General features: G+C 65.3%; 58 protein-coding genes and 2 pseudogenes (2 of these 60 running past the window's edge). 42 read left to right on the top strand and 18 right to left on the bottom strand.

All coding sequences use genetic code 11. From position 1 onward, the window contains the following. From L5G28_RS10285 to L5G28_RS10260, 6 genes are all read left to right on the top strand, one after another. A protein-coding gene (locus L5G28_RS10285) for an acyl-CoA dehydrogenase family protein (protein WP_237001458.1) crosses the window boundary here: on the top strand, nt 1-1114 show its 3' portion. Its footprint begins 32 nt before the window's first position; only the last 1114 of its 1146 coding nucleotides appear in the window; its start codon lies beyond the left edge, outside the window; its stop codon occupies nt 1112-1114. A gap of 26 nt (nt 1115-1140) precedes the next feature. After that, nucleotides 1141-1881: an SDR family NAD(P)-dependent oxidoreductase gene (locus L5G28_RS10280; protein ID WP_237001457.1), complete on the top strand. Its 741-nt coding sequence runs from the start codon at nt 1141-1143 to the stop codon at nt 1879-1881. Between the two features lie 12 nt (nt 1882-1893). Next, nucleotides 1894-3507 (top strand): AMP-binding protein, encoded by a 1614-nt coding sequence (locus L5G28_RS10275; protein WP_237001456.1) that lies wholly within the window; start codon nt 1894-1896, stop codon nt 3505-3507. Next, the gene (locus tag L5G28_RS10270) at nt 3504-3806 is read left to right on the top strand and encodes an enoyl-CoA hydratase/isomerase family protein (RefSeq protein ID WP_237001455.1); all 303 of its coding nucleotides are present in this window, start codon (nt 3504-3506) and stop codon (nt 3804-3806) included. The genes L5G28_RS10275 and L5G28_RS10270 overlap by 4 nt, the downstream gene beginning before the upstream one ends. Nucleotides 3807-3856: 50 nt before the next feature. Next, entirely contained in the window at nt 3857-5038 is a 1182-nt protein-coding gene (locus L5G28_RS10265) for an acyl-CoA dehydrogenase family protein (RefSeq protein WP_237001454.1), read from the top strand. 113 nt (nt 5039-5151) lie between these two features. Beyond that, entirely contained in the window at nt 5152-7674 is a 2523-nt protein-coding gene (locus L5G28_RS10260) for an excinuclease ABC subunit UvrA (protein ID WP_237001453.1), read from the top strand. Between the two features lie 16 nt (nt 7675-7690). On the opposite strand, the gene L5G28_RS10255 is transcribed toward L5G28_RS10260, so the two are convergent. Beyond that, a complete protein-coding gene (locus L5G28_RS10255; RefSeq protein WP_236997056.1) occupies nt 7691-8503 on the bottom strand; it encodes an enoyl-CoA hydratase/isomerase family protein in 813 nt (270 codons plus the stop codon). 152 nt (nt 8504-8655) lie between these two features. Then, nucleotides 8656-9039 carry a DoxX family protein gene (locus L5G28_RS10250; RefSeq protein WP_237001452.1) on the bottom strand — a complete coding sequence of 128 codons (384 nt, stop codon included), beginning with the start codon at nt 9037-9039 and terminating at the stop codon, nt 8656-8658. A gap of 78 nt (nt 9040-9117) precedes the next feature. Here L5G28_RS10250 and L5G28_RS10245 point away from each other — a divergent pair, with 78 nt between their 5' ends. Beyond that, nucleotides 9118-9996, top strand: coding sequence for a sigma-70 family RNA polymerase sigma factor (locus tag L5G28_RS10245; protein WP_237001451.1), 879 nt, complete (start codon nt 9118-9120; stop codon nt 9994-9996). Between the two features lie 2 nt (nt 9997-9998). Here L5G28_RS10245 and L5G28_RS10240 read toward each other — a convergent pair whose 3' ends face one another. Further along, a complete protein-coding gene (locus L5G28_RS10240; protein WP_237001450.1) occupies nt 9999-10559 on the bottom strand; it encodes a DUF6328 family protein in 561 nt (186 codons plus the stop codon). 221 nt (nt 10560-10780) lie between these two features. Here L5G28_RS10240 and L5G28_RS10235 point away from each other — a divergent pair, with 221 nt between their 5' ends. From L5G28_RS10235 to L5G28_RS10220, 4 genes are all read left to right on the top strand, one after another. After that, the gene (locus L5G28_RS10235) at nt 10781-11536 is read left to right on the top strand and encodes a (Fe-S)-binding protein (RefSeq protein WP_237001449.1); all 756 of its coding nucleotides are present in this window, start codon (nt 10781-10783) and stop codon (nt 11534-11536) included. Beyond that, nucleotides 11533-13047 (top strand): LutB/LldF family L-lactate oxidation iron-sulfur protein, encoded by a 1515-nt coding sequence (locus L5G28_RS10230; RefSeq protein ID WP_237001448.1) that lies wholly within the window; start codon nt 11533-11535, stop codon nt 13045-13047. Before L5G28_RS10235 ends, L5G28_RS10230 begins: the two co-directional genes overlap by 4 nt. Then, on the top strand, nt 13044-13667 hold the full coding sequence (locus L5G28_RS10225; protein WP_236997050.1) for a LutC/YkgG family protein: 624 nt from the start codon (nt 13044-13046) through the stop codon (nt 13665-13667). The genes L5G28_RS10230 and L5G28_RS10225 overlap by 4 nt, the downstream gene beginning before the upstream one ends. A 107-nt stretch (nt 13668-13774) precedes the next feature. Further along, nucleotides 13775-14221, top strand: a complete 447-nt coding sequence (locus tag L5G28_RS10220) for a hemerythrin domain-containing protein (protein ID WP_237001447.1) — start codon at nt 13775-13777, stop codon at nt 14219-14221. Here the strand turns inward: L5G28_RS10220 and L5G28_RS10215 are convergent. Further along, nucleotides 14199-14585 (bottom strand): VOC family protein, encoded by a 387-nt coding sequence (locus L5G28_RS10215; protein WP_237001446.1) that lies wholly within the window; start codon nt 14583-14585, stop codon nt 14199-14201. The genes L5G28_RS10220 and L5G28_RS10215 overlap by 23 nt on opposite strands. 249 nt (nt 14586-14834) lie before the next feature. Here L5G28_RS10215 and L5G28_RS10210 point away from each other — a divergent pair, with 249 nt between their 5' ends. After that, the gene (locus tag L5G28_RS10210) at nt 14835-16631 is read left to right on the top strand and encodes a thiamine pyrophosphate-requiring protein (RefSeq protein ID WP_237001445.1); all 1797 of its coding nucleotides are present in this window, start codon (nt 14835-14837) and stop codon (nt 16629-16631) included. A gap of 39 nt (nt 16632-16670) precedes the next feature. On the opposite strand, the gene L5G28_RS10205 is transcribed toward L5G28_RS10210, so the two are convergent. From L5G28_RS10205 to L5G28_RS10170, 8 genes are all read right to left on the bottom strand, one after another. Then, nucleotides 16671-17186, bottom strand: a complete 516-nt coding sequence (locus tag L5G28_RS10205) for a CinA family protein (protein WP_237001444.1) — start codon at nt 17184-17186, stop codon at nt 16671-16673. Nucleotides 17187-17260: 74 nt separating this feature from the next. Beyond that, nucleotides 17261-19678 (bottom strand): phosphoketolase family protein, encoded by a 2418-nt coding sequence (locus L5G28_RS10200; protein ID WP_237001443.1) that lies wholly within the window; start codon nt 19676-19678, stop codon nt 17261-17263. Continuing rightward, complete coding sequence (gene egtD, locus L5G28_RS10195; RefSeq protein WP_237001442.1) at nt 19675-20658, bottom strand: L-histidine N(alpha)-methyltransferase; 984 nt, start codon at nt 20656-20658, stop codon at nt 19675-19677. Before egtD ends, L5G28_RS10200 begins: the two co-directional genes overlap by 4 nt. Beyond that, complete coding sequence (egtB, locus tag L5G28_RS10190; RefSeq protein ID WP_237001441.1) at nt 20655-21911, bottom strand: ergothioneine biosynthesis protein EgtB; 1257 nt, start codon at nt 21909-21911, stop codon at nt 20655-20657. The genes egtD and egtB overlap by 4 nt, the downstream gene beginning before the upstream one ends. 78 nt (nt 21912-21989) lie before the next feature. Beyond that, complete coding sequence (locus L5G28_RS10185; RefSeq protein WP_237001440.1) at nt 21990-22259, bottom strand: DUF6480 family protein; 270 nt, start codon at nt 22257-22259, stop codon at nt 21990-21992. Nucleotides 22260-22285: 26 nt separating this feature from the next. After that, nucleotides 22286-22495, bottom strand: a complete 210-nt coding sequence (locus L5G28_RS10180) for a hypothetical protein (RefSeq protein WP_237001439.1) — start codon at nt 22493-22495, stop codon at nt 22286-22288. Between the two features lie 97 nt (nt 22496-22592). After that, entirely contained in the window at nt 22593-23204 is a 612-nt protein-coding gene (locus L5G28_RS10175) for a flavodoxin family protein (protein ID WP_237001438.1), read from the bottom strand. Between the two features lie 113 nt (nt 23205-23317). After that, the gene (locus L5G28_RS10170; protein WP_237001437.1) at nt 23318-23884 is read right to left on the bottom strand and encodes a TetR/AcrR family transcriptional regulator; all 567 of its coding nucleotides are present in this window, start codon (nt 23882-23884) and stop codon (nt 23318-23320) included. Between the two features lie 115 nt (nt 23885-23999). Between L5G28_RS10170 and L5G28_RS10165 the strand changes: the two genes are divergently transcribed. Further along, the gene (locus L5G28_RS10165; protein ID WP_237001436.1) at nt 24000-25766 is read left to right on the top strand and encodes a nitroreductase family deazaflavin-dependent oxidoreductase; all 1767 of its coding nucleotides are present in this window, start codon (nt 24000-24002) and stop codon (nt 25764-25766) included. Then, nucleotides 25763-27463, top strand: coding sequence for a phytoene desaturase family protein (locus L5G28_RS10160; RefSeq protein WP_237001435.1), 1701 nt, complete (start codon nt 25763-25765; stop codon nt 27461-27463). Before L5G28_RS10165 ends, L5G28_RS10160 begins: the two co-directional genes overlap by 4 nt. Before the next feature lie 30 nt (nt 27464-27493). Here L5G28_RS10160 and L5G28_RS10155 read toward each other — a convergent pair whose 3' ends face one another. Both L5G28_RS10155 and L5G28_RS10150 read right to left on the bottom strand, forming a co-directional pair. After that, nucleotides 27494-27997 (bottom strand): DUF309 domain-containing protein, encoded by a 504-nt coding sequence (locus L5G28_RS10155; protein ID WP_237001434.1) that lies wholly within the window; start codon nt 27995-27997, stop codon nt 27494-27496. A 62-nt stretch (nt 27998-28059) separates the two neighbouring features. After that, nucleotides 28060-30888, bottom strand: a complete 2829-nt coding sequence (locus tag L5G28_RS10150) for an aconitate hydratase (protein ID WP_237001433.1) — start codon at nt 30886-30888, stop codon at nt 28060-28062. 152 nt (nt 30889-31040) lie between these two features. On the opposite strand from L5G28_RS10150, the gene L5G28_RS10145 reads away from it, so the two are divergent. Then, nucleotides 31041-32390 (top strand): hypothetical protein, encoded by a 1350-nt coding sequence (locus L5G28_RS10145; protein ID WP_237001432.1) that lies wholly within the window; start codon nt 31041-31043, stop codon nt 32388-32390. Nucleotides 32391-32408: 18 nt separating this feature from the next. On the opposite strand, the gene L5G28_RS10140 is transcribed toward L5G28_RS10145, so the two are convergent. Continuing rightward, nucleotides 32409-32858, bottom strand: a complete 450-nt coding sequence (locus L5G28_RS10140) for a hypothetical protein (RefSeq protein ID WP_237001431.1) — start codon at nt 32856-32858, stop codon at nt 32409-32411. Between the two features lie 249 nt (nt 32859-33107). On the opposite strand from L5G28_RS10140, the gene L5G28_RS10135 reads away from it, so the two are divergent. The 5 genes from L5G28_RS10135 to L5G28_RS10115 all read left to right on the top strand — a co-directional run bounded on the left by L5G28_RS10135 (nt 33108) and on the right by L5G28_RS10115 (nt 38488). Further along, nucleotides 33108-34235: a cupin domain-containing protein gene (locus L5G28_RS10135; protein WP_308191971.1), complete on the top strand. Its 1128-nt coding sequence runs from the start codon at nt 33108-33110 to the stop codon at nt 34233-34235. 7 nt (nt 34236-34242) lie between these two features. Beyond that, nucleotides 34243-34893, top strand: a complete 651-nt coding sequence (locus L5G28_RS10130) for a flavodoxin family protein (RefSeq protein WP_237001430.1) — start codon at nt 34243-34245, stop codon at nt 34891-34893. Nucleotides 34894-34911: 18 nt separating this feature from the next. Beyond that, the gene (locus L5G28_RS10125) at nt 34912-35724 is read left to right on the top strand and encodes a DUF1275 family protein (protein ID WP_237001429.1); all 813 of its coding nucleotides are present in this window, start codon (nt 34912-34914) and stop codon (nt 35722-35724) included. A 54-nt stretch (nt 35725-35778) separates the two neighbouring features. Continuing rightward, nucleotides 35779-37203, top strand: coding sequence for an MFS transporter (locus tag L5G28_RS10120; protein ID WP_237001428.1), 1425 nt, complete (start codon nt 35779-35781; stop codon nt 37201-37203). A 61-nt stretch (nt 37204-37264) separates the two neighbouring features. Then, nucleotides 37265-38488, top strand: a complete 1224-nt coding sequence (locus L5G28_RS10115; RefSeq protein ID WP_237001427.1) for an ATP-grasp domain-containing protein — start codon at nt 37265-37267, stop codon at nt 38486-38488. A gap of 60 nt (nt 38489-38548) precedes the next feature. Here L5G28_RS10115 and L5G28_RS10110 read toward each other — a convergent pair whose 3' ends face one another. Further along, nucleotides 38549-39904: a ClC family H(+)/Cl(-) exchange transporter gene (locus L5G28_RS10110; RefSeq protein WP_237001426.1), complete on the bottom strand. Its 1356-nt coding sequence runs from the start codon at nt 39902-39904 to the stop codon at nt 38549-38551. Nucleotides 39905-40164: 260 nt separating this feature from the next. Here L5G28_RS10110 and L5G28_RS10105 point away from each other — a divergent pair, with 260 nt between their 5' ends. From L5G28_RS10105 to L5G28_RS10050, 12 genes and pseudogenes are all read left to right on the top strand, one after another. Next, nucleotides 40165-41211, top strand: coding sequence for a hypothetical protein (locus tag L5G28_RS10105; RefSeq protein WP_237001425.1), 1047 nt, complete (start codon nt 40165-40167; stop codon nt 41209-41211). Next, nucleotides 41196-41963: a hypothetical protein gene (locus L5G28_RS10100; protein ID WP_237001424.1), complete on the top strand. Its 768-nt coding sequence runs from the start codon at nt 41196-41198 to the stop codon at nt 41961-41963. Before L5G28_RS10105 ends, L5G28_RS10100 begins: the two co-directional genes overlap by 16 nt. Nucleotides 41964-41981: 18 nt before the next feature. Then, nucleotides 41982-42464, top strand: a complete 483-nt coding sequence (locus tag L5G28_RS10095) for a hypothetical protein (protein ID WP_237001423.1) — start codon at nt 41982-41984, stop codon at nt 42462-42464. A gap of 12 nt (nt 42465-42476) precedes the next feature. Continuing rightward, entirely contained in the window at nt 42477-44132 is a 1656-nt protein-coding gene (locus tag L5G28_RS10090; protein ID WP_237001422.1) for an asparagine synthetase B family protein, read from the top strand. Continuing rightward, nucleotides 44129-44887, top strand: a complete 759-nt coding sequence (locus L5G28_RS10085; RefSeq protein WP_237001421.1) for a hypothetical protein — start codon at nt 44129-44131, stop codon at nt 44885-44887. The genes L5G28_RS10090 and L5G28_RS10085 overlap by 4 nt, the downstream gene beginning before the upstream one ends. Nucleotides 44888-44901: 14 nt before the next feature. After that, nucleotides 44902-45321, top strand: a complete 420-nt coding sequence (locus L5G28_RS10080; RefSeq protein ID WP_237001420.1) for a hypothetical protein — start codon at nt 44902-44904, stop codon at nt 45319-45321. Nucleotides 45322-45539: 218 nt separating this feature from the next. Continuing rightward, nucleotides 45540-46229 carry an LGFP repeat-containing protein gene (locus L5G28_RS10075; protein WP_237001419.1) on the top strand — a complete coding sequence of 230 codons (690 nt, stop codon included), beginning with the start codon at nt 45540-45542 and terminating at the stop codon, nt 46227-46229. 254 nt (nt 46230-46483) lie between these two features. Beyond that, a complete protein-coding gene (locus L5G28_RS10070; protein WP_237001418.1) occupies nt 46484-46993 on the top strand; it encodes a hypothetical protein in 510 nt (169 codons plus the stop codon). A gap of 105 nt (nt 46994-47098) precedes the next feature. Then, on the top strand, nt 47099-47596 hold the full coding sequence (locus L5G28_RS10065; protein ID WP_237001417.1) for a hypothetical protein: 498 nt from the start codon (nt 47099-47101) through the stop codon (nt 47594-47596). 641 nt (nt 47597-48237) lie between these two features. Then, nucleotides 48238-48369, top strand: a pseudogene (locus L5G28_RS10060) (aldehyde dehydrogenase family protein); the annotation flags it as partial. Beyond that, a complete protein-coding gene (locus tag L5G28_RS10055; protein WP_308191970.1) occupies nt 48353-48514 on the top strand; it encodes a fumarylacetoacetate hydrolase family protein in 162 nt (53 codons plus the stop codon). The pseudogene L5G28_RS10060 and the gene L5G28_RS10055, both read left to right, overlap by 17 nt. A gap of 192 nt (nt 48515-48706) precedes the next feature. Further along, nucleotides 48707-49154, top strand: a pseudogene (locus L5G28_RS10050) (flavin reductase family protein). A 38-nt stretch (nt 49155-49192) separates the two neighbouring features. Here L5G28_RS10050 and L5G28_RS10045 read toward each other — a convergent pair. Further along, nucleotides 49193-49579 carry a hypothetical protein gene (locus L5G28_RS10045; RefSeq protein WP_237001416.1) on the bottom strand — a complete coding sequence of 129 codons (387 nt, stop codon included), beginning with the start codon at nt 49577-49579 and terminating at the stop codon, nt 49193-49195. A gap of 453 nt (nt 49580-50032) precedes the next feature. Here L5G28_RS10045 and L5G28_RS10040 point away from each other — a divergent pair, with 453 nt between their 5' ends. Genes L5G28_RS10040 through L5G28_RS19430 form a run of 5 tightly spaced genes read left to right on the top strand, consistent with a single transcriptional unit; the run spans nt 50033 to nt 51905 of the window. After that, nucleotides 50033-50425 carry a hypothetical protein gene (locus L5G28_RS10040; RefSeq protein WP_237001415.1) on the top strand — a complete coding sequence of 131 codons (393 nt, stop codon included), beginning with the start codon at nt 50033-50035 and terminating at the stop codon, nt 50423-50425. Continuing rightward, nucleotides 50422-51174, top strand: a complete 753-nt coding sequence (locus L5G28_RS10035) for an RES domain-containing protein (protein WP_237001414.1) — start codon at nt 50422-50424, stop codon at nt 51172-51174. Before L5G28_RS10040 ends, L5G28_RS10035 begins: the two co-directional genes overlap by 4 nt. A gap of 26 nt (nt 51175-51200) precedes the next feature. Next, nucleotides 51201-51449 (top strand): helicase associated domain-containing protein, encoded by a 249-nt coding sequence (locus tag L5G28_RS19440; RefSeq protein ID WP_308191969.1) that lies wholly within the window; start codon nt 51201-51203, stop codon nt 51447-51449. Between the two features lie 3 nt (nt 51450-51452). Next, nucleotides 51453-51569, top strand: coding sequence for a helicase associated domain-containing protein (locus tag L5G28_RS19435; RefSeq protein ID WP_308191968.1), 117 nt, complete (start codon nt 51453-51455; stop codon nt 51567-51569). After that, complete coding sequence (locus L5G28_RS19430; RefSeq protein WP_308191967.1) at nt 51570-51905, top strand: helicase associated domain-containing protein; 336 nt, start codon at nt 51570-51572, stop codon at nt 51903-51905. An 824-nt stretch (nt 51906-52729) separates the two neighbouring features. Here the strand turns inward: L5G28_RS19430 and L5G28_RS10025 are convergent. Next, on the bottom strand, nt 52730-53083 hold the full coding sequence (locus L5G28_RS10025; RefSeq protein ID WP_237001413.1) for an Rv2640c family ArsR-like transcriptional regulator: 354 nt from the start codon (nt 53081-53083) through the stop codon (nt 52730-52732). 101 nt (nt 53084-53184) lie between these two features. Here L5G28_RS10025 and L5G28_RS10020 point away from each other — a divergent pair, with 101 nt between their 5' ends. The 5 genes from L5G28_RS10020 to L5G28_RS10000 all read left to right on the top strand — a co-directional run. Then, on the top strand, nt 53185-53634 hold the full coding sequence (locus tag L5G28_RS10020; protein ID WP_237001412.1) for an ArsI/CadI family heavy metal resistance metalloenzyme: 450 nt from the start codon (nt 53185-53187) through the stop codon (nt 53632-53634). 110 nt (nt 53635-53744) lie between these two features. Further along, entirely contained in the window at nt 53745-54128 is a 384-nt protein-coding gene (locus L5G28_RS10015) for an ArsR/SmtB family transcription factor (RefSeq protein ID WP_237001411.1), read from the top strand. Continuing rightward, entirely contained in the window at nt 54125-55216 is a 1092-nt protein-coding gene (gene arsB, locus L5G28_RS10010; protein WP_237001410.1) for an ACR3 family arsenite efflux transporter, read from the top strand. The genes L5G28_RS10015 and arsB overlap by 4 nt, the downstream gene beginning before the upstream one ends. Continuing rightward, nucleotides 55213-55623 (top strand): arsenate-mycothiol transferase ArsC, encoded by a 411-nt coding sequence (locus L5G28_RS10005; protein ID WP_372477208.1) that lies wholly within the window; start codon nt 55213-55215, stop codon nt 55621-55623. Before arsB ends, L5G28_RS10005 begins: the two co-directional genes overlap by 4 nt. Before the next feature lie 97 nt (nt 55624-55720). Next, nucleotides 55721-55895: the start of an AraC family transcriptional regulator gene (locus tag L5G28_RS10000; RefSeq protein ID WP_237001409.1), read on the top strand. The gene runs 740 nt beyond the window's last position; the window shows 175 of its 915 coding nt (coding positions 1-175); the start codon lies at nt 55721-55723; the stop codon falls past the right edge of the window.

Below are 55895 nucleotides of genomic sequence, written 5' to 3'. Positions count from 1 at the left end.
CTTCCGCACGGAGATGGCGCGGTGGGCGCAGAAGGTCCTCGCCCCGCACTATCAGGCCGACGACCAGACCGCGCGGTTCCGACGACAGCAGGCCACCGACATGGCCGATATGGGGCTGACCGGGCTTCGCATCCCCGAGGAGTACGGCGGCCAGGACGCGACCGCCGTCATCGCGGGCATCGCCGCGGAGGAGGTCGGCCGAGCCGACTTCAACGCAGGCTATCTCATCATCAACACGGCGTTGATCAGCGACGTCCTGGTCCGCAACTGCACCGACGAACAGAAGTCCGCATGGCTTCCCGGCATCGCCTCGGGGGAGACGGTCCCGTGCATCATGATCACCGAGCCGGATCACGGCACGGATGCTGCGGCGCTGTCGCTGAAGGCGACACCGACCGACGACGGGTGGCTCCTCTCCGGGGAGAAGACGTCGATCACGCTCGGCATGGCGTCCGACCGCGGGGTCGTCCTGGCCCGGACCGGCGGTCCGGGCGCCCGCGGGGTGAGCGCGTTCTGGGTCGACCTGCACGACGAGCGAATCACCCGGTCGCCGTTCGACGATCTGGGCAGTCGAGCCATCGGCCGGGCATCGGTCCACTTCGACGACGTGCCCGTCACCTCGGCCGACCTGATCGGCGACGAGGGCGGCGGCTTCGTCTCGGTGATGCAGGGCTTCGACTACTCGCGCGCCATCATCGGACTGCTCTGCCTCGGGGCTGCGCAGCAGTCGCTCGACGAGGCCGTCGTCTGGGCGCAGGACCGCGAGGCGTTCGGACAGCCGATCGGCAAGTTCCAGGGCGTCTCCTTCCCACTCGCCGAGCACGCCACCTACATCACCGGCGCACGTCATGTCTGCTATGAGGCACTGTGGCGCAAGGACAATGCGATCGAGCACTCCGCGGAAGCCGCCATGGCCAAGTTCTGGGCGCCGAAGCTCGCAGTGGACGTGATCCACCAGTGCCTCCTCACCCTCGGCCACGTCGGGTACTCCACCGAGCACAAGGTCGGCCAGCGTCTGCGCGACGTGATCGGCCTCGAGATCGGCGACGGAACGGCACAGGTCTCCAAACTCGTCATCTCTCGCAGCCTCCTCGGCCGGACCGCAGCCCCGTAAACCGCTCACCGCAAAGGACATCCACCATGAGCAAGCTCGCAGACAAGATCGCCTTCGTGACCGGCGCAGGCCAAGGCATCGGCGCCGCCATCGCCGCGAAACTAGCCGCCGAAGGCGCCACCGTCGTCGTCACCGATGTCAACGCCGAGACCGCAGAAGCGACCGCGGCGTCGCTGGGCGGCGACAGCATCGGCCTACCCGTCGACGTGACCAGCCGCGAGTCGGTGAACGCCGCGGTCGACACTGCCGTCGACCGCTTCGGCCGCATCGACATCCTGGTCAACAACGCGGGCTGGGACAAGGCCGAGCCGTTCATCGAGTCCGAACCGGCGACATGGGAGCGGATCATCGACATCAACCTGTTCGGCGTGCTCAACACGTCCCGGAGGGTCCTGCCGATGATGGCCGCGCAGGGCTCCGGACACGTGGTCAACCTCGGGTCGGACGCGGGCCGGGTCGGCTCCTCCGGCGAAGCCGTCTACTCGGCAGCCAAGGGCGGGGTGATCGCGTTCACCAAGTCGACCGCCCGCGAAATGGCCCGCGCGCAGGTCAACGTCAACTGCGTCTGCCCCGGCCCGACGGACACCGCGCTGTTCGCTTCGATGGGCGGCGAGAAGCTGCGTGCCGCTCTACAGAAGGCCATCCCGCTGCGACGTCTCGGCCAGCCCGAAGACCTCGCGAACACCGTCGCGTTCCTCGCCTCCGACGAGGCGTCGTTCATCACCGGCCAGACCGTCAGCGTCAGCGGCGGCCTGTCCATGAGTTGAGATGAGAACCTCATGTCTTTCGAGACGATTCTGACCGCGGACCTGATCGACCAGCACACCGGCGACGGCTTCTGGCGGGGGCGCGTCATCACCGACTGGCTCGACGAGGTCGCCGATGCCGCCCCCGACACAATCGCGTTCGTCGACGCCCACCGCGCCATCACCTACGCGGACCTGCGCGACGAGGTCGACCGTTGTGCGCTCGGCTTGCTCGAGCTCGGCGTCGCTCCCGGCGACGTGGTGTCGTTCCAACTCCCGAACTGGATCGAATGGGTGGTCGTGCACTACGCGGCCAGCCGCATCGGTGCGGTGAGCAACCCGCTGATTCCGATCTACCGCGAACGCGAAGTGGGCTTCATGATCGCGCTCGCCGAGTCTAAGGTGCTGGTGATCCCGACGTCGTTCCGTGGTTTCGACTACCCGCAGATGTATGCGGACATGGCGGATCGCCTTCCGACGGTCGAACACACGCTGGTCGTCGGCGACAGTTACGACGAGTTCATGGCGACCCCGTGGGAGGAGCGACGGGATCGTCGCGAGCTGGCCGCGCTTCGGCCGGACGCGAACGAGGTGTCGCTGTTGATCTTCACGTCGGGCACCACGGGCGAGCCGAAGGGCGTGATGCACACCCACAACACGCTGACCGCCGCGAACCTCCCGCTTCCGGACCGTCTGTCGATCACCTCCGACGACGTGTTCCACATCGCGTCGACCCTTGCTCACCTGACCGGCTTTCTCTACGGCGCACGGCTGAACGTGCAGAACGGCGCGACGTGCGTCCTGCAGGACGTCTGGGACGCGGAGAAGTTCTGCGCACTGGTCGCCGAGCATTCGATCACGTACACGTCCGCGGCGACACCGTTCCTGCACGACCTGATCGATGCCAAAGGTCTTGCCACACACGACGTCTCCAGCCTGCGACTGTTCTGTTGCATGGGGGCGCCGATCCCGCGCGCGGTCGTCGCAACGGCCAGAGCGAAACTGCCGAGCCTGGTGGTGCTCGGCGGGTGGGGGCAGACCGAGAACGCACTGGTCACCCTCGGCATCCCCGATGACCCCGACGACAAGGTGATCAACACCGACGGCTATCCGTGGCCGGGGATGGAGATCCGGACCGTCGACCTCGACGGAGCGCCGACGCTCCCGGACGTCGAAGGCCGGCTCCAAGTCCGCGGACCGTCGCTGTTCGTCGGCTACCTTCACCGGATCGCCAAAACCTTGGAGGAATTCGACGGAAGTTGGTTCGACACCGGCGATCTCGGATCCATCGACGGCGACGGCTACCTGAAGATCGCCGGGCGCACCAAGGACGTGATCATCCGCGGCGGCGAGAACATCCCGGTCGCCTTCGTCGAGAACGTCTTCTACGAACATCCGAAGATCGCGAAGGTCGCCGTCGTCGGCGTCCCGGATCCACGCCTGCAGGAACGGGCATGTGCGTGCGTCGTCCTCAAGGACGAGTTCGTCGCCGACGGATTCGCGTTCGAGGAGATGACCGCCTACTTGAAGTCGAAGGGCCTGGCCAAACACTACTGGCCCGAGCGCCTCGAGGTGCTCGAGACGCTACCCACCACCGCGAGCGGCAAGATCCAGAAGTTCGCACTCCGCAAGCAGTTTGTCGAGTGACCGACTACGAGACCGTCACAGTCGACGCGACCGACGGAGTCGCGACCGTGACGCTGAACCGGCCGGACGTCCGTAACGCCATCAACGCGCAGGTCCAGACCGACCTCGCGGCCGTCCTCGACCAGATCCGCGGCGACGACACGATCGGCGGCGTCGTCTTCACGGGCGCGGGCGACAAGGCGTTCGCCGCGGGCGGCACCCAACGGCTCGCGCAGTCGTTGCAGTACACGACTGCGGACAAAGCCGAGGGCGCCGCTGCGTTCCTGGGCAAACGCGCTCCCGAATGGACGGGTCGCTGAGCGCCGGCGCGTCTCTGCATTCGTCTGACCACACACGGCAAAGGATTCCCATGGTCACCACCCCGCTCGAACTGTTCTCCGTCGACCACCTGTTCTCCGACGAGGAGATCGCCATACGCGACACGGTTCGCCAGTACGTCGACCGTTCCGTGCGACCCCACATCGCCGACTGGTACGAGGCCGGTGAGATCCCGGCCCGAGAGCTCGCTCTCGAACTCGGCGCCCTCGGTGTCCTCGGGATGCATCTGGACGGGTACGACTGCGCGGGCACGACCGCCACGGCCTACGGACTGGCCTGCCTGGAGTTGGAGGCAGGCGACTCGGGTCTGCGTTCGCTCGTGTCGGTGCAGGGCTCGCTCGCGATGTTCGCGATCTGGAAGTGGGGGAGCGAGGCGCAGAAGCAGGAGTGGCTGCCGCGCATGGCGGCAGGCGAGGCGATCGGCTGCTTCGGCTTGACCGAACCCGATCACGGGTCGAATCCCGCCGGGATGCGCACACGTGCGCGTCGCGACGGCGACGACTGGATCTTGAACGGCAACAAGATGTGGATCACCAACGGCTCGGTGTCCGATGTCGCCGTCGTATGGGCGCAGACGGACGAGACCGGCAGCGGACGGGGCGTCCGCGGGTTCGTCGTGCCGACCGACACCCCGGGATTCGCGGCACCGCCTATCAAGCACAAGATGTCCTTGCGTGCGTCCGTGACCAGCGAACTCGTTCTCGACAACGTGCGCCTGCCCGCCTCGGCGATGCTGCCGGAAGCGGACGGACTGCGTGGGCCGTTGTCGTGTCTGAACGAGGCGCGGTACGGGATCGTGTGGGGTTCGATCGGCGCCGCCCGCGACTGCCTCGACGCGACGATCGGCTACGCGAACGACCGTGAGATCTTCGACCGTCCGCTCACGTCGTTCCAGATCACGCAGACCAAGATCGCCGACATGACCCTCGAACTCGGCAAGGGCATGCTGCTGGCCGCCCATCTGGGTGCGATGAAGGACGCCGGGACTCTCCGGCACGAACAGATCAGCCTCGGCAAGCTCAACAACGTGCGGGAGTCGATCGCGATCGCACGGGAGTGCCGGACCGTCTTCGGCGCAGCCGGCATCACCCTGGACTTCCCGATCATGCGCCACGCCAACAACCTCGAATCGGTCCTCACCTACGAGGGGACGAGCGAAGTGCACCAGCTGATCATCGGGCAGGCGGTCACCGGACAGGGCGCGTATCGCTGACCGCACGACCTACCGCTATCTGAACATTATGACGCTGATCGGTTCGACGGGCACCGAGATCTTCGACAACGGCGCGCTCGTCGCCGCGATGGCTGCCATGCTGGACCACTGTGGTGGACAATCGATCGACTTCAGCTGACCGCACGGCGCCGACCGTCATCGAGGTCCGCGGTGCGCGGGTCCACAACCTGCGCGACATCGACGTCGACATTCCGCTCGGCCGTCTGGTCGGCGTGGCCGGGCGGTCAGGATCGGGGAAGTCGTCGCTCGCCATGGGCGTCCTGTATGCCGAAGGCTCCCGGCGGTATCTCGAAGCGTTGTCGACGTACACGCGCCGACGGATCGGACAGGCTCCGCGGGCCGACGTCGACGCGGTCTCGCATGTCCCGGCTGCTCTCGCGCTGCGACAGCGGCCTCCGCTGCCGGGGCCGCGGTCGACGTTCGGCACCTCAACCGAACTCCTCAACGTCCTCCGTCTGATGTTCTCGCGGCTGTCCGGGCACGTCTGCCCGAACGGCCACCGCCAGGCGCCGACGCTCAACGCCGCGGCCGAAGTGCCGATCGTCTGCCCGGAGTGCGGGGTGAGTTTCCTAGCCCCGGGGGCCGAGGCGCTCGCGTTCAACTCTGGAGGAGCCTGCCCCACCTGTGAAGGCCTCGGCTCCGTCCGACTCGTGGATGACGCCACGCTCGTCCCCGACGTGACCAAGTCGATCGACGACGGCGCGGTGATCCCGTGGCAGGTCTACGGGTTTCGCGTCCAGCCGCAGATCGTTCGCGAGATGGGCGTGCGCACCGACGTCCCGTGGTGCCGCCTCACCGACAACGAGAAACAGATCGTCCTCGACGGGCCGGAGGTCAAGAAGCACATCGCCGTCACCTCGAAGAAGGGCGTCCACGATCTGGACTTCACCTTCCGCAACGCGCGTCTGACGATCACGGAGGAGCTCAAACGGGCCGACACCGAGAAGCGCCTCACCCGCGTCAGCCGCTTCTTGTCCGAGCACACCTGCCCGGACTGCGCGGGCACCCGCCTGTCGGCCGCGGCTCGCGCCCCGCAAATCGACGGCCAGAACCTGGCCGAGGTCACCGCATTCGGGCTGCACGACGTCGTCGACTGGGCGCGTGCCCTTCCCGCGGCACTGCCGCCCGAACTCGCACCGATGACCGAGGTTCTCGTGTCGACACTGCTCGGGATGGCACGACGTCTGGTCGACCTGGGTCTGGGCTATCTCACCCTGGACCGCGCCGGGGACACGCTCTCGACCGGCGAACGCCAGCGTGTGCAGCTCGCGCGCGCCGTCCGCAACGAGACGACGGGCGTCCTGTACGTACTCGACGAGCCGTCCATCGGACTGCACCCGGCGAACCTGGTCGGCCTGCGCGGGGTCCTCGACGATCTGGTGGCCGGCGGCAACACCGTCGTGATGGTCGATCACGACCCGGAGGTGCTGCGTGGGGTCGACCACCTGGTCGAGATCGGCCCGGGCGCGGGCAGCGACGGCGGGCGAGTGATCGCGCAGGGGAGCGTCGAGGAGGTCAGCGCGGCCGCGGATACCCGGATCGGTGGTTTCCTCACCGGATCAGAGGAGGTCGTGGTGCGGGAGAAATGTGCTGCGGCAGATGTTTTCGGCAACGGTGCGCTCGCCATCCGCACGACGCCGGTCCACACGGTCCACCGCCTCGACGTGGCGATCCCGAAGGGGCGACTCACCGCGGTGACCGGGGTCTCCGGATCCGGGAAGACGACCCTCGTCCTCGAGAGTCTCGTACCGGCGCTTGAGGGCACGGCTCCCGCGCATGTCGTCGGGCTCGACGCCGCAGGCATCGAGAAGATCGACGTCGTCGACGCGACCCCGATAGGCATCAACGTCCGTTCCACGGTGGGGACGTATTCCGGTGTCCTCGACGATCTTCGACGCGCCTACGCACGGCTGGAGTCGGCGCGAGAGGCCGGGCTCACCGCGTCGGACTTCTCGTACAACACCGGCTCGCTGCGGTGCCCGCGGTGCGAGGGCACCGGTCAGATATCACTCGACGTCCAGTTTCTGCCCGACGTCGACATCGCCTGCACCGAGTGTCACGGACGTCGGTATGCGCCGCGGGCACAGGCCTACCAGAGAAGGTCGGCGGCCGGCGACAGCGATGCCGCCCTGCCCGATTTACTAGCGCTGCCCGATCTACTAGCCCTGCCGATCGACGATGCATACCCGCATGTGGCCGACTTGCCGTCGATCCGCACCAAGTTGACGGCACTCCGCGACGTCGGACTCGGCTATCTCACGTTGGGGGAGGCGACGCCCGCTCTGTCCGGTGGGGAGGCGCAACGGTTGAAGCTCGTGTCCGACCTCGGCCGTCGCCAGGACGCTACGCTCTTCGTCTTCGACGAGCCGACCGTCGGACTCCATCCGCTGGACGTCCGGACCCTGCTCGGGGTGTTGCAGCGCCTCGTCGACCAGGGCGGCACCGTGATCGTGATCGAGCACGACCTCGACCTCATCGCCAACGCGGACTACGTCATCGACATGGGGCCCGGCGGCGGCGCCGACGGCGGCCGTGTGGTCGCCGTCGGCACTCCGGACGAGGTCGCTGCGAACCCGCAGAGCGTGACCGGCGGATTCCTCGCGCGCGTGCGGTAGCGACCGGGGCGCTCCATCACTCCGCGGAACGTGCCCGCGCAGACGGGAACACCGGAGCGCGCTTCTCGCGCAGCGCGGTGTACCCCTCGACCACGTCCGGGGTCATGAAGCACAACATCTCGTAGGCCGCGGACTGATCGAAGATGGGCCCGGCGTCGCGAATCCAACTGTTGAGTGCGCGCTTGGTCCACCTGATGGCCTTCTGCGACCCGGAACCGAGGACGTCGGCTACGCGCAACGCCTCGTCCAGCACCTGATCGCGGGGGAGTGCCTTGGACACCAGACCGATGCGTTCGGCCTCGGCGCCGGTGACCATCTCGCCGGTCAACAGGTAGTACTTGGATTTCGCCATGCCTGCCAGCAGCGGCCAGATGATGGCGGCGTGGTCGCCTGCGGCCACACCGAGCTTCACGTGGCCGTCACCGATCTTGGCGTCTTCGGCGCAGATCGAGATGTCGGCGAGCAACCCGACCACGGTCCCGGCGCCCACCGCGACACCGTTGATCGCAGAGACCACCGGCTTGTCGCAGTTGACGATGCCGTAGACCATCTCGCTCATCTCGTCGAGCATGGCGGCGACCGCCTCGTGGTCGCCCGCCATGCGTTCGACCATCCCGAGATCGCCGCCCGCGGAGAACGCCTTCCCGGCGCCCGTGACCACGACGACGCGGGTCTCCGGATCCTTCGAGACGTCATGCCACACCCGCGCGAGTTCGCCGTGCATCTCCTCGTCGGTCGCGTTGTACTTCTCCGGCCGATTGAGGGTGATGAGGAGGACGCCGTTCTCGCGTCGCTCGAACATGAGTTGGTTGTAGTCGGCGTAATCCATGACGGCCCTTCCTGTCGCGCCACACGGGTCCCGGACTGGCACCGACACCACGATGTGAACGTTCGCTCATTCAGAATGAATATGTATTCATCCAGGGTCAGTGAACCCTCTCCCCGGGGATTCGTCAAGAGAGTCGACCGACAGCGAGCCGTTCACACGAACGGGGACAACGCGAACCGGCCCCACGCGATGAAGGCGAACGCGGCCAGGAACGCGGTATCGCCGACCATCAGCATCCATTCGCTACGACGGAAGCGTGTCGTAGCGGCACCCGCCATGAACAACGCCAGCCCACACGCCGCAAGCGGTACCAGCACCGGTGCGACATCGACCACCGCAGGAAGTATCAACCCGATCGCTCCGGTGAGTTTGACTGCTCCGATCGCTTTGATGTGGCCCGCGCCGAAGTCGTCGACCCAGTGCTGGCTGTCGGCGAGGGATCGATACCGCTCCTTCGACATCATCAGCTGACTTGCCGCCCCCACCGTGTACGCAACGGCGAGTACGGATGTCATGATCCACAGTGTCACGTTCATAGGACCTCCTTCATTGTTACGTCGGTTCGTGAAGAACCGTCATGAGTAATGACGAACCGAAGAGAGGACAGGTAACAGATGCCCGACCACGACCGACTCGCAGCCGCCTTCGACGCGGAGCGTCCCCGCTTGATCGCGGTCGCATACCGCATGCTCGGCTCACGCCCCGACGCGGAAGACGCCGTTCAGGAGTCGTGGCTGCGGTTGACTCGTAGGGCCGCCGGATCGATCGACGACCTCGGTGCCTGGCTGACCACTGTGGTCAGCCGCATCTGCATCGACACGCTGCGCTCGAGGTCTGGGCATCCCGAGGTCTCGATCGATCGTGGAGTGCCCGAGGTCGTCGTCATGGCCGACGAGGAGTCTCCGGAGGACGCGGCACTGCTCGCCGATCACGTCGGCTCGGCACTCCTGGTGGTCCTCGAAACGTTGCGCCCAGACGAACGTCTCGCGTTCGTCCTGCACGACACTTTCGCCATCCCATTCGCTGACATCGCCCAGATACTGGACAAGTCGCCCGACGCCACCAAGATGCTGACGAGCCGGGCGCGCCGAAAGGTTCAGGGCGCACCACGACCAGAGGAGTCGACGAGGAGTCAGCGGCGCGTCGTGGACGCGTTCCTCGCCGCCGCGCGCACCGGTGATTTCGACGGGCTGCTCGACGTACTCGATCCAGACGTGACGTGGCGACGAGTCACGGCGGGCGGCGAGTCGGTTCAGGTCGGTGCCGACCATGTCGTCGACGCCGCGCGCAGGGGTGCGCGGTCGCGCGTCGTCGCTGAAGGTGTCCTCGTGAACGGGCGGCCGGGCATCCTGGCGTGGAGCCGAAGCGGAAAGCCGATCAGTGTCATGGCCTGCACCGTCGAACGCGGCCGGATGGTCGAGATCACGTCGATCCTCGATCCCGCGATCCTTGCCGGCGTCGACCTGCCCGACGCGCCGGTGAGCGACCGGTAGCACTAGTCCTGGTGGTCGGTCGTCACACGCAGCCACAACGGCAGGACCAGCCATGCTGAGGCGAACACGACGAAGGTGGCGACACCGGCGATCACCGCCGACGTGGTTCCTGCCGTCGCACCGAAGACGACCGTGACCGCGCCGCTCAGCGCCAACCCCAACAGGGTGAGGCCGATGAACGACAGATAGTGGGCGTACGCGACGATCAGGCCGATCTGGTGGCGGCGGAACAGGACCCGGTGGAGGGCGACCGGTGCAGCCAGCAGAATCGCCGCAGCCACCGCGCAGGACACGGTGATCAGATAGACCACGCGCAGGGCCCCGCCGAGATCTTCGAAGCCGTCGTGGAACGGCAGGGTGAGCAGGAAGCCGGTGAGGATCTGCACGCCCGTCTGCACGACTCGGAGTTCCTGGAGCAACGAATTCCAGTTCCGGTCCAGCCGTTGCGTCTGCGTCTCGTCCCGCTCGTTCTGGTTCCAGTCGGCGTCATCACTGGTACCCCCATGACCGATACCCCCGTCACCGATACCCCTGTCACCGATACCACCGTCGCGAGTGTTCATGCTAGGGCGTCAGCCTCGTGCGTCACATCCTCAATCGTCCCACTGTTCGCACCCCGAACTCAGCGGTTCGGCGCACTTCGGTAGCGCCTACGCACCGGCCCGTGCCGCGGGGCGGGGCCACGCACGCGAGGGTGCCATTCGAGGCGATGCCGAATCCGCGACGCATCGTTCGGGTCCGGCGTTACGGTGTGGGTGAGTACCCGACAATCTCGGAGACGCCCATGCGAATCGCCCTGTTCGCCACGTGTATCGGCGACACGATATTTCCCAACGTTGTCCGGTCCACCGCGCTGCTCCTCAGTCGGCTGGGCCACGAAGTGGTGTTCCCGTCCGGGCAGACGTGCTGCGGGCAGATGCATGTGAACACCGGTTATCAACCAGACGCGCTGCCGTTGGTCGAGAACTATGTCGAGACCTTCGGTGACGAGTCGATCGACGCGATCGTGGTGCCGTCCGGGTCGTGCGTGGGTTCGGTGCGCCACCAGCATGAGATCGTCGCCGCACGCTATGGTCCGCCGAGTCTGAGCGGGCGGGTCGAGACGGTCAAGGGCAAGACCTACGAACTCTCCGAACTGCTGGTGGACGTTCTCGGTCTGACCGACGTCGGCGCCTACTATCCGCATCGGGTCACCTACCACCCCACCTGCCACTCGCTCCGTATGCTGCGGGTCGGTGAGAAGCCACTACAACTGCTGCGCAATGTGCGCGCCATCGATCTGGTCGAGTTGCCGGAGGCCGACTCGTGCTGCGGATTCGGCGGTACCTTCGCGTTGAAGAACGCCGAGACCTCCACGGCCATGCTCGCCGACAAGATCCGCAATGTCGGCGACACCGGAGCCGAATACTGTTGTGCGAGCGACTCGTCGTGCCTGATGCACATCGGTGGAGGGATGACACGCCTCCAGATGGGAACGAGAACCGTGCATATCGCGGAGATTCTGGTGTCCGAGGAGAACCACGCGGGAGTGACGGCATGACGCGGGTTGTGTTGCCGTCACCCGCGTTTCCCCCACGCGCGCCGGAAGGCGCGGGAAATCTGCGCGGTCGCGAGTCGTTTCCGGACGCGGCCCATCACGAACTCGCGAATGCCCAGCTGCGCCGCAACATCGGCAAGGCCACGCACACGATCCGTGAGAAGCGACTGCAGGTGACCGCAGAGCTGCCCGACTGGGAGCAGCTGCGCGACGCCGGTTCGGCGATCAAGACCGACGTGATGAACCGCCTGCCGGAACTCCTCGAGCAATTCGAGACCGCCGTCACCGCACGCGGCGGAGTCGTGCACTGGGCAGCCGATGCCGTCGAAGCGAACGACATCGTGACTCGGCTGGTCCGCGAAACGGGCTCGGACGAGGTCATCAAGGTCAAGTCGATGGCGACTCAGGAGATAGGACTCAACGAACACCTGGAATCGGCAGGAATTCACGCGTACGAGACGGACCTGGCCGAGCTGATCGTCCAACTCGGCCACGACACGCCCTCGCACATCCTGGTCCCGGCGATTCACCGCAACCGGTCGGAGATCCGGGAGATCTTCTTGACTGAGATGGACGGCGTCGATCCCGCACTCGACGACGATCCGTCTCATCTCGCCGACGCCGCCCGAAAGTTTCTGCGCCGCAAGTTCATGACGACGCCGGTGGCGATCTCCGGCACCAATTTCGGGGTGGCCGAGACCGGCACCCTCGGTGTGGTCGAGTCGGAGGGGAACGGCCGGATGTGCCTGACGATGCCGCAGACGCTGATCACGGTCATGGGCATCGAGAAGATCGTGCCGACGTACGCCGACCTCGAGGTCTTCCTGCAACTGCTGCCGCGATCGTCGACCGGGGAGCGGATGAACCCCTACACGTCGATGTGGACCGGAGTCGCAGCCGACGACGGTCCCCAGAACTTCCACCTGGTCCTGCTCGACAACGGCCGCAGTGCAGCGCTGGCCGACGCGGTCGGCCGGGAAGCCTTGAACTGCATCCGCTGTTCGGCCTGCCTCAACGTGTGCCCGGTGTACGAGCGCACCGGCGGACACGCCTACGGCTCGACCTATCCGGGACCGATCGGTGCGGTCCTCACACCGCAACTCGCCGGGATGAACGGCAGTCATGACCCCAATTCCTCGCTGCCCTTCGCCTCCAGCCTGTGCGGCGCGTGCTTCGACGCGTGCCCGGTGAAGATCGACATCCCGGCACTCCTGGTGGAACTGCGGCACCAGAAGGTGGAACAGGCGGTCTTCGGCGCGGAGGCCGCGGCGATGCGGGCGGCATCCATCGCGATGTCGTCGGCCAGGAAGTTCACCGCTGCGCAGCGAGCCGCCGGCCTGGGGCGCCTGATGGCTGGGAGGAAGGGCAAGATCTCGACGCTCCCTCCGCCGCTGAGCGCCTGGACCGACGCGCGTGACATACCGGCGCCGCCGAAGCAGACGGCCCGGCAGTGGTGGGATTCCGCGGAAGGGCGGCGCGAGATCGCCGAGGCACGCCAGGGGGTCGGCGAATGACGTCTCGTGACGTGGTTCTCGGTCGACTCCGCGACGCCTTGGCGCTGGCTCCTCCCGCGCACCACGAGATCCCCCGGAACTACCGGACCGGGCGAACGATGTCCGACGATGATCGACTCGCACTGCTCACCGATCGACTCGTCGACTACCAGGCGGCAGTGCACCCGTGCTCTGTCGCGGAGATCGCGGCCACGGTGACGCGCGTCCTGCGGGAGGCGGGCGCTACCCGGGTGGGAGTGCCCGCCGGGCTCGATGAGTCGTGGCTGGTGACGTTCGACGGCGAAGTGGTCGTCGACTCCGCGAGCGTGCCTGCACCGGAACTCGACTCACTCGACGGCGTGGTGACCGGTTCTCGAGTCAGCTGCGCCGAGACCGGGACCATCTTTCTCGACGGGGGCCCCGACCAGGGGCGCCGGGCACTGACCCTCGTCCCGGACCTGCACGTCTGCGTTGTCGATCTGTCGACCGTGGAAGTCGGCGTACCCGAAGCGATCAGCCGTCTTGTGCCGGAACGGCCGACGACCATGATCAGCGGGCCGTCGGCGACGTCGGACATCGAACTGCAACGTGTCGAGGGTGTGCACGGGCCGCGCAATCTGCACGTGATCATAGTGCGCTGAGCCGGAGCCGGACGCGAACCCACGTTTGGTCTGCCACCTGTCCGGGTAGTTCTCCAGTCCACACGCTTCCCGGCGTAGGAGCTCTCTCGGCTCCCAGGAGGAGATCAATGAACACCGAAGCCACGACATACCTGCGCCACGACCATCAGAGAATCCTGGCCCTGCTCGACGTCCTCGACGCGCCACCCGGCCCGGGACCGTCAACCGTCGAGGACCGCCGCGCCCGGGCAGTGGAACTCGTGACCGTCGAATCCCAGCACAGGTCCGTCGAGGAGCAACTGTTCTGGCCTGCGGTCCGCCGGGTCCTCGACGACGGTGACCGACTGGCCGATGACGCTCTGTCTCACGGGGCGAAGGCCACAGACCTGTTGCAGACCATCGAGAACGCGGAGGCGGGGAGCGCCGAGTTCGAGGAAGCACTCACCGCTTTCAGCTCTGCCGAGCGCGACCGCATCGCGTTCGAGGAACAGCAGGTGTGGCCGGAGTTCCGCAGCGCGATAGCGGTTGAGGAGTCGCGGCAGCTCGGCAAACTCATCCAGGGTTTCCACCGATGACACGCCTGCTGGCGCGCGTGTGGATCTCAATGGTGTTCCCGTCCGGGTCGTAGAGGACGGCGCAACCACGGTGCGAGAGATGATGCGACTCCGGGTAGGAGGCGCCCAGCGCGATGAGACGCTGCGCGGCAGCCGGCACATCCGCGGCGTCGTGGACCGTGATCATGATGCGCGGATGCTGGCGATGGGGAGGGGGAGCCCGGCGGATCAACAAACGGGTGCAGCCGTCGCCGTCGACGAGATCCACTCGGTTCAGTCCGCGCGGTCGAGACACCAACCCCAGCGCTCGATGCCAGAAACTCTCGGCCCGCTCGAAGTGGCACGTCGCGATGCGAATGGGGGCCGGGCCGTCGACTTCGAACATTGATCGTCTCTCCTGGAACGGACACGACCCGGGTCTCGGATCGTCCGTTCTTCGGATTCCCATCCGAGCGCTGTCCAAACCAGCGATGTGCGCTCAGCTTGTTAGGTCTCAGGCCGCGAGACCCACGCTGCGCTGACTCGGATGGACGCCCATCGACCGGGGTGACCGGGTAGCGGCCCATGTGTGAGCCGTCACTGCATCGGGTACCCGGAGTCGAGTCAAGTTCCGTCACTGCTGTGAGGAGGCGCTATGAGCGAAACGGTCGCGGACGTCGTACTGTCCAGACTCCGCGAGTGGGGTGTTCGACAGGTGTTCGGATATCCGGGCGACGGGATCAACGGGTTGCTCGCGGCGTGGGCCGAGGCCGAGAACGATCCGCAGTTCGTTCAGTCCCGGCACGAGGAGATGAGTGCCTTCGAAGCGGTCGGGTACGCGAAGTTCTCCGGCGACGTCGGCGTATGCGCGGCCACGAGCGGTCCCGGTGGGGTCCACCTGCTCAATGGGCTCTACGACGCCAAGCTCGATCACGTGCCGGTCGTGGCGCTGGTGGGGCAGACCGAGCGGTCGGCGATGGGTGGCTCCTACCAGCAGGAGATCGACATGCTCTCGCTGTACAAGGACGTGTGCAGCGACTTCGTGCAGATGTGCACGGTGCCCCAGCAGATCCCCAATCTCATCGACCGCGCGATCCGGGTCGCACTGTCTGAGCACGCGCCCACCGCCGTGATCTTCCCGTCGGATGTGTTCGAGCTCGACTACGAGCCGCCCGCCCACGAATTCAAGCAAGTGCCGTCGAGCCTGGGGATCGAACAGGCCGTCGCCGACGCCGACCCGGACGCGGTCGCCCGCGCCGCAGCGGTGCTCAACGACGGCGACAAAGTGGCGATGCTCGTCGGGCAGGGGGCTCGCGGATGCGTCGACGAGTTGACCCAGGTGGCCGAGACCCTCGGCGCGGGATGCGCCAAAGCTCTTCTCGGGCGCGACGTCCTCCCCGACACGCTGCCGTGGGTCACCGGCTCCATTGGGCTCTTGGGCACCACGGCCAGCTATTACCTTATGGACGAGTGCGACACGTTGCTCATGGTGGGATCGAACTTTCCGTACACGCAGTTCATGCCGCAGCTCGACCAGGCTCGCGGGGTGCAGATCGACCGGTCGGGCAAGTGGATCGGCATGCGGTACCCGAACGAGGTGAACGTGGTCGGCGATGCCAAACGCACGCTGCAGCAGTTGATCCCGCTGCTCGAACAGCAAGAGGATCGCTCGTGGCGATCGACGGTGGAGCGGAACGTCGCCCACTGGCGGAAGACCGCGCAGCGACGAGCGATGACCGACGCCGACCCGATCAACCCGATGCGGATCTTCCACGAGTTCTCCGAGCGGGCGCCGTCCGACTCGATCATCGCCGCCGACTCGGGCAGTGCAGCCAACTGGTATGCGCGACACATCGAGTTCCGGGATGAGATGCGTGGGTCGCTGTCGGGGACCCTGGCGACGATGGGGCCTGCCGTGCCGTACGTGATCGGAGCCAAGTGGGCCCACCCGGACCGTCCGACGATCGCCTTCGAGGGTGACGGCGCGATGCAGATGAACGGGCTCGCCGAAATGCTCACCGTCTCCCGATACTGGAAGCAGTGGACCGACCCTCGGTTGATCGTCGTGGTACTGCACAACAACGACCTCAATCAGGTCACGTGGGAGCAGCGCGCGATGAGTGCGTCCCCGAAATTCGCGGAATCGCAGGACCTCCCGGAGATGGACTATGCGGCGTTCGCGCGCGGCATCGGTCTGGGCGGGATCAACGTGGAAGATCCCGATCAACTCGGTGACGCCTGGGACCGCGCACTGGCCGCCGACCGTCCCACACTCCTGGACGTTCGGTGCGACGCGTCGATTCCGCCGATCCCGCCGCACGCGACCTTCGCGCAGGCGAAGTCGCTGAGCACCGCATTGATCGAAGGAGACGAAGACTCGTGGGGTGTGATCAAGGAGGGCGTCAAACAGAAGGTTCAGCAGTACATTCCCGGCACTAAGCCGGAGCCGTGACCGCGCAGGCGGCGGAGGCTGCGCGGCCCTCGGTACCGGTCAGGAAGGCCCACCCAGCGCGGCCGCGAACAGGTCGAGCGCCTCGGTGACCGTCTGCGATACGACGTCGTCCGCCGAGCCGTCGAACTCGCGGTACTCGGTGCTAATGTCGTCGCCGTCGACGATCCCGAACCACACGGTTCCCGGTTCACGCCCGTCCTGCGCCCCCGGCCCGGCCGCGCCGGTCACGGCCACCACCAAGTCGGCGCCGAGGAGTTCGGCGGTGGTCACTGCCATCGTGCGAGCGCTGATCTCCGAGACCACCGGAACGTCTGGCACACGCAGCAGGTGGTGTTTGACCGTGGAGGCGTAGGCCACGATGCTGCCCCGATACCACTCCGACGAGTCCGGCGCCGCGCCCAGCGTGCAGGCGATCTGCCCGCCAGTGAGGGATTCCGCCGTCGCGACGGTGCGCCCGGCGCGATGTGCCAGTTCGCCCACCAGTTCTGCGCGGGCCGCATTGTCGGACGCGGGGTTGTCGGACGCGGCATTGTCGAACATCGGGGAGATAGCCATGAGTCCGGTGTACCCCGTGGGCTTCCGCCATGCTCAAAGTTCTCTCGCCACAGGCACCCCTCGGGTTGACAGCCTCACGTCCAGGTCCACTCCTGAACCTCGGGCAGATCCTCGAAGTTCCGCCGGATGTAGTCGTGGTGTCGCGCGAGCTGTGAACGGCAGAACTGTGCGAGTCGCTCGGCACGCTCACCGTCCACGCTTGCCCGTCTCATCGCTTCCAACGCCAGGTGGTACCGACTCATGCGGTTGAGAACGACCATGTCGAAGGGCGTCGTCGTGGTGCCCTGTTCGGAGAATCCACGCACGTGGAAGCGACCGGCGTACGGTCGTCCGTGCACGAGCTGGTGGAGGGCTCGAGGGTAACCGTGGAACGCGAAGACGACGTCGACCGACGTCGTGAAGACGTCCGCGAAGTAGGTTTCCGACATTCCGTGCGGGTGTTCTCCCGGTGGCAGCAGCGCCATCAGATCGATCACGTTGACGACCCGGATCATTAAGTCGGGCAACTCCTTTCGGAGGAGGTCGGCTGCGGCGAGAAGTTCCTGGGCGGGCACGTCGCCCGCGCACGCCAACACGATGTCGGGTTCGGCGCCGTCGCGCTCGCTTCCCGCCCAATGCCAGACCGAGGCCCCGGCGGCGGCTTGGATCGCGGCTTCGTCGACCGTCAGATACTGCAGGTGCGGCTGCTTGTCGGCGACGATCAGATTGACATGATCCCGACTGCGGAAGCAGTGCTCCGCGACTGCCAGGAGAGAGTTCGCGTCCGGCGGCAACCAGACCCTGACCACACCTGGCGACAACGGGATCACCGTGTCGATGAGCCCCGGTCCCTGATGAGAGAAGCCGTTGTGGTCGTTGCGCCAGCACGTGGAGGTGAGCAGGATGTTCAGTGACGACACCGGCTCGCGCCAGTCGAGTTCCGCGGCGTGCTGCAGCCATTTCGTGTGTTGGACGACCATGGACGCACTGATCATCGCGAACGCCTCGTAGCTGGCGAACAGACCGTGCCGTCCGGAGAGCAGATAGCCTTCGAGCCATCCCTGGCAGAGGTGCTCGCTGAGGACCTCCATCACTCGTCCGGAAGGTGCCAGGTCGTCGTCGTCGGGTCGCACCGGCAGCTGCCAGCAGCGGTCGGTTACCTCGAAGACGGCATCGAGTTTGTTGCTCGCAGTCTCGTCCGGGCAGAACAACCGGAAAGTACCGCCGCCGTCGGAGCGACGGTCTGCGCGATAGATGTCGCGCAGATAGTCGCCGAGCACCCGGGTCGTCGGGTGGGTGAGCCCGCCGGGCCGGTCGATGTCGAGCGCGTAATCCTCGACCGGCGGCAACTCCAGCGGTTGTCGCAGGCGACCGCCGTTCGCATACGGCGTGGCACCCATCCGCCGATCACCGGCGGGGGAGAGGCCGGCGATGTCCTCGACGATCCGGCCGTCACCGTCAAACAGTTCGTCTGGGCGATACGACCGAAGCCAGTCCTCCAATTGCCGGAGGTGATCGGCGTTGTCGCGGACGCCGGACAACGGGACCTGGTGCGCCCGGTGCGTCCCCTCGACGAGTCGTCCGTCCACACGGTGCGGCCCCGTCCACCCCTTGGGCGTGCGTAAGACGACCGCGGGCCACCGCCTGACGGTCGGGTCCGCGTCAGCGCGCGCATCGGCCTGTATGCCGCGGATGGTCTCGTACGCTCCGGCGATTACTTCGGTGAGCCGGGCGAAGACCGCCCGCGGCTCGTGCCCCTCGACGAACACCGGCTCCCAGCCCTTGCCCTGCAGGTCCGCTCTGACGTCGTCGTCGTTGCGGCGCCCCATCACGGTGGGGCCGGAGATCTTCGCGTCGTTGAGATGCATGATGGGCAGGACCGCGCCGTCACGGGCCGGGTTGAGAAACGCCGTCGAATTCCAGGATCCGCTCAACGGTCCCGTCTCCGCCTCACCGTCGCCGATCACGCACGCTACGAGTAGCTCGGGGGAATCCAGGGCGGCGCCGATCGCGTGGGCGAGGGAGTATCCGAGTTCGCCGCCTTCGTGGATGCTGCCCGGGGTCTCGACACTCACGTGGCTGGGGATGCCGCCGGGGGTCGAGAACTGGCGGCACAACCGCAGCACGCCCTGCCCGTCGTACGTGACGTCTGGATAGATTTCTGAGTAGGTGCCCTCGAGATAGGTGTTGGCCACCAGCGCGGGTCCGCCGTGGCCGGGCCCGGTGACGAACAACCATGCCGAATCGGTACGACGTATCAGGCGGTTCAGCACCGTGTAGACCGCCGATAGTCCGGGACTCGTTCCCCAGTGCCCGAGGAGTCGCGGCTTGACGTGCGCCGCATCCAGCGGCGCGCGTAACAGGACGTTCTCCTGCAGGTAGATCTGGGCGACCGTCAGGTAGTTCGCGGCGTCCCACCACCGCAGATCGGCGTCGAGGTCTGCCGCCGAGTAGGTCGTCCGCGCCAGGCGGCGCGTGCCCTGCCCGCCGGTCTCGTTCCCGTCGACGCTCATCGCGGACGCGGTTCCATCCGTGGTTCCTTTCGACACAGGGTGAGCAGGAAGTCGTCGAACGGATCCGACCAGGCGTCGCTGACGGTGAACCCGGCTGCCTCCACCTCCGCGGCCACCATGCCGCGAGTGAACTTCACGCTGATCTCCGTGAGCAGTTCAGCGCCCTGACGCAACCGCCAGTGGCGGTCGAGCGATGGGAAGTAGGCGTTCACGTCGCGTCGCGCGCGCAAGCGCATCTCGATTCGGTGAGCGGTTGGATTCCAGCGGGCGAGGTGATCGAAGTCGTCGGCGTAGAGGCCTTCGGCGCGCATCTGTGTCCGGAGCGCTTCGATCACGTTGCGGTTGAAGTCCGCTGTGACCCCACCCTTGTCGTTGTACGCGGCGGTGAGTCGACCCGTGTCCTTGATCAGGTCGGTGCCGAGCAGGAACGAGTCTCCCGGCGAGAGGGACGCGGCCAGGCGGGCGAGGAACCCGGTGCGCTCGTCCTCATCGAAGTTGCCGATCGTGCCACCGAGAAATGCGACCAACCGGCGACCCGCAACAGTGGGCATCGGGACCTCGGCAGTCGTGAAATCAGCCTCGATCGGCACGATTTCGAGTCCGGGGTAGTCACCGGCCAGCGTCGTAGCCGACGCCGACAGGACCTCCGCACTCACATCCACCGGCGCGTATGTCGCGCCGACGGGAACTTCGTCGAGCAGCAGACGGGTCTTGGTCGAGGTTCCGGACCCGAGCTCGACGATCGTCGACGCTCCGGAGGCGGCGACGATACTGCGGGCGGAGTCGCGCAGGATCGCCGTCTCTCGACGCGTCGGGTAGTACTCGGGCACGCGCGTGATCTCGTCGAAGAGTTTGCTTCCGCGTTCGTCGTACAGCCACCGTGCGGGCAGCGCTGGCTGCTCGTCCCACAGACCCGCGACGATATGGTCCACCGCCACCGTCGTGTTCGCCACCGTCGTGTTCGCGGCCGTCGTGCTCACCGCGCCAGCCTCAGACCGGAGAACGCCCAGCGGGACGCGGCGGGGAAGAAGTTCCGGTAGGTGGCGCGCTCGTGCCCGCGCGGGGTGATGGCGGAGGCACCCCGCAGGACGTGCTGATCGCACATGAACTTGCCGTTGTACTCGCCAACCGCACCGTTCGCCGGAACGAACCCGGGGTAGGGGAGGTAAGCGCTGGCCGTCCACTCCCAGACGTCACCGATCATCGCCGTGCCTGCAGCGCGCGGATGACATCTGGCGGGGTCGAGGAGCTCGCCTCGTTCGGTCTCGACCTCCGATGTCGCTGCCTCCCATTCGAACTCGGTGGGCAGCCGCGCGCCTGCCCACCGGGCGTAGGCGTCGGCCTCGTAGAACGAGACGTGCACTACGGGTTCGTCAGCGACCACCGGCCGCCGCCCAGACAGGCTGAAGGCGCTCCATTCACCTGCCGCGTCCCGACTCCAGTAGCCGGGCGCCTGCCAGCCGGTCTGGCCGATGTGCGCCCAGCCGTCCGACAGCCACAACTCGGGCCGTCGGTAGCCGTCGTCGGCCATGAACGCCAGCCAGTCCGCGTTGGTGACGGCACGTGAGGCGATCTCGAAGTCCTCAAGGAGTACTCGATGCTGCGGCCCCTCGTAGTCGTAGGCGAACGCCGTGCCCGTCGCGCCGACGTGACTGATGCCGCCGGGAACTGCGCGCCACGTCATCGGCGCGGGTGATGCCCCGACGTCGAGTTCGCGGTCGACGTAGACGGGCCCTGGAGTGAGCGGGACCGTCGAGAACAGGTGCTTGATGTCCATCAGGAGCAGTTCCTGATGTTGCTGTTCGTGATTGCATCCGAGTTCCACGAGATCGAGGGCGTCGTCGTCGAGTGAACCCGCGGTCAGTGCCGCCTCCATGGCCGTGTCGACGTTGTGACGGTAGTCGGTGATGTCGTCGATTCCCGGCCGCGTCACCAGCCCTCGCTCCGGTCGTGGATGGCGCTCGCCGACGGCTTCGTAGTAGCTGTTGAACAGGTAACGATATGTCTCGTCGTAGACCACGTACGACGGGTCCCTCCGCAGCACAAACTCCTCGAAGAACCAGGTCACGTGGGCCCGGTGCCATTTCGCGGGACTCGCTTCAGTCATCGACTGCGGCGTCTGATCCTCGGCGGACAGCCGATCGGCCAGAAGATCGGTGAGCGAACGGACGTGGCGGAACCGTTCGACCGGGCCGGATTCCGCAGTCGTCGAGCGGCGCACTGAGATGGTCATATAGCGAACCCCACAATCGAAGACGGGCCTCTCGTTTCGTCGGAGGCTACCGGGATCTGATCACTTCCGGCGGCGGTCTCACAGGATCATGAGGACGAGACCGACGATCACGATCCCGAAGACGATCACGACACCGACGATCGCCAGCAGTGCCGCGACGCCGGTCGGTGGAAACCGGCTGTGCAGCGGCTCCTCGGGTTTCGACAGACCGGACGTCTGCGCGGATTCCGGCGGAGTGTCGCCTATCTGGACCTGCCCGCCCTCGTCGAGTCCCGGCGTCACCGCCGGGTCGGGATCGATCGCGCCGCGGCGCGCGGAATCGGGATTCTCAGCGGGGTCGTAAACCATGTTTCCTCCTGGCGAGGTCCGGCGCATCAGCGTTCACCCGCTTCCTCGGACGAACCGGTGCTGTCGGTCTGGTCGAACATCACCCACTCGCCGTCCTGGTCGACCTCCATGCGGAAACCGATCATGTGCGACGGGACTTCGATATTGGAGAACCACTCGTACGCGTCTTGCGCGCTGTCGAACTCCTTCGTATCGATGACCTGTTCGTCAGGGTTCAGAACTCGGTACGTTGCCATCGTCGACCTCCTGTCGTACTTCACTTGTCGGCATCTGGATGTTGGGCGATGTACCCCGGGCGAGGCCGGAGTCAAACATCGCTGCGTGCTCGGGGCGTTAGTACGGCGGATACTGTCGGGAGTTCAGGACGGTTGCGAGATGCGTTGCGTTGCGTGCCGCGTTCGCGGTGGTCACGGCCACGGGCTCCGGAGGTCCGTCGAGGTCCTTGTAGTCGGTCCCTTGCATCGCCTCGCCGTTCCAGTACGTTCCGCTCTGGGCTGCGATCGTGAATCCGATGTCGTTGAGGCCTTGAAACACATCGGCGATGATCTTGTGTGCGCCGTCCTCGTTGCCCACGACCGCGGTCACTGCAACCTTGCCGAGCATCGCCGGACGGCCGTCGGCGTCGGTGTCGGACAGTTCGGCGTCGAGACGTTCGAGGGCACGCTGAGCCACGCTCGACATATGGCCGAGCCAGGTCGGTGTGGCGAACACCAGGATGTCGGCATCGCGTATCGCCTGGCGAACCTCTGGCCATTGGTCGCCGTCACCCATGTCGGCGTCGACTCCAGGCTTGACGTCGTAGTCCACGAGCCGGATCGGCGGCGCAACGCCGACCCCGTGTCCGGCCAACTGGTCGAGGACCTGACTAGCGAGTAGTTCGGTGCTCGATGGTGCTGGTGAGGGCTTCAAACTACAGATGAGCGCTACGGCGCGAAGTTCAGACATACCGCCGAAGTACCCGCTGCGGCACGCTCGCAAACACTCGCGACACGCAACAATTTTCAGTCACGACGCAGTGAACGGTCGCTCGACCTCGGCACCGACGGCAGCATCAGATCTCAGTTCTCCATCGGCCGATGTATCGCCATCAGCTCCCGCAGTCTCACGCCGACCTCTTCCAGCGGTCGCGTAGACCGCAGCGCCTGGCAGGCGACGACCGCACCCTCGACTGCGGAGACGACGGTGATCGACAGTGACTCGGCCATGTCGGGAGCGATCCCCTCGGCCATGAGGTGCTCACCAACCAACCCGTACCACTCGGTGAAGATCTCACCGGCCAGGTCTGCGGCTTCGGCGGCGTCCGCCCGCCCGAGGGCTGCGGCGACGATGGGACACCCCGCGTCGAAGTCCGTTGTGGAGAGCAACGCGATCCACAGGGTGGTGAACGCCTCGATCGGGTCGTCGGCGTCCAGGATCTCCCGTATCGCAACCGCCATCGAAGCGCCCGCGACGCGAGTCGCCTCGGTCACCAGCTGGGACTTTCCGCCCGGAAAGTTGAGATAGATCGATCGGCGGGCAGCTCCGCTGTCAGAGAGGATCTCCGACACCGCCGTGCCCGCGACACCGTGCCGTCGCATCAGTTCGGTCGTCGCACGCACCAATCGCGCCTTCGCTGCTGTCGCCACGCCGACCTCCTTTCCCCTTCGAGCCTCGCCCTTGAAATATACCGCTCGGTCTCATATCGTGCAGAAAGTAGACCAATTGGTATAACTCTGATCGGTCGCGAAACTAGGAGGCCCCATGCGCAACACCACCGAGACCGCCCTCGCCACGCCGCTCACTCTGCCATCCGGCCAGGTCTTGCCGAATCGGATGATGAAGGCTGCCCTCAGCGAAGGGCTCGCGGACGACGCCGGAGGTCCCGACACTCGCCTGACGCGCCTGTACGCGCGCTGGGCCGACGGCGGCTATGGCCTGATCGTCACCGGCAATGTGATGGTCGACAGCCGCCATCTCGGCGAACCCGGCAACATCGTGGTGGAGGACGAGCGACACTTGGCCGGCCTCACCCGGTGGGCCAAGACCACGCAGGACGGCGGCGCCAAGGTGTGGATGCAACTGAATCATCCGGGCCGCCAAGCGAATCCGATTGCAGGTGCCGGACCGACCGTGGCGCCGTCCGCAGTCGGCGTGTCGATTCCGGGAGTCCCGACACCGCGGGAGTTGACGCGCGAGGAGATCTCGGAGATCGTCCGAAGATTCGTCACGGCCGCGGCGGTCGCGGAGACCGCGGGCTTCGACGGCATTCAGATCCACGGAGCGCACGGCTATCTGGTGTCGCAGTTCTTGTCGCCGCTGAGCAATCAGCGCACCGATGAGTGGGGAGGCGACGTCGCCGGACGCGCGCGCTTCCTGCTGGAGATCGTGCGTGGTGTGCGGGAGGCGGTCCGCCCGGGGTTCGGGGTCGGTGTGAAACTGAATTCGGCGGACTTCCAGCGTGGTGGATTCACCGAGGACGATTCGCGGACCGTGATCTCCATGGTCGCCCGCGAATCCGTGGACCTCATCGAGGTCAGTGGAGGCAGTTACGAGTCACCCGCGATGATGGGTCGACCGGTGGTCTCGGCGAGCACGCGAACTCGGGAGGCCTATTTCCTCGAGTACGCCGAGACGGTGCGAGAACTCGCGGGCGATGTACCGCTCGCGGTGACCGGTGGGTTCCGAACACGTGCGGCGATGAGCGATGCCGTCGTCGGCGGGAAGTGCGACGTCGTGGGCATCGGCCGCCCAGCGGCAGTCGAGCCGGAGGCCGCACGCGGCCTGACTGACAAGAGTCTGTCGGTGCTCGCGTCGCCAACGGTCAGTCTGCACGTTCCGAATCGGGTCCGCCGCTCGGCGCCCACGGTCAAGACACTCGAGGGCGCCCTCGATCTGCAATGGCACACCGACCAGTTGCATCGCATGGGCGCCGGTCTGGAGCCCGATGCGGCGCGGCCGGTGTGGCGGACCGCGCTCACGGCTGTGCAACGCAACGGAGTCGACGCGTTCCGCAGCCGACGCGCAAACGGCTCCGCGGTCGGCGGCGCATCGCTGCGCAAATTCCGGATCGAGCGCGCGATCGGCAGGCGCGTGGCCAACCCGGCCGTCGAGTTCGCGATGCGCAGAGGTCTGGTGTCGACGCTCGCCACCCGACTCGAGACCACCGGCCGCAAGACCGGACTGGTGCGCGCAGTCCCGGTGTCGGCGTCGTTCGACGACACCGGAGCCTGGCTCATCAGCCAGCACGGACTCCGTGCCGGCTGGACCCTGAACATCCAGGCAGACCCGACTGTGCGCATCAGGCAGGGCGACCGCTGGCGAACCGGTACCGCCGAGGTGCTGCCGGACGATGACGTCGACGCCCGGACGAGGTCGTTCGCACCGCATCCAGCGTTGGGAACGCTGACGAGCGTGATGTTCCGCGCGTTGCAGAGCGACCCCGTCTCGGTGCGGATCACATTCGACGACGCAGCCCCGAATATCTGTCCATCCAACAACGAATCGAGTGACGAACGGTGCCGAGCATGACTGAGAAACTTGACGTGATCGTGGTCGGCGCTGGCCTGGGCGGGTTGTCGACGGCCGCCTATCTCGCCGCGACGGGGAAGAGCGTCCTCGTGCTGGAGCGCTATACCGCGCTCGGCGGGTCGTCCCATGTGTTCCAGCGACGAGGCCGGTGGGAGTTCGATTGTGGCGTTCACTTCGTCGGCGGCTGCGGTCCCGGCGGCGTGGTCAGCAACATCTTCGGCGGTCTCGGGCTGGACGACCGGATCGAGTGGCTGCCCATGGATCCCACCGGATTCGACCGGATCATCGGACCAGATTTCGAGCTCGCCACGCCGTTCGGGTGGGACAACTACCTCGAGAATCTCCTCACCGCGTTTCCCGGCGAGCGTCGCGCCGTCCAGCGCTACCACGGGACTCTTCGGCGTATCGGCGAGGCGATGGACAGGTACTCGTCCCAAGGGTCGGCGTCCGGGTTGGCACGATGGGTGGCGGGTGCGAACATCGCCGGGCCGCTGATGGCCGTTCCGTACAGTGTGTTCCTCGCCGGCTGCGGCTTCTCCCCGCGCGCCATAGCGGCGCTCTCCGTCGAATGCGGCGCATTCGCCTCGACGCCCGACGAGGTGCCCACCGGGGCCATGGCCGCATACTTTCAGGACTATGTCGCTGGTGGATCGTACTATCCGAAGGGCGGTGGTCAGATGCTCGCGGCCGGTTTCGCCGAGGTGGTGCGCGCCCATGGCGGGCAGATCCGGACTAGCGCCACCGTCGAACGCATCATCATCGACGATGGACGAGCGCAAGGTGTCGAGCTCGCTTCCGGCGAGAGAATCCTGGCCGCCACGGTGGTCTCGGACGCCGATGCGATCAAGACGTTCACCGACCTCGTCGGCCTTCACCACCTGCCTCGGATCATGCGGGAGCGCGTCAAGAGGTGGAAGATGTCCCGCCCGTTGATCAACGGGTTCTTCGCCGTCAACCACGACATCTCGCAGCAGCCGAACTCCAACTATTTCGCGATTCCCAGTTGGCAGGACGCCGATTCCAATCGGTCACTGACGAAGCTGCAACGTGAGGTCAGTAAGGGGAAGGGATTCAGCGACGGCGTCAGCTGGGCGCGGGAGCTCGCCGATCGTCAACCCATGTTCGTGCAATCCTCCTCGCGCCGCGATCCGTCGAACCGGCGGGCGGCGCCCGCAGGAGGTTCGACCATTGAAGTTCAGACGATCGTTCCGTATTCACCATCACTGTGGGAGTACTCGACGGACGACGTCGGATCCGGACGCTACCGGTCGGGCACCCGGTATCAAGAGATCAAGAAGATCGTCCTGGACGGGATGCTCCAACGGCTCGAACAGTCGTTCCCGGGTGCCTCGAACAACGTCGAGTTCGCTGAATTGGGGTCGCCCGCCACCCAGGAGAGATTCGTGGGGAACAGTGGGGCCGCCCCGTTCGGTCTGCGACAGACCATGGCGCAGTTGGGTCCGCTGCGAGCGGGCGTGAAGACCCCGATAGCCGGACTCTACGCAGTCGGGACCAATTCGCCGTTCGGTCCCGGCACAGTCGGCTCGATGCTCAGTGGCGTCCACGCAGCGTCGCTCATCACCGGACGCGATCTCGTCGGCCAGATCAGAGCGGGCGGAGTCGTCTCGGCGTCGACCGATCTGCCCAAGTGGCCCGAGGGTTTCGATCCTCTCGACGCCACACGGTCACTGCGTTAGACGACGACGGAGAGGGGAGTACGGATCGGGTCAACGTTGATCCGGCCGAGCGAGGAGCCGAGGCATCACCAGCTCCGGCGCGGGATCGGCGCCCTGCCGAAGGTCGGCGATGAGGGCGTCCGCGTATCCGATCAGTCCGACGGCGTCGATGCCGTACGGCGCCGGACCGTCGTGCTGTCCGATCCGTTTGGCAGCGCGTTCAAGGACTTTCAGCGCACCCTTGGTGTTGCGCCGCTGAACATGGGTGACGCCGACGGCCAGTTGGGCGAGCCCCTGCCAGAGCATGCGCTCGTCGCCTGGGCAGCTCTTCCACGCGCCTTCGAGGACTTCGTGCGCGTTGAAAGCGAGACCTCGGTCCAGTAGATCCTGCGCCCACGCCAACGACTCCGCCGGCGGCAGGTCCAGGTCGTCGGGGATGCGCTCGACGCCTGTGCTTCCCGGCGGCAGCGGACGGCCCAGTGCGTCGCGGGGCCGGGCGTTACGTGCGCGGCCGTCGTCGTCGCGATCGCGGTCCATGTCGCCGGGGGTAGCCATGAACCCATCGTCTCATCCCTCGTCACCGAGACGGTTTCGAGCGGTAGGCCGGCACTCCGTCGTCAGCTGTCGCCCAGTAGCTTCCGGAGCACGTACGGCAGAATCCCGTCGTTGCGGTAATAGGCGGCCTCGGCCGGGGTGTCGATCCGGACGGTGGCGGTGAACTCGCGGGACCGTCCCTCCTTCTCGACCGTCACCGTGACCTCCTCGGCGAGCCTGTCTCCGGAGGCTACCCCGGAGATCGAGTAGCTCTCGTCACCGTCGAGGTTCAGCGATTCAGCGGACTCGCCGTCGCGGAACTGCAACGGCAGCACACCCATGCCGATGAGGTTCGATCGATGGATGCGTTCGAACGACTGCGCGATCACCGCCCGCACCCCGAGCAGCCTGGTGCCCTTGGCGGCCCAGTCACGCGACGAGCCCGACCCGTAGTCGCGCCCCGCGATCACGACCAGTGGCACGCCTCGTTCCTGGTACGACACGGCGGCGTCGTAGATCGCCGCCTGTTCACCACCGGACCCCTGCTCACTGTCTTGCCACAATGTGGTGAAGCCGCCCTCGACTCCCGGCACGAGTTCGTTGCGTAGCCGCACATTGGCGAATGTTCCGCGGATCATCACTTCGTGGTTGCCTCGGCGTGAGCCGTACGAGTTGAAGTCCTTGCGTTCGACACCGTTGTCGGTGAGGTAGCGACCGGCCGGACTGTCGACCCGGATCGCGCCGGCGGGGGAGATGTGATCGGTCGTGACCGAGTCGCCCAGTTTGGCCAGTACTCGCGCCCCGGATATGTCGCGAACCGGCTCGGGTTCGCGAGTCATGCCGTCGAAGTACGGGGGACGCTGAATGTAGGTCGACGCGTCGTCCCAGTCGTACACCGCGCCGTCCGGCACACTCATCTCGCGCCAGTTGTCGTCGCCTGCGTAGATGTCCGAATAGCCGTCAGTGAACATCTGGGCTTCGACGTTCGCGTCGACGGCCTGCTTGATCTCCTCGTCCGTCGGCCAGATCTCACGGAGGTAGACGTCTTCGCCGTCGTCGTTGGTCCCCAGCGGCTCAGACAGCAGGTCGGTGTGCAGACTGCCGGCGAGCGCATAGGCGATGACGAGGGGAGGCGAGGCCAGGAAGTTCATCTTCACCTCGGGGTGGATCCGTCCCTCGAAGTTTCGATTTCCGGACAGTACTGCGGAGACGTTGAGATCGTTCTCGCCGACGGCGTCGCTGACCTCCGGGATGAGAGGTCCGGAGTTGCCGATGCACGTGGTGCAGCCGTAACCGACGAGATTGAAGCCGAGCTCGTCGAGGTACGGGGTCAGTCCGGACCGCTCGAAGTAGTCGGTGACCACGCGGGAGCCCGGCGCGAGGGTCGTCTTGACCCACGGACGGGTCCGCAGCCCGCGTTCGACCGCCTTCTTGGCTAGGAGCGCCGCCCCGAGCATGACTGCGGGATTCGACGTGTTGGTGCACGAGGTGATCGCGGCGATGACGACGTCACCGTGGTCGACGATCGCTTTCGCGCCGTCGATCACGACGTCTGCGGGATCGCTTGGCCAGCCCAGCCTTTCGTTCGCGGTGAGTTGTTCGTCGGAGACCTGACGCGGCGGTGCGTCATCCCCGTCGGAGGAGCCGAGGGAGATCGGATCGCTCGCCGGGAACGAGTCAGCGGACGCGTTGTCGACATCGTCTTCACCCGAGTGAGGTCGGTTCTGATCACCGGCGAGCAGGCCAAGCACGGTCCGCGGCGCATCGCCGAGGGGCACCCTGTCCTGGGGGCGGCTCGGCCCCGCGATGGAGGGTTCCACCGAGGAGAGATCGAGGTCGACGACGCGCGAGAAGTCGGGCACATGGTCCGGATCGTGCCAGAGTCCCTGCTCTCTGGCGTACGCCTCGACGAGTCGGATCTGTTCGTCGTCACGTCCGGTGAGGCGTAGGTAGTCGATGGTCTCGGCGTCGATCGGGAACATCGTCGATGTGGACCCGTACTCGGGACTCATGTTGCCGATGGTTGCGCGGGTGGCCAATGGGACGTTGGCGACACCCGGACCGAAGAACTCCACGAACTTGCCGACGACGCCGACGCCGCGCAGCAATTCGGCCACGGTGAGCACGAGATCTGTCGCGGTAGCCCCTTCACGCAGGTCGCCGCTGAGTCTGACCCCGACCACCTGGGGGATCAGCATGCTCATCGGCTGACCGAGCATCGCCGCCTCCGCCTCGATGCCGCCGACTCCCCAGCCGAGCACACCGAGACCGTTAACCATCGGGGTGTGCGAGTCGGTGCCGACGAGGGTGTCGGGATAGGCCTGGGTGACGCCGTCGCGGTCTCGGGTGAAGACGACGCGTGCCAGATACTCGAGATTGACCTGGTGACAGATACCGGTGTCGGGCGGCACCACCAGGAAGTCGTCGAACGACTGCTGTCCCCATCGCAGTAGTTGGTACCGCTCCTTGTTGCGTTCGAATTCCAGCTCGGCGTTGATGCCGAAAGCGTCCGGGCTGGCGAACGCGTCGGCGATGACCGAGTGATCGATGACGAGTTCGGCGGGGATCTGCGGGTTGATCTTCGACGGATCACCGCCGAAATCGGTCATCGCGTCACGCATGGCGACCAGGTCGACGACGCATGGGACGCCGGTGAAGTCCTGCATCAGCACTCGCGCCGGGGTGTACTGGATCTCCGGGTTAAGCGCCGCATCGGGGTCCCAGTCCCGCACGGCTTCGATCTGCGCGCGAGTCACCAGACGCTCGTCTTCGTTACGGAGAAGGTTCTCAAGGAGAACCTTGAGACTGTAGGGAAGCCGCGACGATCCGTCCACCCGATCGATTCGGTGGATCTCGTAGGATCTCTCGCCCACATTGAGCCGGTCTCGTGCGTTGAAGCTGTTCGCACCCATCGTCTGTCCACCTTCCGCGTTGGACGCGCGGCCTCAACGGGGCTGAGAGGCCGTGTGGTCGTTTCGACTACTTTCGAGCCTACGTGTCCGACCCGGAATCATCTCGATAGTCGGGGGACCGGGCGGACAGACACCGCACTAGTCTTCGACGTATGGGAATCGAAGCTGTCATGTCGGTCGGCGGCCTGAGGCGAACCGGCGCGGAGCGGTTGGACTCGCTCGGCGTGCACGCGCGGACGACGGACTCTCCAGCGGAGACCGTGGCCGAGGCGATCGCGATGGCGATCGACGACGACATGGTGGTGGCCGCTCTCGACCGCGGCGAGGAGCCACTTCGATGGCGCGCCGACGGCCCGGCCGCGCTGGAGGCTGCGACGGAGGCATCCGCGGCGGTCAGATCCCAAGCGGTCACCGTGGTCGTCCTGCCTGCCGCTCTCGAGCCCGTGCCGGGGCCGGTCGCGGTGTTGACGCCTGCCGGTGCGGTCTCGTCGTACGAGTTGGCGGTGGGTGCGGCCGTTGCCGCGGCCACCGCACGGCGAGTAGAGCATGTGAACGGTCGCGGCACCGCGGGCTCCGCCGTCCACAGCGGTGTTGCCGCGCGCACCGGACTGCGTGCCGCGGTGACGGACTGGAACGAGCGACCGGCCCCACGCCCGGAGCGAGCGCTGCGGGACCTCTCGCCACGTCCGGGGGTCGTGGTGATGCCGGTGCCGCCCGGCGCGGTGGACGGTGCTGCGGTGATCGCCGACCACCCTGACGCCGACATCGTGTTGGTGTTCGACCACGTTCATGCCCGCGACGGGGCGGCGATCGCCGCGCAGGTCGCGTCGATCGTCGAACTGTCGATCGGGGTCGGCATGGACGACGCAGACATCGGAACACGCTCAGACGCTGCGCCGGCGGCGAGCACGAATCATGATCTCACGCAACGAGATCGGCCCGCAGAGGAGCCGCACACCGACGTCCTGCCGCCGTTCCGGGCGTCCGACGTCGTACATGTGCGGCTGACCGACACCTCACTGGAACTCACCAACCGGACGCGCCAGCGCATCCGCCTGACGGTCGGGCTCGGGGCCGCCGCCGACGGACAGGTCCGCGCGGTCTTCGAAGCTGCGGTCGAACCGGAACAGTCGCGGGCCGAACCGCTGACGCACCCGGCCGTGGCGGAGCTGGCAGCGCCCCGAGCCGTGCTGCGGCATTGGAGTCACGGGGACGCCGAAGTGTTCGAAGGCGGTGAACGGCGCGTCGTCACCGTCGGTCTGGCACTGCTCGACTCCGACGACACCGTCGTCGCCGACCATGTCTTCGACGCTCCGAACGGGCTCGATTTCTCGGTGACCGCTCGCGGCCTCGCCGCGTTGGCGGGACGTTCGGCGGCGACGCCGGCGCTGCCTGAGCCTGCGCCGTCGCGATCACAGCTCGCACCGCCTCCGGACGTGTGGGCGGCCTTCGCCAGAGCTGTCGCGGTGGCCGTCGGAGTTCTGGCCGGTCGCGACCGGTGACCGCAGCGGTGGCGGGGGTCAGTCGCGTTCGAACCGCACGCGGATCTTGACCAGTCCCGCGTAGACGTTCTCCTTCGCCGCGAGGTACGCCGAGATCTCGCTGGGATCAGCGTCGTCGGACAAGGGAGCGGTGCCGACGGCGAGCACGATGTAGCGCCGGCCGATGGCGTTTCCGGTCCAGTCGTCAGTGACCGGGTGGCTCATCCACACGCCGTCGCCGGTGCACAGTTCCACGCTCATCGCCCGCAACGACGCGTACAAGGTGTCAGTGCCGATCGGCAAGATGTCGCCGTCGGAATCGAGCCGCTTGAGGCCGAGACTGGCGACTGCGGCGCCGAGAGTGCCGTCGTCCTCCTCATGGATCGGGTGGACGAGAACAAACGCGGTCGATTCATCGAACGGGTTGGGCGCCGACCACGCGGTCATCCCGATGGACGGCGTGGATTCGGTTGTCGGTTCGTCGCTCATCGATCTGAGGCTACCGGTCGGATTCGCCGCGGGCACAGAGCACTCCACCGTCGGCGAGCGTCCATTCTGAGCTACCCAATTCAATTCTTTGACTGTTCTCCGAGTTCTTCACCCAATGCCGGTTCTGGGGAGTTAACGTGCATGCATCGTCGGTGAGCTCGCCGGCGATCTCATGAACTTTTCAGACGTAGGAGATGACGTGGCCGACGATGTGGCTCCCCAGCCGATCCGTGCCAGCGACAACACCGGCTGGCTCGACCTCGGGCCCCGCGACATCTGGCGGGACCGAGAGAACCCGGACATCATCGTCCCGCCGGATACCGATCACGGGACGATGGCGAACATGAAGTACTCGTTCTCCGACGCGCACCAGCGGTTGGAGCAGGGGGGGGTTGGGCACGCGAGGTCACCAACCGCGAGATCCCGGCGTCGACCGATGTCGCCGGAGTCAACATGGCTCTGGAGCCGGGCGCGTACCGAGAACTGCACTGGCATAAGGAAGCCGAGTGGGGCCTGGTTCTGGTCGGAAGCTGCCGGGTGACCGCGATCGACGAGCACGGACGTTCGTTCATCGACGACGTCAAGGCCGGCGACCTGTGGAACTTCGAGGCCGGCCTGCCGCACTCGATCCAGGGTCTCGAAGACGGTGTCGAATTCCTGCTGGTGTTCAGCGATCCCGACTTCTCCGAGAACTTCACCTTCCTCCTCTCGGACTGGTTCGCGCACACCCCGCAGGACGTGGTCGCGGCCAACCTGAGGAAGACCGTCGGCGAGATCAGCACGTTCCCGGCCAAGGAGAAGTACATCTTCGACGCCTCCCTGCCCGGGCCGATCGCTGAGGTCGACCGGCCGGTGGCGGCAGGCAAGGTTCCGTCGCCGTTCACCTTGCACATGGAGAACATCGAGCCGATCGAGTCCGAAGCCGGTCGCGTTCGGATCGTCGACGTCAACGCGTTCCCCGCCGCGAAGACGATCTCAGCGGCTTTCGTCGAGGTGGAACCGGGCGGCATGCGCGAACTGCACTGGCACCCCAAAGCCGCGGAATGGCAGTACTACATCCAGGGCAAGGCCCGGATGACCATCTTCGACTCCAACGGGTTGTCGCGCACGTTCGATTTCAGGGCGGGGGACGTCGGCATCGTGCCACTGGTCGCCGGCCACTATGTGCAGAACATCGGCGACGAGAAACTGATCTTCGTCGAGGTCTTCAAGGCGGCTGAGTACTCGGACATCTCCGCGAACAAGTGGCTCGCCTCGAACCCGGCGCAGATCGTCGCCGACCACCTCAATGTGTCGACCCAGTTCGTCGAATCGCTGCCGCGCGATGACAAACCCGCCCCCGTGATCTGGTACGACCAGTCGAAGATCGAGAAGTAGCCATCCGATGACTCGCATACTGCATGTGTATTCGAGCCTGTTCGGAGCCAACGCCGAGTTGGCACGTCTCGTCGAGGCCGCTCTCGAGCCCACGGGTTGCGAGGTGCGGAGTCGACGAGTGCGTGAGGTGGCGCTCGCCGAGGACGTACAGCCGTCGGCGACGAAGGATGACCTGGCCACTGCCGACGACCTCGCCTGGGCCGACGGATTCATCATCAGTTCGCCGTCGCACACCGGGTTGTTGTCGGCGTCGATCAAGGCGTTCATCGACGAGAACCATGACGCAGCGGTCGCCGGCGCATATCTGAACACGACGTTCACGGCGATGGCCACCTCTGCCTTCGCCCACGCCGGACAGGAGCGGGTGGTCGATGACCTGAACGCCGCGGGTGCTGCGTGGGGTTGCGTGCTCGTCCCGCCGAGCACCGCCGATCCGACGATGAACAAGTTGGACGGAAACCCGTACGGGCTCAGTTTCGTTCTCGAGCACGGCAAGATCCCGGACGCGGATACCGCCGCTGAAGTCCTCTCCGCCCATCTGACGCGTTTCGTGGCGGTGACTGAGGCGCTCGCGCCTCTGCGCTCCGCCGACAAGTCCGCAGTCCCGCCGGTACCGCCGAAGAACATCCCGCCGTCTGCGGCTGACGTCTTCAGCTGAGCCAACCGAGGAGTCACGATGTCAAGTCCCATTCCCTCACAGTCCCGAGTCATCCAGGACCACCCCGAGCGGATTCGCTTCCCCCTCATGGAGTTGCCGCTGGTCGGCTTTCTGCTCGCGTTCATGGCCGGCGCGATGAACGCCTGGACGCTGGCGAACGCCTCCACGTTCGCCACCGTGCAGTCGGGCAACGTCGTCTCCAGCGGATATTGGCTGGTGCAGGCCGACTGGGAGAAGTTCACCTTCCCGTTCGTCTCGGTCATCGCGTTCGGTCTCGGCTCAGCGGCCTGCGGTGTGCTGATGACCTCGCTCTTGCGCAACGGCCGGATCTTCACCACGGTCGTCCTCGTCGTGCAGGCGGCGGTGTTGGTCGTGCTCGGCGTCCTCGCGCTGACGATCGTCGGCAGCCGTGACGAGAGCGCCGCAATATTCGATCTGGCGACAGACCATCAGGACGCCGCCAAGTGGATCGCCGTCGCCATCAGCTTCGTCGCCGGAGCACAGGGCAACGCCTACCACAAGAACCACGGCATGCTCTACGGCAACGTCGCGGTCACGTTCGTGGTGCAGATGGCGTTCAACTTCTTGGTCCAGGGCATGTTCAAACGCGAAGGAATCAACGGCGAACCGAATCTGAAGTGGGCGGGAATCTTCTTCCTCACTCTGCTCGGGTTCGCGGGCGGCGGTGCGATCGGATTCCTCGCCGACAAGGAGATCACGAACGGTTCGTCGATCTTCATACCCGCGATCATCGCGGCAGTCCTCGCCATCATCTCGGTGCAGAGGAAGTTCCAGAACGTCGATCCGACTCCGGGCGGCACGTTCGCTTAAGACGACGAGTGGGCGGGCCTCTCCAGGCTCGCCCACTCTGTCGTGAAGGAGAGTATGACACCCCGAACCTTGACTCCCACCACCAGTCGCGAGCGCTACCTCGTTCTGCTGATGAGTGGTCTGCCGTTTCTCATGATGACCCTCGACGGCACGATCGTGAACGTCGCTCTCCCGTCGATCGCTCGAGAACTCGGCGCGTCGCTGCAGTCTCTGCAGTGGATCGTCAGCGCTTACATCCTGGTGATCGCGGGCTTCGTGCTCATGTCGGGCATGCTCGCCGACCGGTTCGGACGGCGGCGCATGCTGATCGTCGGGGTCTGCGTGTTCACTCTCGGGTCGGTCTTGTGCAGCATCACGGCGGATGAGACGTGGCTGATCGCCACCCGTGCTTTCCAAGCCATCGGCGCCGCGGTGATCTCACCGGCCGCATTATCGTTGGTCACCAACACCTTCACCGACAAGGCCGAACGAGCCAAGGCACTCGGGTGGTGGTCGGTGATCGCAAGTGTCGGGCTGGCGTTGGGGCCCATGCTCGGTGGCGTGCTGGTGCAGTCGATGGGGTGGCGGTCGATCTTCTGGGTGAACGTGATCCCCGGGATCATCGCGGTCGTCGTCCTGGTCGTCTGGGCACCGGAATCCCGGGCCGACAAGGTCAAGCCGTTCGACCCGGTCGGGCAGGTCGGCGTCGTCGCGTTCTTGTTGACGCTGGTGTTCGTCATCATTGAGAGCCCCCGGCTGGGGTGGACGTCGCCCGCGGTGTTGACCGCACTCGCTATCTGCGCGGTGAGTCTCATCGTTCTCGTCCTCTATGAGAGGACGAAGGCCGAAGCACTGATCCCGTTCTCGCTCTTCGGGAGTCGGGCCTTCACCACCTCGATCTTGACGCTGATGCTCGGTGTCCTCGGGTCTGGGGCCGTGCTGTTCACCGCCACCTTGTACCTGCAGAACTTCCGCGGTCTGAGCCCCATCGAAGCCGGGCTGTTCATTCTGCCGATGGCGCTCGCCTCTGCGGTGACCGCGCCCCTGTCAGGCAAGTTCGTCGCCGCGGGCAGAACTCGCGGCGTGCTGCTCGTCGCAGCGCTGCTGATCTCCGTCGCCGGGGTCGCGTTCTGGATCACCAGCGAGGTCGCGGTGACTGCGATGCTCGTCGCCTTCCTTCTGATGGGACTGGGGTTCGGCGCGCTCAACGATCCAGTGAACGTCGTCGCGATCTCCGAACTGCCCAACGACAAGGCCGGTCTCGCGGCGAGCCTCATCTCGATGGGGCGCCAGGTCGGTCAGGTTCTCGGTGTGGCGGTGGCCGGTGCTCTGCTCGCCAACGACCTCGGTGCCGACCTGAAGACCGGGTTCGAACATGCAGCGGTGCCGACGTGGATCCTGCTCATCGCCGCGGGCGCGATAATCTTCATGATCAACGTCGTCCCCCGACGGTCGCCTCCAGTCGCGGCTCGGCAGGACCGGGCCGGCGCGACTCTTTGATGGACTGGGCGCCACGATCGGACGCGGCGCCGTCGAAATGACCGACGAAAGGACCCTCCTCATGCCTCAGACCAACGGCGACCCCGCGCCGCCGAGCCCCGAAGCCGATCCCCGCGTTCTCGTGACGACCTCGCGGATGCCGTTCGCGGTGGACGAGATCCACAAGCTGGGTGCGAGCGGCCGCGACGTCGTAGCCGCAGACACGTTCTCCGCGGCGCCGGGCAGCCACTCGCGGGGCGCTCGACACCACGTGGTGGTGCCTGCTCCGACGCAGCAGACCGAAGAGTTCATCGGCGCGGTCGAGAAGGTCATCGACGAGCACCAGATCAACTGGTTGATCCCGATGTTCGAGGAGGTCTTCTATCTCGCCGCTCACCGCGACCGGTTGGCCGCCGGTCGCGGTGACCTCGAACAGTTCTTCCCGCCGTTGGAGACGCTGACCCGTGTGCACGACAAGGTCGCCTTCACCGAGCTGTGTCGGCAGTTCGGTCTCCCGGTGGCCGAGTCGATCACTGCGACGTCCGAGGCGGAGCTCGCTGAGGCAGTCCAGCGGTGGGACCACTGGTTCGCCCGCGCCGCGTACGGGCGGGGCGGTCTGGACATCCTCACCAATACCGGTCCATTGGCCGGCGACGGTGACCTCGCGGACATTCATCCGACACCTGAGGATCCGTGGCTCGTCCAGGAGTTCCTGACGGGTGTCAATCGTTGCAGCTGGAGCGTCGTCCACCACGGCGAGGTGGTGCTGCACTCGTGCTACGAGCATCCGTTGGCCATCGATGACCGCGGTGGAATCGTGTTCGAGTCGGTGGATTCCCCGGAGTCGCTGGCGACCGCGCAGCGGTTCGCGTCCGAGCTGAACTGGCACGGCCAGATCAGTTTCGACTACCTGGTCACCGATGACGGCGTGCACCACATGGTCGAATGCAATCCGCGTCCGACCGCCGGATGCACGTTGGCCACCGATGAAGAGTTCGACACCGCACTGTTCAACCCGAGCGGACTCGTCGTGGTGCCGCCCGGTCGCAAGAAGTCGATCCGTGCCGCGGTCCTGCGTGACATCCTCAAACATCCCCGTCACCTGCACAAAGACCTGTCGGCCGCACATCGTTCCGGCGGTGTGTACGAACGGCCGGGTGACGCGCTTCCGCTGCTGTACTCGGCGTTGTCGTTGCAGCACGTCCTGCATTACCGAAAAGAACTCGGTATCGATCGCAACAAGCGGGAACAGCTCATGGCGGCCCAGTTCTTCGACGTGTCCTGGGACGGCACGCCGATCGCCTGATCCAGGCTGCGGCCGTCGGCGCCGGGCTCCTCGACTGCCTCGGGGATCCCGGCCCCTCCGTCATGTGTTCCGGTCGGGCTCTGGTCCGTCGTCGTCGGTCGAGGCGGCAGTCGTGGGGGAGGGCACCGCGGACGCGAGCATCCGTTCGCGCAGCGAGTCGTAGATCGGTGGCGACCCGACGAGTTGGGCTACCAGTACTGCGGCGGCCGTGGCCGCCAGCATCGGCACGGTGACCGTGGTCGTCGCGGTCATCTCCATCACCAGCACCACACCGGTCACCGGGGCTCGCACCACCGCGCCGAACAACGCCGACATGCCGACGATAGCCATCGCGACCGTCAGCGACGGCTGCTGACCGGGCAACACCACGTCGGTGAGTGCCGCGAACAGCATGCCCCATAACGCGCCGACGGCAAGCAGCGGCGCGAACAGCCCGCCGGGGGTGGCCGCCGCGTACGACAGCGGCCCGGCCACGAACCGGATCAGGAACAGCGCAGCGACCAGCGGCAGCGCCAGGCCGCCGCCGTCGAGGACCTTCTGCGCGACGGTGTCTCCGCCTCCGGCGGTGAGCGGGTCTATCACCAGTAGCGCACCGATGATCGCCCCGGCTATCCCGGCTTTGACCACCGCGGGAACGTGACTGAAGCGGGCGACCAGATCGAGGGCCCCCAGAATCACGCGGTTGTACACGCCGCCCATCGCACCGGTGATCAGCCCGAAGACGATGAACACCGGGAGCAGCACGATCGACGGCGTGTCGACGGTTCCGACGTGGAAGTCGGAGCCGTCGCCGATCACCAGACGCGCACAGGCGACAGCCACCGCGACGGCGATCAGCGTCGGAACGACGATGCGCATCCGTACCGACTTGGCGACCTCTTCGAGCACGAACAATGCGCCACCGATGGGCGCGTTGAAGGCGACGGCTAGGCCGGCGCCGCCCACCGACGTCTGCATCTGCCGGACATCGTCGTCATCGAGGCCGCCCTTCCGTGCGGCCGCCGCGCCGACCGCGGCGCCCATGTGCACGGTCGGCCCTTCGCGTCCGAGCACGAGGCCTGCGCCGATGGCGATCAGACCGCCGACGAACTTCGCCGGCAGCAACAGCAGCGGGGGAGGGTCGGCTTCACCGCGTTGGACCGCCTCGACGTGTTGGATGCCGCTCCCGGATGCCAGCGGCATCACGTGCACGATCATCGCGGCGATCACCGCCCCTGCCGCGGTGACGCCTATCGGAATGAGCCAGCCGGGGCCCGGCAGCGTGTCGGCCCAATCCAACATGTCCACCCGCCACCGGTCGAGGTGGCTCAGACACCACCGGAACGCGCCACCGACGAACCCGATGATCACGCCGGCGACCGCGGCGACGATGCACAGCCTGACCAAGCCGGGGGAGAGGTTCTTCGAGACTGGCACCTGTTGAAATTACCGTGGATCCGGTGCGTACACAGCGAACTGGAGCACGGCAGTTCGGGCGTCCGCGTCCACGCATTCACGCATCACGCACTTGTACGAGCATGTTGGCTCCCGTTACGCAGGCGCGGAGCTGGCACGCAACCGATGCACCTCCATCCTCCCGGTAGTTGGACGGTCAGAATTCGCGAAACTCTCGTATAGTGATTCGAACGGAGGACACGCGACGGGAGCGGTGTCATAGCCGCAAAGGAGGAGCGTCGGTGATCTGTCCCCACTGCCGCGCCGACGTGCGTTATCGCGACCGACCCGATCACACCTGCAGCCAATGCAAACGCGAGTTCGCACTCGATCCGAAGACTGCGCCGTACAGGTTGCACGATCTCCGCGTCCTACGCCTGGCCGATAAGCTCAGCACTGACGCGCATCTACACTTCACTTACGAGCAACTACGCTATGCCGCGGGCAAGAGGACGCTCGAGACGAGCATCGAGTCTGGGTGGCGGATCGCCTTCTGGGGTACCGCCGGCGCCCTCTTGTTCCTGACGCTCACTCCGGGCCTGCCTCTGGCGCTGGCGGTCGGCCCTTCGGCGACCGACTTATCGGAAGGCACCCTGGTCACATGGCTGTTCACCGTATCCGCCTGTTTGATCGCGCTCAGCATGGTCATCAATGGGTTGCGTCGTCCATCGATGCTGCGGAATTACCGCATCGATATGGACGATTCGCTCGAGGACTTCGCGGCAACGGTTGAGGACCGCTGGCAGTCGGTCTACGGCACCACGATTCCCGGACTGGTCGACGAGCGTCGGGCAGGCATCGAACACGCGGCCTCGCCTCGCTATGCGGTCCTCTGTCCCAGTCGCAGCGTACTGGTCTGCCTCTCGTGGAACGGTATCGTGCGCGATCGCGACCTCATCCCCGTCTCGCATCCCGATCAGGTTCCGCCGAACATCCCGGTGCTGGTAATCCATGATGCGAGTCCGGAAGGTTTGGGTCTGGTCGCAGAGGCCCGACGACGTTTCGGTCCGCGCGCCGTCGATGTCGGCCTGTCGCCGCAGACTGCGATGTCTGCCGAGCCCCCGCGCCTGTGGCTACGTACGCCTACGTTGTCAAACGACGCTGCCGCGACGCTGCCCAGCGATCTGCCCGACGCCGAGCGCGCCTGGTTGGAGACCGGCTGGTGGACACCGGTCTCAGCAGTGCCGCCACGCAGACTGATCGCCGCCGTCAACCGGGCAATCGATCGTTTCGAGCCCGGTACCGCCGAAGCCCGGACCGTCGGATTCCTCACATGGCCTACCGTCTGACCAGCAGCCTGGTGCAGCGGGCCGCGGCCCACGCTGGCGCGCCAACGGGCCTGCGATTCACCGAACGTCAGCTGTACTACGAGGTCTGTCGACTGCTGCTGCCTGCGCATCACCTGCCGCGGCTGGTGCCGTTCACAGTGTTCCCACCGATCTCGATCGAGGCGTTCGAGGGTTGGTTACGACAATCCGATGACCTCCCCGGGCTTCTTACGCGACCAGGGAAGTCACCGACCGAGCCTGGCCGATCGACGCCGGAGGGCGACCTCTTCGACTACGCACTTCCCCGACTCCTCATCTGCCAGTCACATGCCATCGCTGACATGCTCCGGGTGAACGGTCTGCCGATGGAGTCCGCGTGCCCGGTGGTCAGTGTGGACGAGCTGCCGCTGGCCGCTGGACTTGTGCGCATGCTGGACGCGACCGCCGCGACCGGCGACGGCGCCCGCGTCTACGTGCTTCACGACGACTCTCCCGTCGGCCTCGGCCTGCCCGAGGCGATCGGTGAGCGGGCGGACCTCCCAGACTCCGCCACTATCGTGCCGATCGGGCTTCGACGGTCGCAGACCGCAGCCCTGCACCTGGCCCGGGCCGGTTGGCGTTCATCAAGTCCTGTCGAGATCGAGTCCGTCCCTCCCGCTGTACTACTGCGGAGCGTGCATCGCCTTGTCCGCGACGTCCACCGCCGCCGCGAACCGCTCGTCGACTTGCCGGCCGTCCGGGAGGCCGGCTTCCTCACCTGGCCCCAGCGATAGCAGAGCCGAAAGCGACCCATGACCACAGCACCGCACGAAATCACGTATATCGACGAACTTCTGGCCGACGGGACCGTATACCGCAGATACTCCGACCGACGCCAAGAATGGCGAAACCGGACTTCCAGCGGTGAGGTGCACTGGCGTGACGACCGCGGACAGTCGGGGGTCGACGTGGCGCTCGGCCGCAAGGTCGTCAAACGCACGTACGGCAACGGCGCCGTGATCTACGGGCGAGAGAACGGGTTCGGGCGCACTCTATGGAACGACGGCGTTCTGACGGTGAACAAGTCACGGCTCGGCGGTCGTCTGGGCGCCGCAGTCGCAGGTGTCGCGGGGGCTGGCCTGATCGGCGCGCTGATATACCCCCCGGATGCGCTGACTCCCGAGCAAGAGGCAGACCTGCAGGCAGACGGCGGGACGTCGCAAGGCAATGATTCAAGCGGCGACAGCTATTCGGATTGGGGAGGCGACGGGGACGACGGCGGCGACTTCGGTTGAAAGGAAACGACATTGGCTAGATTCAGCGTGATCGACGGTATACCGGCGCTCATCCCCGGCCCGGGTGTCGCGAACGGTCCTGTGAGCGTAGGCGACCTGACAGCTGTCGGCGAGGCGACGATATTCAATGCGCCGACCGTTCGCCACGGGCTTTCCACCGACGTGCCTGCCGACGTCACCGACACCGAACTCCTCCTGCGCGTCTACAACGAACGCGGCCTGGCGGGCATCGCCCAGGTTGAGGGGATGTTCGCAATGGCGGTCATCGACGGTCACGATCTCGTCCTGATTCGCGATCACGTCGGGGCCCGGACCGCGTTCTATGCGCGAACGGCACGCGGCTGGGACGTCTCCACCTCGATCCGCGATCTCGCCGGCCGACCCGGATGCGACCACGGGTTGAACGTTCGCGCAGTTCGGTCGTTCCTCACGTTCGCATATCTGCCGGGCGCGGAGACGTTCTTCCGCGGCGTCGCCGAAGCTCTTCCCGGACGCGCGCTGCGCCTGCGCCCAGACGGTGCGGTCGTGGAGGACACGTTCTGGGAGCCTGTCGAGGTCGACGATCCGCGAGACGCCCACCACCACATGCTCGGGTTGCGGGAACAGCTGGAAGAAGCCGTCGTTCGGCGTCTGCCCGCGGCGGAGCCGGTCGGCGTTCTGCTGTCCGGCGGAGTCGATTCCAGCCTCGTGACGGCACTCGCGGCCAAGCTGCACGACCATCCGGTGACCACGTACTCGATCGCGTTCGACACAGACGCACCGAACGAACTCGGCTATTCCGGTCTCGTCGCGGCCCACTGCGGGGTCGATCAGCACGTGCTGACTGTGCCCGGCGACGCAGTCGCCTCCCGTATGGCCGAGACTGTGGCACTGCTGGACTGTCCGGTAGGCGACCCGCTGACTGTTCCGAATCTGATGCTTGCCGAAGCTGCTACCGCACATGGACATTCGGTCATCTTGAACGGGGAGGGAGGCGATCCGGTGTTCGGAGGCCCCAAGAACCTGCCGATGTTGATCTTCGAGCTCTTCCGCCGGCAGCAGGGGACGGACGCTCGAGCGTCGGCGTACCTCGCAAGCTACCGCAAGTGCCTTGACGACATCCCCGCACTCCTGACGGCCGATGCGCTCGCCGAGCTCCGGGCGACGGCGCCCCCGACTGACGTTCTGATCCCGTACCTCCAGCGTGGAGCGATGCAGAGTCTGCTCAACCAACTGCTGCACACCAATCTGCGCACCAAAGGTGCTCACCACATCCTCACGAAGGTCGAGCGGTTAACGGCCGCCAGCGGCGTCGAAGGCCGGGCGCCGCTCTTTGACCGGGGCGTCATCGACTACGCGTTCACTGTGCCACCGAAGCAAAAGCTATACGGCACCAGCGAGAAATGGATTCTCAAAGAGGCTGTCCGAGACCTGCTGCCCGCCACGATCGTCGACCGACCGAAAAGCGGGATGCGGGTACCAGTACAGCAGTGGCTCGACGGACCGCTACGTGAACTGACGCACGACGTCCTCGACAGCCGGTCTGCGCGCGACCGAGGGCTACTCAACCCCGAGACCGTTCGCGCGTGGTTACGCAAGGACGGCGCACTGCTTCCGCGTCACGGCGGAAAACTATGGTTGGTACTGACATTGGAGATGTGGTTGCAGTCGTTCGAGGTTGGCCGATGAGCATCGAAACGGGCAGGGGAGAGGCGGCCATGAAGGTCGATGCTGACGCCGTCGACGAGGTGATCGACGTCGCCGACTTCACCGATGCCTCATACAATGTGGTGACGCCTGTACTGCGACTCGACGCCGCCGTCGCGCTTGCTGTCGTCTCGGCATTCGCGGGCGTCGTCGACCGGGGAAAGACGAGCGCTGCTGCCACGTCGCCCGACGAGGACGGAGTCACTCGGTCCCAGGTGTTCGAGGAAGGCGACGTCTACATGGTCGACAAACCGTTCGATGATTACGTCGCCGACAGATACATCATGGACTTCTACGATGTGACCGCCCGCGATCTCTGTTCGCGAATGCATGTGCACACCGGCCTCCGGTTCGTTCGGATCATGACGGGACCCGGTACACAGGTTCGGGTGAGTAGCTTGTCGCCGATTGTCGTGACCGATGTTCCCGGCGTCACCGACTTCCACCTCGACGCCTTCATCGACGACCTGCCAGACACCGACCCAGGTATGGAAAGGACTCGATACAACGTGGTCGTCCCGGAGTGCGCGTTCGTCGACATGCAGGTTCCGCGTGGTGTGAGTCACCAATTCAACGCGATCGGTCCGCACGCAGTCATCGATTCGGTGCATCCGGAGGAGTCGATCGAGGTGTTTCGCGAGTCCATGTCCGGTTATCGGATGATGGCTCAGACACAGTTCCTCGCGGACCGCCTGCCCAGCTCGGCGGCATGTGTGGTCGACCGACCGAAAGCATAGAACAGGGCAAGCGTGTGGATTACTACGAGATCTTTGAGTTTGCCGCTGCTTATGCAATCGATGTCCCTCCAGAACCTGAGTCAGACGAGGATACACCCTCGACGATATTCGATATCGATGAAATAATCCCCGGAGTCCTTGTTGGCAGGTTTGGCGCCCACGCGATAACGCGTGATTTCGCTGACGAGATCCGCGGGTATAGTTTTTCCGGCTATCGCTTAGGCAACGCGTCCGCACGGATATCAAAACCCGCCAGCAGATGTGACTTTCCAATCCCTGAGTTGAATCTTCTGATCGTGTACGGAACGCCCATGGTTGACGACTTTTCAGTGAATGAATGGGGCGACCTAGTAGTCTCGCAGAGCGTATTCGATATTCTCGCCGCTCGAGACAGATTTGTGTTGGAGGGCTCCTCGAAGATCGAGCCGAGGTAAAGTGCCTCCCGGTAGCCGCTAAGTGCTGTAGGTGGCCGACGTCGGCGGCTTATGGGTCAACCGATACAACCACCGCAGGCTGCACGGTAGCCTCGGAATGGTCAGCCGGGCGCCACTCACTGTGGCACCGTCGATGCTGTACATCGTGCACACAACGGAACGACGAAGACTCCTGAGCCGAACGCGGAAGCGTTCTGACAGCGAGCTGGAAGGACTTCATGAGGAGCACTGCGGGCGGTCGGACAATCGCCGTGATCATCGGAGCGGCGGCGGTAGCGTTGGTCGGCAGCGGATGCGGCAACGACACCACTGACGATGCCCCGCGCACCTCGGCGACGACGTCTGCCGAGGTCCCGGTATCTAATTCATCCACCACCGACTCATCCGCCCCGGCGTCAGACGACTCCGCCGCGGGATCCGCGCCGACGTCCCCGGAGGCGTCGGGCGTCGCGCAGAAGTCGAAGGTGACTGTGGAGGGGGAACGCGGTGTCGATGTGACGATGACGGGACCGATCGCAGCGCGCTACTCGGCCACGACACCGGCGGAGAAGAAGATTCTCGGGCTCCCGCTCACCGGCTCGCGCAACGCAGGCACTCGTGACAGCGGCGTCGTCTTCCAGCAGTTCCACGGCGGTGTGATCACGGCGAAGAACAATAGTCCCGACACACCGGCGTATATGACCTACGGCAAGATCCGCGACGCGTGGAACGTCGAACGTGATGAGAAGGGCGTCCCGACCCTCGTCGGGACGAACGGATCGGCAGGTCCACTGGGGCCCGTCACCAGCAACGAGGCAACACGAGGTCACGTACAGAAGACGCTCTTCGAGCACGGCTCCATCACGTACGACACCAAGACCGACAAAGTCACCGTGACTGTGAACGGGAAGGTCGTTCCGGCGGAGTGACGTTTCAGGTGGCAGTTACGCACTGATCGTGAACACGAGCCCGCGGAACCTCCGTATAATCTGACTGAGAGACAACGACAAAATCACCTTTCGCTAATACGCATAGCGTCGGACACAGGACGCCGTCTTCTGGAACCCCCGGACTATCGCGAGATATACCAAGGTCACTCAACGTGGCAGATTCCGTGATTCGAAATTCGGGGAAGGAGACCTCCGAAAATTGTTCTAGGATTGTCTAAAGATAGCGTCGACACGTGGATTCCAACTGCCCAGAACCCGGACCTATCATGAGAAACAACTACGACGGAGATGGGTTTAGAATAGTGACCTACTATAAAGTCGACGGATCGGCGAACGCACACGTAGAAGAAATAGAATTCGATAATAACGGGATCGCGGTTGCGGCGGAATTCTATTTCGACTACACAAAAACCCGCGAGGTTATGGGTAGATACGGAATATTTGGAGTTACTCGTTCTCTTTTTGAGTTACTAGTAGTAAAAGGATTTACCGGGTTTCACGCAGGCCGTGTCAAATCGATGACGTGGCCGTATGTTGATCATTCTGACTATATTCAGTTGCCTGATATTATCCTTCTCATCGTTACTGGTTCCCCCATGGTCGACGATATAGCACTGAATGCCCGGCAAGAACTGGTAGTATCTGATCGTGTTTACGAAATAATTGAAGCTAGGGATCCTGGCATCGCTGCGACCGCAAGCGAACTAGATTCCAGCGGCCGAAGTATCGATAGTCTAATGTAATCGGCGGCATTGATGCTTGTCGATCCATTTGGCTTGTCAGATTCAATGCGAACTGCCGAAGTTGGACCCCAATATAGCGCGCACCACCTGCACGAGTTGGTGACAATGGTTAAGTTCTTGAAACTCAACTGGAGGTTGCAGATAGTGAGTTACTATCGAGTTCGGGAATCATCGAATGCTCACGTAGAGCCGGTAGAATTCGACGAGGATCAGAATCCAACGGCCGCAGAGTTCTACTTTGATTACACTATAAACAGGGAAATAATAGGGCGGTACGGATATTTCGCTGCCACTCGTGGCCTTGCGGAAGTCTTCCAGAATAATGGGTTCACTGGAGTCGAATTTGGTCGCGCTGACTCACTTATTTGGCATGGACCGTTGCTTGAGGACGAGGTTACACTGCCTGATATCGTCCTACTGAGGATCGTAGGGAGATTCATGAAGGATGATTTATCGTTGAACCGGATTGATCAACTGGTTGTCTCAGAGCCCGTATACCGCAAGTTGATTACTCGGGATCCTGAAACTATTAAGGTTTCAAGGGAGCTCAGCGCAGATGGAAAGCCTATATTGAGCCCCGGTGTGGAGTTGCGCGACGATTGAGGCAATGGCGGAACCGGACACGAGCGTCAACACAGCGCCTCAGCCCTAACACTTTCGTCACGGTGACGTTTATGGGATTGGCGTCTAGCGCTGTTTCCGAACACGAGGAAGCGGGGAGACGAATAAACAGAACGACAATCGTGTGCTCTAGTCCCAAACACCGTCTAACGCAGAGCATGTCGTTGCAACAGCAACGGATCAATTAATCGGCTATGACGATTCCCCTGTGTCGGCGGCTGCCAAATCGACGATCCGCCAAGTGGATTGGCAAACTTCGCCACGTAGGCTGGTAATTCGCCAACTAGGATGGCAAACAACAGCGGACCTGTCTTACGCTGCACTCGCAGTGTGCCCGGTCGGCCGATAATATACATTATGTCATGTAAAGCACTGGGTATTGCATCAGATGCATCAATCTGCCCACTCCTCCAACCTCGCCACGGCCAGGACCAACACGACTGCCGCACAGTGACATTGGGAGCATCAGAGGTTCCGTGAACGTCCCGAGAGCCTAAGCCTGTGACGTGGCAACCAACCAGTCCACAACTCGTTGACCTGGGGTCTTGACTGATGATGCATCAGATGAATGATGGATGCATCAGATGAGACACGGCCTGGAGGTGCCGATCGGTGCCTACCCGACCGAGGTGTTCGGACCGGTTGTCGTTGTGGTCCGGGTGGAGACCCTGGACGAAGCCCTGCAATTGATCCACGACCATCCGTACGGAAACGAGGCGTCGATCTTCACCAATTCCGGTGGCGCCGCCCGACGTAGTCGCCACCGGAACCCCCGGCGGAGTCGGGATCGGGATGAACCCCCAACGATTTCTCACCCCCGGCGACGAGGCCGAGGTCGAGATTGAGGGCATCGGCGTGCTGCGTAATCCCATCGTCGCCCGCGACCAGATCGACACCTGATCGGACCACTCGCCCAAGGCAGCTGCGCCCCCGACGCGAGACTCTGGAGAGCCGAACGATCCGGACCCTGGAGACGACTACCGCCTCGGCCGGGCCGGTACGTCAAGTCGACCGGCTCTACACGACAACACTGCTCGGTCGAGAGATCACCGGCTGATCGATCATCGAAGTTCGAAGTCAAGGAACCCAAAGATGACAAGCACAGAACCTAAGGTGCAAGCCTCGTTCAGGGCGGTGATGGCCAGCGTGGCCACCCCGGCCTCAGTGGTCACCGCGATCTCCGGTGGTCTGCCCTACGGCACCACTGTCAGCGCGTTCGCCTCGCTGTCGATGAACTCTGGAATTGGTCCGGGAGTCGGGAAGGTTCGGCCTGAACATCCTCGGCGCCGACCAATCGACCACCGCACTTTCGTTCGCCAAGAATGGCGGAGTGGGAAAGTTCCACGGCACCCGCTGGGAACTCGACCACGGTCTGCCCCGGATCATCGGTGCCCCAGAGTGGATCGCCTGCACGGTCGCCGACCTGGTCGACGGCAGCGACCACATCATCGCGCTCCGCAACGTCGACGCCACCGAATTGGTCGACGGCAGGCCACTCGCCTATCACCGCCGACAGTTCGGAACCCACAGCCCGCACTAGGCCGGCCACCTGAACCCGGCTCCGCCGGTGACGCGGTCTCACCTGCCATTCTCCCCGATAAGACCGTTCGTCTCGAGCGACCGTATCCGCTCGGAGATGGCGGTGCCTTGGCCGCGGTGATAGGCCGCAGCGCGATCGTCTCGCCGAATGACGCTGTCCTGGAACGCCAGCTCTTGGCGTGTCGCCAGGCGGGTGATCGCGGCGTTGAACCATTCGATCAACGTGCGACGTGCCGCGCGTGCGCGGAGGTCGTTGTTGTCGCGGGCGAGCCGATCGGCGATGTCGGTGACACGATCGGTGGAGGTGGCCAGCTGGCCGAGCGAGCGGTTCAGACTACTCGAGTGAAACGATTCGGGCGCGCGCGGCGTGCAGCTCGGCGTAGAGGGCGCGCTCGGCTTCAGTGCCTGCAGGCTGAGACACGGCATCGTCACGTGGATAGCCGCGCATCACACGGTCCTCCGTTCACAGCCGAAACAGCGCCTCACGCCTCGCGCCTATCCAGGATCACTGACATCTCAACATGATCGCGGCCCGCCCACATCGAACTTACGTTCAGACGAACTCGCGAAATGTCGCCGAAGTGGCTGGCGTACAACTGATCCTGGAGAAACTACTGGCCCGGCACGTCGTTGCTGACCCCATTGAGGACGTCACGTCGGCGCGGACTACCGGGGCCGTGCACGGCGACGTACCGGTGCAGATGAGCGACACCTCATCGAATGAGCTGGTCACGGTCACAGTGTGCCCGCCGACGCGAACATCCCGACCACCCACCCAACGTTCCTCGCTTCCCCATCGTCGTGGATTTGGTGTCATGCCGCTCGGGGTCTAGCTGTCATATAGTGTGGGATCTATACTGGTATCGAGAGGTGATCACCATGACAGCAGCACATCCCCGGCCGGATCTAGCGGCCTACTCCGAGGCGGCTCGCATGTCGCAGCCCGAACTGGTGGCTGCGTTGCGAGATCTGCTCGGCGCGCGGCTGGTCGCCTACCTGGGTCGGGTGAGCGAGACGCGGGCGGTTCGGCAATGGGCTGATGGCACCCGCACCATCGCCAACCCCGAGGACGTCGAAAGGCTCCGGATCGCCTACCGCGCCGCCCGGCTGATCACCGAACGCGACACCCCGGCCGTCGCCCAAGCCTGGTTCCAGGGCCTCAACCCAGTCCTCGACGACCGGGCGCCGGCGTTGCTGTTGCGCGACGGCGAGCTCGTCGACGTCGGCCCCCAGGTGCTCAATGCTGCCCGCCAGTTCGCTGCGGTGGGATGAACCAACCCCGCACTTTGACGATCGGCACCCCGCACGGCCCGATCGCCGCCGCCGTCCATGCCGCCACGCCGATCTATCGAGTCAGGTACGCGCCCAGTCCGTGGGAGTGGACACCGTGGGAGTACGCCACCGACGGCCGCTTCGCCGGCCGCTGGGACGACCCCGACGGCATGTGGCGCACCCTGTACTGCGCCGACTCTCCCCTGGCCTGCTACCTCGAAGTCCTCGCCTTCGCCCGACCCAGCCCGCAGCTGATCGCCGAGCTCGACGACATCGTCGTCGACGAGGAGGACGAGCAGGACTACCCCACGCTGCTGCCCGGGCGCGTCCCGCGATCGTGGTGCGAGGCACGGATGCTCGGCCACGGCACCTTGACCGGACGGTTCGCGGTGCCCGCCGACCCGGACAGCCTCGCCACCCTGCGGACGGTCTTTCGCCCGCTGGCCATCCGCTACGGACTCGATGACCTCGACACGGCGGCCCTGCGGGACGGACGGCCCCGCGGACTCACCCAAGCCATCTCCCGCTGGATCTACGCCCTCACCGACCACGGGCACCCAGCGGTCGACGGGATCGAGTTCGACTCCCGCCACGGCGACCAGCTGCGCATGTGGGCGCTCTACGAACGCGCCGCCGACCCCGACATCAGCCCACACATCGACATTCTCGACCACTCCCCTATCGACCCCGCGGATCCACAACTGGCCCGCGCCCTGACACTCCTCGGACTCGAGTGGACCCGCTCGTAGACCGGACCGAAACAGACTGTGAGGCAATGCCAAGCGAGGACGAGTCAGGTTCGAGCAAACGTGGTGGTGCCTACGATCGACTCTTCGAGGCCGGGATCGAGCACCTACACCGGTACGTTGCCGAACATGGTTCGAGCTCGCCGCCCCGCGGCGTGACGATCAACGGTTTCCTGCTCGGGGCCTGGGTCGACAGTCGGCGTACCGACTACCGGCTGGGCCGCCTGTCCGCCGAGCGGGTCGCGCGACTCGAGTCCGAATTCCCGGACTGGCAGTAGAACGTGCGTGACGCCATGTCCGAGACCGGGCTGGCGCACTTCCGCCGCTACGTCGCCGTGCACGGAACCAGCTATATCCGTCAACACGAAGTCTTCGACGGATTCCCGCTCGGGCAGTGAGTGACCAATCGCCGCACCGACTACCGCGTCGGGCGGCTCTCGGCCGAGCGGATCGCGCTGTTCGAGAACGAGTTCCCGGACTGGCAGTGGAGAAAACAGGACGCGGCATTCGCTGTCGCGTTCGAGACCGGACTGGCGCATCTGCACCGCTACGTCGCCGCCCACGGGACGAGCAACGCCCGCCGGCGCGACGTGATCGACGGATTCCCGATCGGCACCTGGGTCGCTTCCCGTCGCGCCGACTACTACAAAGGCCGACTGACCGCTGAGCGGATGATCCGCCGCCTCGAAACGGAGTTCCCCGACTGGCAGTGGACCGTACGAGGCCGCTCCTAACCGGACAGAAGACCGCCGGGTTGAGGCAACGGATTCAAAACCCGTCCAGTGTCAGTTCGAGTCTGACCGGGGCACCAGAAACCCTTGTTCACAGGTAGTGAGCTTGTCTTCGGGCTTCCTATGCTTTCTGCGACGCATGGCAGTGCATGACAGTGGGGGTCCCCGCCCGCTCTCCGCAAAGGCGCCTGCGCCGACATGGCATTAGGCGGTGGCGGGGGCACATCGCAGTCCGGAGCAGCGCTATACGCCTGTCGGAGGTGAACCGGTACGACCACACCTCGCCGGGGGCGGATTCCTGCGCACGTGACCGCTGCGCTCGACGAGTAACATCGGTAGCGCTCGAAGCCCCTGATGTCGACGACGCGTGAAGACTGGCCCCCGGGCGGCGGCGCCGGAAAGGGGTCAGATTTCACCCGCCGTTGACATCTACCACAACTGGCCGTGATCAGAACCAGCTCTGGGCACCGACGAACGACCACAGCCGAACTACTCGGCGTCTCCCAGCCATTGTCCTGGCACCACGATGTGACCGTTCTGAACCGTCTTCCCGTCGCCACCCCGGCTTCAGCAATCACAGTGCTTGGCGCCGAAGGCCGACACCTCCTCGACGATCTCACCGGATATGTCCAAGCCATCGGCGAAGCCGTCGTCGCCCCTCCTCGGAGGGGACAAGAACAAGCTAATGGCGACCCTGGAAAACGCCATTAGCGCCGTCGCCCCTTGCGGCCGGGAGGGAGCGGGGCCGCCGGGTCACAGACCTCGCCGTCAGCGCTGTCCAGGGTCAGCCGACGATGCCCGTCCCCACTACCCCACGCAACTACCGGTCAGCAGCAGGTCGCGAGAACGCCCCGCAGCGCCTCCAGGTTCGCCGGTACGGCACGGTACAGAATGTTCACGCCACGCCGAGTGGACACGACCAACCCGGCCGAACGAAGTTGGCTGAGGTGATGGGACGCCGTCCCGCCGGATACGCCTACCGCACCAGCTAGTTCACTGGCCGCTATCTCTCCACCCCCGGCGCCCATGAGTAGCGCCATCAGTTGGATCCGGACAGGATCGGCCAGAGCCTTCAACCGTAGCGCCAACTCGACGGCGTCCCCGTCGGCCATCGGCCCGGACCCCAGGGGCGCACAACAGATCGGGGCACTGACATCAATCACAGGCAAGGACTTGGGCATGCACCCACAATACTCGAAGCCTTTGACATACATCGAAGGGTTGGGTAGAACAGGAACCGCGCCACACTTCGATATTCATCAAACCCTCACGGAGGTTCCCCATGTCACGCGTCCAGCTCGCCCTCAACGTCGACGACCTGCAAGCGTCGATCGAGTTCTACAGCAAGCTCTTCAACACCACTCCCGCCAAGACCAAACCCGGGTACGCGAACTTCGCGATCGCAGAACCTCCCTTGAAACTGGTGCTTCTGGAGAATCCCGGACAGGGCGGCAGCATCAACCACCTCGGCATCGAGGTCGAGTCCAGCGAGACGGTGCACCGGGAGATCGCCCGATTGAGCAGCGAGGGCCTGTTCACCGAGAAGCAAATCAACACGACCTGCTGCTTCGCCACGCAGGACAAAGTCTGGGTCGGTGCCCCCGACGCTGAGCGCTGGGAGGTGTACACCGTGCTCTCCGACTCGGAGGACTTCGGTGAGGCACCTGCGCTCCTCGACGGACCGACGACGGCCAACACCGAATCGGCCGCACCCTGTTGCACCCCGAACTGATCCAGCCCACCCCTGGCCCCCAGGTGTCGCGAACCGCAAGGCAGACGACACCTGGGATTCGGCGAAGCCATCCGTTTGCTACGCGATTCGATATACGTCAATATTGATGAATGTCTAATCCAAAACCCATGGGGATCCGTGAGGTGACAGCGCAGCGGTGCTCGCCCCTGGTTCGCGATCCGTTGTCGGTCGATCAGGCCGACCAGGTGTCGTCGGTGTTCAAGGCACTCGCCGACCCTGTTCGGCTGCGACTGTTCAGCCTGATCGCCAGCCACGCCGGTGGCGAAGCATGCGTCTGCGACATCTCCCCCGCCGTCGACGTCTCACAGCCGACCATCTCGCACCACCTCAAGGTCCTCAAAGCCGCCGGCCTCCTGGAATCCGAGCGCCGTGCATCGTGGGTGCATTATCGCGTCATCCCCGAATCCCTGGCAATGCTCACCGCTATCCTCGCGCCGGCTCAGGACACCCTCACTGCCGAAAGCCCGTCATGAACACCCCCACCGATGAGAATGTCGTCGGCAGACTCTCCACACTCGACCGCTTCCTACCGATCTGGATCGGCGTGGCGATGCTCGTCGGGCTGCTGTTGGGTCGCGCGATCCCAGGCCTCAACACCGCCATCGAAAGCATCCAGATCGACGGAATCTCCCTCCCTATCGCGCTCGGGTTGCTAATCATGATGTACCCGGTCCTGGCGAAAGTCCGCTACGACCGCCTCGACACGGTCACCGGCGACCGCAAGCTTCTCATCGGATCACTCGTCTTGAACTGGGTCATCGGCCCGGCGCTGATGTTCACTCTCGCCTGGTTGATGCTGCCGGACCTGCCCGAGTACCGGACCGGCCTGATTATTGTCGGTCTCGCACGTTGCATCGCGATGGTCATCATCTGGAACGACCTCGCCTGCGGAGACCGCGAAGCCGCCGCCGTTCTGGTTGCGATCAACTCGGTGTTCCAGATCATCATGTTCGCCGTCCTCGGCTGGTTCTATCTGTCGGTCCTGCCCGGCTGGCTCGGCCTCGAGCAGACCACGATCGATGCCTCGCCCTGGCAGATCGCGAAGTCAGTCCTGATCTTCCTCGGCATTCCACTCGTGGCCGGCTACCTCTCCCGGCGGATCGGCGAACGCACCAAAGGCCGCGACTGGTACGAACAATCGTTCATTCCCAAGATCGGCCCCTGGGCCCTCTACGGACTCCTGTTCACCATCGTGATCCTGTTCTCCCTGCAAGGGGACCAGATCGCATCCAAGCCGTGGGACGTCGTGCGAATCGCACTCCCCCTGCTGGCCTACTTCGCCGTCATGTGGGGCGGCGGTTACCTGCTCGGTGCAGCAATGCGCCTGGGCTACGCCCGGACCACCACACTCGCGTTCACCGCGGCCGGCAACAATTTCGAACTCGCGATCGCAGTCGCCATCGGCACCTACGGCGCCACCTCCGGCCAGGCGCTCGCGGGCGTCGTCGGACCGCTCATCGAAGTACCGGTTCTCGTCGCCCTCGTCTACGTCTCACTCGCGCTGCGGAGACGCTTCCCGATCACCGCCGCCCCGACGACAGCCGCAAGGAACGTCCGGTGACACGTCCGTCGGTCCTCTTCGTCTGCGTCAAGAACGGCGGCAAGTCCCAAATGGCCGCCGGGCTCATGACGCACGTCGCCGGCGCCACCGTCGAAGTCCACTCGGCGGGCACTCGACCCGGCACCGCGGTCAATGCACTGTCCGCCGAGTCGTTACGTGAGATCGGCATCGACATCATCGGCGAAGTACCGAAGCCGATCGACCCCGATGTACTCCACCGCGTCGACCTCGTCGTCACGCTCGGCCGAGAGGCGGTCGTCGACCGGCCCGGAGTCCGAGTCGTCAACTGGGACACCGACGAGCCGTCCGAACGCGGCATCGACGGAATCGAACGCATGCGGCTCGTACGCGACGACATCGCCGCCCGCGTGCGACTACTCGCTACCGAACTGCTCACCGACGTCTGAGCCGAGTCGGCACTCGATCTCGCCGCGAGCGAGCAGACGAAGCCCGATTGCCATACCGATAGACTCGATGCCGTACCCCGTTCACAGGAGACGCACGATGCGCGACGCGGCTGACGCAGTGGAGACATTGCGGCGCGCAGTGTTGGACCTGACACCCGACGCCGTCGATGTTCACCCCCTGATGCCCGGACTCGCCGTCTACCGGGGCGAGCGTGGCACGGTGCGGATGCCGAGCCTGGAGCGACCGTACGTAATGTTCGTGCTCGTCGGTA

The organism is Gordonia liuliyuniae (assembly GCF_021739025.1).
Taxonomy (GTDB): Bacteria; Actinomycetota; Actinomycetes; order Mycobacteriales; family Mycobacteriaceae; genus Gordonia; species Gordonia liuliyuniae.
Note: the sequence above shows the minus strand (reverse complement) of the source record. Positions and strands in the feature narration are given on the sequence as shown.

Coding starts and splice junctions, on each gene's coding strand:
- L5G28_RS10280 (WP_237001457.1), top strand. CDS start 1,141: ATGAGCAAGCTCGCAGACAAGATCGCCTTCGTGACCGGCGCAGGCCAA.
- L5G28_RS10275 (WP_237001456.1), top strand. CDS start 1,894: ATGTCTTTCGAGACGATTCTGACCGCGGACCTGATCGACCAGCACACC.
- L5G28_RS10265 (WP_237001454.1), top strand. CDS start 3,857: ATGGTCACCACCCCGCTCGAACTGTTCTCCGTCGACCACCTGTTCTCC.
- L5G28_RS10255 (WP_236997056.1), bottom strand. CDS start 8,503: ATGGATTACGCCGACTACAACCAACTCATGTTCGAGCGACGCGAGAAC.
- L5G28_RS10250 (WP_237001452.1), bottom strand. CDS start 9,039: ATGAACGTGACACTGTGGATCATGACATCCGTACTCGCCGTTGCGTAC.
- L5G28_RS10245 (WP_237001451.1), top strand. CDS start 9,118: ATGCCCGACCACGACCGACTCGCAGCCGCCTTCGACGCGGAGCGTCCC.
- L5G28_RS10240 (WP_237001450.1), bottom strand. CDS start 10,559: ATGAACACTCGCGACGGTGGTATCGGTGACAGGGGTATCGGTGACGGG.
- L5G28_RS10235 (WP_237001449.1), top strand. CDS start 10,781: ATGCGAATCGCCCTGTTCGCCACGTGTATCGGCGACACGATATTTCCC.
- L5G28_RS10230 (WP_237001448.1), top strand. CDS start 11,533: ATGACGCGGGTTGTGTTGCCGTCACCCGCGTTTCCCCCACGCGCGCCG.
- L5G28_RS10225 (WP_236997050.1), top strand. CDS start 13,044: ATGACGTCTCGTGACGTGGTTCTCGGTCGACTCCGCGACGCCTTGGCG.
- L5G28_RS10220 (WP_237001447.1), top strand. CDS start 13,775: ATGAACACCGAAGCCACGACATACCTGCGCCACGACCATCAGAGAATC.
- L5G28_RS10215 (WP_237001446.1), bottom strand. CDS start 14,585: ATGTTCGAAGTCGACGGCCCGGCCCCCATTCGCATCGCGACGTGCCAC.
- L5G28_RS10210 (WP_237001445.1), top strand. CDS start 14,835: ATGAGCGAAACGGTCGCGGACGTCGTACTGTCCAGACTCCGCGAGTGG.
- L5G28_RS10205 (WP_237001444.1), bottom strand. CDS start 17,186: ATGGCTATCTCCCCGATGTTCGACAATGCCGCGTCCGACAACCCCGCG.
- L5G28_RS10200 (WP_237001443.1), bottom strand. CDS start 19,678: ATGAGCGTCGACGGGAACGAGACCGGCGGGCAGGGCACGCGCCGCCTG.
- egtB (WP_237001441.1), bottom strand. CDS start 21,911: ATGACCATCTCAGTGCGCCGCTCGACGACTGCGGAATCCGGCCCGGTC.
- L5G28_RS10185 (WP_237001440.1), bottom strand. CDS start 22,259: ATGGTTTACGACCCCGCTGAGAATCCCGATTCCGCGCGCCGCGGCGCG.
- L5G28_RS10180 (WP_237001439.1), bottom strand. CDS start 22,495: ATGGCAACGTACCGAGTTCTGAACCCTGACGAACAGGTCATCGATACG.
- L5G28_RS10175 (WP_237001438.1), bottom strand. CDS start 23,204: ATGTCTGAACTTCGCGCCGTAGCGCTCATCTGTAGTTTGAAGCCCTCA.
- L5G28_RS10165 (WP_237001436.1), top strand. CDS start 24,000: ATGCGCAACACCACCGAGACCGCCCTCGCCACGCCGCTCACTCTGCCA.
- L5G28_RS10160 (WP_237001435.1), top strand. CDS start 25,763: ATGACTGAGAAACTTGACGTGATCGTGGTCGGCGCTGGCCTGGGCGGG.
- L5G28_RS10155 (WP_237001434.1), bottom strand. CDS start 27,997: ATGGCTACCCCCGGCGACATGGACCGCGATCGCGACGACGACGGCCGC.
- L5G28_RS10150 (WP_237001433.1), bottom strand. CDS start 30,888: ATGGGTGCGAACAGCTTCAACGCACGAGACCGGCTCAATGTGGGCGAG.
- L5G28_RS10145 (WP_237001432.1), top strand. CDS start 31,041: ATGGGAATCGAAGCTGTCATGTCGGTCGGCGGCCTGAGGCGAACCGGC.
- L5G28_RS10140 (WP_237001431.1), bottom strand. CDS start 32,858: ATGAGCGACGAACCGACAACCGAATCCACGCCGTCCATCGGGATGACC.
- L5G28_RS10130 (WP_237001430.1), top strand. CDS start 34,243: ATGACTCGCATACTGCATGTGTATTCGAGCCTGTTCGGAGCCAACGCC.
- L5G28_RS10125 (WP_237001429.1), top strand. CDS start 34,912: ATGTCAAGTCCCATTCCCTCACAGTCCCGAGTCATCCAGGACCACCCC.
- L5G28_RS10120 (WP_237001428.1), top strand. CDS start 35,779: ATGACACCCCGAACCTTGACTCCCACCACCAGTCGCGAGCGCTACCTC.
- L5G28_RS10115 (WP_237001427.1), top strand. CDS start 37,265: ATGCCTCAGACCAACGGCGACCCCGCGCCGCCGAGCCCCGAAGCCGAT.
- L5G28_RS10100 (WP_237001424.1), top strand. CDS start 41,196: ATGGCCTACCGTCTGACCAGCAGCCTGGTGCAGCGGGCCGCGGCCCAC.
- L5G28_RS10095 (WP_237001423.1), top strand. CDS start 41,982: ATGACCACAGCACCGCACGAAATCACGTATATCGACGAACTTCTGGCC.
- L5G28_RS10085 (WP_237001421.1), top strand. CDS start 44,129: ATGAGCATCGAAACGGGCAGGGGAGAGGCGGCCATGAAGGTCGATGCT.
- L5G28_RS10075 (WP_237001419.1), top strand. CDS start 45,540: ATGAGGAGCACTGCGGGCGGTCGGACAATCGCCGTGATCATCGGAGCG.
- L5G28_RS10065 (WP_237001417.1), top strand. CDS start 47,099: ATGGTTAAGTTCTTGAAACTCAACTGGAGGTTGCAGATAGTGAGTTAC.
- L5G28_RS10045 (WP_237001416.1), bottom strand. CDS start 49,579: ATGCCGTGTCTCAGCCTGCAGGCACTGAAGCCGAGCGCGCCCTCTACG.
- L5G28_RS10040 (WP_237001415.1), top strand. CDS start 50,033: ATGACAGCAGCACATCCCCGGCCGGATCTAGCGGCCTACTCCGAGGCG.
- L5G28_RS10035 (WP_237001414.1), top strand. CDS start 50,422: ATGAACCAACCCCGCACTTTGACGATCGGCACCCCGCACGGCCCGATC.
- L5G28_RS19440 (WP_308191969.1), top strand. CDS start 51,201: ATGCCAAGCGAGGACGAGTCAGGTTCGAGCAAACGTGGTGGTGCCTAC.
- L5G28_RS10025 (WP_237001413.1), bottom strand. CDS start 53,083: ATGCCCAAGTCCTTGCCTGTGATTGATGTCAGTGCCCCGATCTGTTGT.
- L5G28_RS10020 (WP_237001412.1), top strand. CDS start 53,185: ATGTCACGCGTCCAGCTCGCCCTCAACGTCGACGACCTGCAAGCGTCG.
- L5G28_RS10015 (WP_237001411.1), top strand. CDS start 53,745: ATGTCTAATCCAAAACCCATGGGGATCCGTGAGGTGACAGCGCAGCGG.
- arsB (WP_237001410.1), top strand. CDS start 54,125: ATGAACACCCCCACCGATGAGAATGTCGTCGGCAGACTCTCCACACTC.